The sequence below is a fragment of the Mucilaginibacter lacusdianchii genome (assembly GCF_009770985.1).
GTDB lineage: Bacteria > Bacteroidota > Bacteroidia > Sphingobacteriales > Sphingobacteriaceae > Mucilaginibacter > Mucilaginibacter lacusdianchii.
Genome location: NZ_WSRW01000003.1, coordinates 1 through 57,671 on the forward strand (window position 1 = coordinate 1; position 57,671 = coordinate 57,671).

Sequence of the window (57,671 nt, forward strand, 5' to 3'; positions counted from 1 at the left end):
AAGGAATCAGTTGTTCAAAAAACTCAAGAAAGCAGGGCCAAACGGTGAACCGCCTTCATTGGTCAGCATTTTTCTGAACCAGGATATATTACATCGGTACGCAACAGAGAACGACATTCGTAAACAAAGTGTCTATAAAGGAAAAGCGATGATTGATCTGAGCGGAAACCGGTTTTTAAAAGCATTTTTTGATTCCCTGTTACCTTATATTGACCAGCCCGAAAAGTTCACTGCCAGAGTTGCGGAACTGAAGACTTTGGAAGCCATTGAATTACTGCTGCAAACGGGTGATGCTTTCCAAAGCTTTTTATTTGATTTTCAGGAGCCGTATAAAATAGATCTGGAAACTTACATGAACCACAATTATAAGTATAACATACCGCTATCATCTTTTGCCAAACTTACGGGCCGAAGTCTTTCCACGTTTAAAAGGGATTTTACGAAAATATTTGATACAACGCCCGAAAAATGGTTGCAACAAAAGCGTTTGGAACAAGCCTATTATTTAATCTCGAAACAAAAGCAACGCCCATCGGAGGTGTATCTGGAAGTCGGTTTCGAGAACCTGTCACACTTCTCATTCTCTTTCAAAAAGCTTTTCGGAATGACACCTACTGAATTGGTAGCGCAATAAGGGAGTGCTCAGTTTATATCATTGAATTTACATGTGCAGCGAAGAAACGAAGTTCTGCTTCACATTAACAATTTCAAAAAAGTAACTTGCAATTTTGGTATACTGATATGGTAATTAAATCTATTGCTTGCGATCATATGGCAAGAAACCGCAACTGTTCAGGGCTATGTCTTTGAACATGCGGCTACCTATTATTGGTAAGTGACGACTCGCTGTTTATGATAGGAACTTAAATTGTGATGCACTGCGGTTGACAATAGTTTCAACAATCCTCACATCCAGTAAAAAAACATTTTATCGCAATTGAGTAAGATGTAATACAAGGTGTTAGTTTGTGATTGGCCAACTTTTGACAAAGACTGCATTTTCGATTTTACTCATGCTTGTTTTAAAGGCTTGCTCCGGTACAATCATTCAAAACTAATTGAAACTGGATCTAAACTCCAGAGGCGACATGCTGGTTTTGTTCTTAAACAGCTTATTAAAAGATTGCGGGTACTCAAAACCCAAATAATACGCCACTTCACTAACTTGCATGTTAGTAGTTGTCAGCAATTCTTTGGCTTTTTCAATCAACTTGGCATGAATATGTTGTTGTGCAGTTTGACCTGTGATTGCGCGCAGCATATCGCTTAAATAGTCCGCTGAGATGTTCAGTTCCCTGGCAATATTTTGTACAGCAGGTACGCCCTTTTGTGTCAGTTGCTGATTGTTAAAATGCTGGTCCAGTAAGTTTTCCAGCCGGATCAGTATCTCATCGTTCGCTACTTTACGGGTGATGAACTGCCTGGCGTAAAAGCGGTTGGCATATTGCAACAGCAACTCGATTTGTGCGACCATCACATCCCGGCTAAAACTATCGATGCTGGTTTGGTACTCCCTGTCAATGTTGTTAAACAATCCCTCAATGACCGCCTCTTCGTCAGCTGATAAATGCAAGGCTTCATTTAGTTCATAAGAAAAAAAATGGTAGGTTCTGATCTTAGCAGCAAGCGGTGTGTTCGCAACAAAGTCGGGATGAAACATCAGCGTCATGCCGCCGGGCGGTTTGGAGCCGGGATCTAGCTTCATCAACAATTGATGGGGTGCAATAAAGGCCATCATGCCTTCATCAAAATCATAATGACGCTGACCATACCTCAGTTTACCATCATAATCCTTTTTAAGCGATATACAGTAAAAGTTTAGCGTAAAATGTTGCAATTCCACCAAACTATCATACCGGGTATGTTCATGCCTGAAAACGCTGATCATCGGATGCTTTGGTTTGGGTAAGCCGAGCAGCCTGTGCTGCTCGGATATAGAATTAATAAGATACGGCTGTTTCACTCTCTTAAAATTACATGGTTTTCATATCAATAACAAACCGGTATTTTACATCACCTTTCTGCATACGTTCATAAGCGGTATGAATGTCTTTGATATCGATCAATTCAATATCCGATACAATATTGTGCTCCGCACAAAAATTCAACATTTGCTGCGTTTCGGATAAGCCGCCCGCACCCGAACCAGCAATCACCTTATTGCCTACAGCTAGTGAAAATGAAGCCACTTCCCAGGGCTTTGACGGCAGACCGACATTAATATAAACGCCGTTGGTTTTAAGGGTATTCAAGTATGGATTAATGTCGCTATTGCTGGCTACGGTATCCAATACAAAGTCAAAGCTCTTGAATGCCGCCTTCATCTGTTCCTCATCTTTGGAGATGATAAAATGATGTGCGCCGAGTTGCTTGGCAGCCGCTTCCTTGTTGGGCGATGTGCTGATCACAGTAACTTCGGCGCCGAATGCACGGCCAAATTTAACCCCCATGTGCCCTAAGCCACCCAAGCCCACAACGGCCAGTTTATGCCCTTTGCCTACGTTCCACTTTTTTAAAGGAGAATAGGTAGTAATACCAGCACATAGCAATGGTGCCACTGCAGCCAAGTTTAACTTTTCTGAAATGTGGTGAACGAAATCTTCATTGACCACAATTGAGTCCGAGTAGCCCCCATAAGCCGGTAAACCGTCGTGGCCCAGGTTGTTATAGGTTTGTACCGGTGCTACAGTGCAAAATTGTTCCTGCCCGTTCTGGCAGTCCTCGCATTCGCGACAGGAATCTACCATGACGCCAACACCCCCCAAGTCACCCAGGCTAAACTTTTTCACGTGGTCGCCAACTGCGCTAATCCGCCCCACAATCTCATGGCCGGGCACCATCGGAAAAATACCGGGAAACCACTCGTTGCGAGTTAAATGTATGTCTGTATGGCAAACACCGCAATATAAAATCTCGATCTGTACATCGTGTGCGCCTAGCGCACGTCTTTCAAACTGCCAGGGTGCTAAAGGGCTTTCTGCCGTTTGAGCCGCGTATCCTTTTGCTGGTATCATAAATTGCTTATTTAATAAGTCAAAAGTAAGCGGTTACTATAGCTGGCACCTATCCAAACCCGGGTATTGTGTATCCAATTTTTCGATTGCCTTGGAATTAGGCTAAGACGCTTAGTCATTATAAATTGGGCACTATTTTACTTTAATGATTGCAACATCTCGGCAAGTTCAACGGGTATCGTGATCATCGCATCGTGGCCTGTATTTAACTCCAGGTATTTCCAGTTTTTGTTGGCTTTTGCATGATTGGCGAACGGCTTGATTGCACGCAACTCCGGGCCGGTACAGGCGATGTAGATTAAGGGTTTGTGATTGCCGTATATATGCTTTAACCTAAGTGGTTGAGCAAACGTTTTAAATGGTTGCGCGGTCAACCGGCTATTAGCCCATTTAATATTATGCGCATTTGTCACACCAAAAAAGTCACTGTTAAAAAATGGAATACTCAAGCCCTTGTCATGTTCCTTTGCCGCTTTGATGAAGTAAGCCTTAATATCATCCGGACTGAGGTCTAAAGCACTCTGACCATCTTGCATTGACATGGCATCCAGGAATATCAATTTAAATAATCTCTTATTCATTTAAATAAGGATGGCGGTCATAAAGTGTAAGACACTCAACACACAATACGGTTAAGTAATACCCTGATATGGTTAGTTAAAGGGGAGGGGCAATGTTCAATTTTGGATAAAGAAAATTGAACAATATGAAAATAGTAATCACCGGCTCTTTGGGCCATATCGGTAAGCCGCTTACGGCCAACTTGGTTGAAAAAGGGCACCAGGTTACCGTCATTAGCAGTAAAGCGGAGCGAATACCAGCGATAGAAGCCCTCGGTGGCAAAGCGGCGATAGGTACCTTCTTTGACTTGGAGTTTTTAACAAGTGCGTTTACAGGTGCTGACATTGTTTACCTGATGGAGGCATGGGAAGGCATTGGCAGCATCTTTGACAAGGACGTCGACTTTGTATCAGCCTTTGAGAAAATTGGCAATAATTACAAAACAGCTGTTGAGCGTTCTGGTGTTAAAAAGGTAGTACACCTAAGCAGTATCGGCGCTCATACCGATACAGGAACGGGCAGCCTTTATTTGCATAATAAAGTTGAAGGTATTCTAAGTCAATTGCCGGAAGATGTGTACATCAAATTCATGCGGCCTGTTGGCTTTTACAGCAACCTGTACAGAAGTCTCGATTCTATCAGAAAAAATCACGCTATTGTGTCTACTTACGGAGGTGACCAAAAAGAGCCTTGGGTAGCTGCAGAAGATATTGCGGAAGCTGTTGCCGAAGAAATGGAGAAACCGTTTGCGGGCAGAACAGTCCGCTACTTGGCCAGTGATGAAGTATCACACAATGAAGTTGCCCGGATACTGGGAAAAGCGATCGGCGTACCGGAACTCCAATGGCAGGTCATTTCCAAAGAACAAATGCTGGATGGTATGTTAAATGCCGGCATGAATGAATGGATTGCCCATGGGTTTATTGCCATGCAGGCAGCACAGGGCAGCGGTTCATTATATGAGGATATGTATCGCAACAGGCCGCAATTAGGCAAAACCAAATTCAGCGATTTTGCCCGGGAGTTCGCAAAAATTTATCACCAAAAATAAGTCAATCATGAAAAAAGTATTAATCACCGGTGCCAATAAGGGCATCGGATTCGAAACCGCACGTCAGTTATTACAACAGGGGTATTATGTTTACTTAGGTAGCAGAACATTAGAAAACGGTAATTCTGCTATGGAAAAATTAAAAGCTGAAGGCTTGGATCAGGTCCAGGTAGTGGCACTTGATGTGACAAGCGACGAGTCAGTAGCATCCGCCAGAAAAATAATTGGCAGCAAAACAGAGGTGCTTGACGTATTGATAAACAACGCAGGTATCAACGGAGGGTTTCCGCAGTCATCTCTCGAAGCAGGTGTTGATCAGTACAAAGAGGTGTTTGATACGAATTTGTATGGCGTAATCAGGGTAACACAGGCGTTTATTGATCTGCTAAGAAAGTCAGCCGAACCGCGCATTGTCAATGTATCTTCCAGTGGTAGTTCGCTTACCTTGCACAGTGACCCCACATGGCAGTACTATGAACATAAGGCGGCGCTTTACCCATCTTCAAAAGCAGCGATGAACATGTATACCATTGACCTGGCTTACCGTTTAAAGGATACGCCATTTAAGGTGAACGCTGTTTGCCCTGGTTTTGTAGCGACAGATTTTAATAGTCACCGTGGTACCGGCAGCGTTCAGGAAGGTGGCAGCCGTATAGCCAAGTATGCCATGATTGGCCCTGATGGTCCGACAGGTAAGTTTCTGGCAGATGAACATAATCCGGAAACCGGTGAAACACCCTGGTAAATAATTGCCTATTTTTAACCTATGAAAAAGGAAGAAGTGTCATTGCATCGATTGAATTCATTGACCGACTTTCACCGGATGTTTGGGCTGCCTGCGCCCAAACATCCTTTGGTGAGTTTTATCAATATAGCAGATATGCGTTATGAGCCCAATGCTTTGCCATCCTCATTAGTTATGGACTTTTACAAGGTTGCTTACAAAACCAATATATGCGGTCATGCAAAATACGGGCAGCACTATTATGATTTTGGGGAAGGCGGCTTGGTATACACCTCGCCCGGACAGGTATTTGAAAGTCCGGACGGATCACCAACAGAAGGTTGCATGTTACTGTTCCACCCTGATTTTCTATTGTCTTATCAACTGGCCAAAAGTATCAGATCATATGGCTACTTTTCTTATGCAGCTAATGAGGCTTTGCATTTGTCGGAGCAGGAAAGAAAAACCATCATGACCGTTTTTAATATCATTGACGAAGAATTAAACAGTCGTATTGATGACTTTAGCCAGGATGTGATCATATCACAACTCGAATTGATGCTAAATTACAGCAACCGCTTCTACAAACGTCAGTTCATCACGCGCAAGGCTGTTGTTCGCGAACAATTGCAAAAAATAGAAATGATTATTGATGCTTACTTCAATCAAAATCAGGCGGTAACTAATGGCTTGCCGTCCGTTCAGTACTTAGCTGACCAAATGAACTTGTCACCAAACTATCTAAGTGATATGCTACGGGCGTTGACCGGTCAGAACGCGCAGCAACTGATACAGCAAAGGTTGATTGAGAAAGGAAAAGAATTATTGTCAACGTCAAACCGATCAGTAGCAGAAATCGCCTATTTATTAGGATTCGAACATCCCCAATCGTTTACCCGCCTTTTTAAAAACAAGGTAAAATTATCGCCAGTAGCTTTCAGGCTTTCATTTAATTAGATGATTATTAAATGAAAGCCTGAAGGCGCTAATGTTATTGACAAACCTAATTACTGTAAACTTATGGGGTTCGGTAATTAACATTAATAGCCATCAAACCAGTGAGCCGTATTAACTGCTTCATATCGGTAAGACGTTATCATCAAGAATGCAATTGCTTAGGCTCGACGATTTTATTACTTCACTTGGGCTAACACTGTTTCGGGCAACTGCAAAAAATCCTTAGCATCTCTACTTTCACATATAAAGCGGGCCACTTTAAAGGTGAAGAATTATTATTTAATCGTTTTCATTTTCTCAATAATTTGACTTTCTAATTCGGCATAAAAGCCTTCGTAGGCTTGTACAATTACGCCCTGCTTGTTCAACAGGTAAAAGTTTGGATAACCGTTTATGTGATACACATTAGCGGCAGAGGCATCAGTCAGGTAACTTGGATATTTTATACCGTTCTTAGCATCAAACTTAGTTACAGACTTGATACTATTGAAGTTGGTTTGGTAAATGCTTATAATTTCTAAATCTTTGCTTTTATATTCATCATATAATCGGGTTAGCATTTGTGCCGCATTAATACAATGCGGGCAGCCATCTGTAGTGAAATTCAGCAACACCAGTTTGCCGCGTAGGCTGGCCAAGGTAAAATCTTTACCAGCTAAATCAGTAAGTTTTATATTAGGGGAAATGGTGCCTTCTGTTAGCATAGGCACGGGGGCTTTTTTGACTGGCAATTTGAACCCTTGAGGTACTATAGCTGTAGACAGGTCCGGAAAATCTGCCTTTTTAAATTTATAGTCTTTAAACGTATGTTCTTCAAACATGCCCATGTAAGCGCCATCATCAGCAAAACCTTTAAAATCTGTTCTGATAATGTAAGGTAAACCATTTGTTTTAGCGGTTATTATATCCGCAAAATCATAAACACGTTTATTATTTTGAATGGTGTCTGTCAGTGTTACTAAATAGTGATTGTAAGGGGCTTTGTTTATAATAGTGTCAGGTTGCCGCCTTATTTTCGAGGGCGAGTTAAGATATTTTGTAATTTCTTTTTCCCAATAAAGTATTGTACGGGTGTGCTGACCGCCTACGGCGTTAGTTGTTATTTTATACGTCGTATCCCGTAAATTTAACCATACTGCTTTGGTTCCATCAAACAAATAAGAATCGCTTTTACCTCTTATGCTGTAATGCCCGCCAATTTGTTTTTCAGCAGGTATAAAGGCCACATGAGTTTTAAACGTATCAACCGAAAACTCGTCCTGAAAAGAAAATTTAAATTTTACAATTTCTGTAAAGCTCGCCTTGTCAATAGATTTTAATTTGTTTACAGTTGCTTCCAGAGATTGCGCTTCAACCTTAAAAAAGCAACTGATCAACATAAAAGCGAATAACAGATAGGTTTTCATTTGGTTAGGTTTGTTAGATACAATGATAGCGTATAACGAGCGTAATTCAACCTCTTGTTTAGTTATTTTATGTTAAATATCAGTATTTTATGCTGAATTACTCAACATGCTCCGCCTGGCTTCAACGGAAAAGCTGGACTTGTCAAATTGTTTGATTGTAGAAAATAATAACGTTTTATTTCAGCAGATAAGTGAATATCTTAAGAACGCATCTTCCCTCTTATTTGCCGTTTCCTTAGTAACAAGCAATCTGCCTTTGTACGTTTACCTTCTGAGTTTAAAGAATACCGCCTGATGTATGTGGTAAAACAAAGTTGTATATTTATAGATAAAGAAACCTTCACATGAAATACTTCTTAACCTTGTTATTTATATTACTCAGATTTTGGGCTCTCTCTCAAACTAAGCTACCGGTTATCCAAGCCATTTCTAATCAGGCGAAAATTTACGAATACAATAATGCCGTATCAAACTGGGGGATCAATCCGAAAATAAAGTTAGACGTTCATTCTACCGGTAAGCTAAGTAAGCCGGTTTGGGTGAAGTTCAAAACAGATATCGACTCTCTCAGCTTTAAATTAGAACCCGGAAGCTATAAAGATTTTATTGTTCTGCTGAATGGTAGGGACTCCTGTGTTACCAGAATTCAAAGCGCTGAGATGAAAGATTTTAGTAAGCTGACACTTGCCATTCGGGATACTATTCCCTTTTCCATTAACCGATTCAATACCAACTACCTCCCTGTCGTACTTAACGGAACAGACTCGTTGATGTTAAACTTCGATAGCGGCGCAACGGAGATCTGCATTACTACTGATGCATTAAATCAAAAAGTGAAGTCGCAACCCAAGCTCTATAGCACCGCCCACGATATAAAAATCGGAAACAGGGTTTTCAAAAGCGCAATTTACGATATTGCCATAGCGGGTAATGAGGTAGACGGCTTGCTAGGTTGGAACTTGTTCGATGGGATGATCGTCGAATTGGACTATGATAACCAGCGGATGATTGTTCACTCCAAAATGCCTAAGCAAATTCTGGCCGATAAGCATTATGAAAAATTTAAACTCACTTACATTAAAAACAAGCCATTTATTGAAAGTGAGATTTTGCAAAGCGGAACCCGAAGTAAAAGCTTATTCTTCTTTGATTTAGGCTACCAAAAAGCTTTGATGCTGGATCCTGACGTGCTCACCGCATCCCGATTCCCAACCAAGGATATGGTTGTTATCAAGAAAGTAATCATGCACGGAACTAAAGGCAATGAGGTGCCCGTCATCACCGCTAATTTGGAAAGTTTGAAAATTGGAAAGTTTCAACTTAAAAACGTTCCGTCTCAAATCATGACACAAGGTAAACCTATGCCAGGGGTCAATGTTCACTATTTAGGCAGCGACGTCTTGAAAAAATTTAATACAGTACTGGACTTTCAAAAGAATATTATTTATCTCAAGCCAAACCATTTTTATGACACCGAATATGCCGACCAAAAGAAAAACGGTGTATAAAGCAGAACTAATAGTAACAAAATGTTTGTGGCTGTCATTCTCCTCGTTTTTTATATACTATGCTACTGATTTTAAATCGGTCATTGGATAGGTAATTGTCAGGTCTATAAATATTATCTGCATTATTGTAGTGACGATGATTTGTGTAGATTGAAATAAATAATTTCTGATTTAACATTTCTACCTTCCCGAAACATAACTATTGTAATTGCTCAGTTAAGCCCATATGAACCGTTTATCATTTTATATAGCCGTTCAGCACAATTCTTTTCTAGGTTACCTGTCTAGCCAGCATATTTGACCTATAATCCAAATCACAACATGAAAAAACTCTTTACAACTTTACTCTTCTTATTAAGTATCATAACCGGCTATGGGCAAACTATTGCTGGAAACTGGTATGGAGCTTTAAATGTCTCAGGTTCGCAACTGCACATCGTTTTTCATATTGCAAAAAACGGCGACGTGTGGTCAAGTACTATGGATAGCCCCGATCAGGGCGCATTTGGCTTGGCTACCGACAAAACACAGGTGGATGGCAATCAGCTTAGTATTGAAGTTTCCAAATTTGGTTTAAAATATACAGCTACTTACCAAGCTGATAGTAATAAAATTACGGGGACATTTGCGCAGGGCGGTGGCAGCTTTCCGTTGGTATTGACCACCATCCCGCCAACAGAGAAAAAGGTTGCACCAGTCAAACGCCCACAAGATCCCACTTCATTTTCTTACCGGCAAGAAGAGGTAACATTTAGTAACAAAAAAGCCGGTAATACACTGGCAGGCACACTAACCATGCCCAGCGGTACTAAACCCAGCAAAGTAGTTATTTTAATTAGTGGATCGGGCCCGCAAAATCGCAACGAGGAGGTTGCCCAATTCAATCATCGGCCTTTTTTGGTATGGAGCGACTGGCTTACCAGGAACGGCATTGCGGTATTACGTTATGACGACCGCGGTATTGGTCAATCAACCGGCGATTTTAGTAAGGCAACCAGTGCCGATTTTGCTGATGATGCAGAATCTGCAGTAAGCTATTTACAATCAAGGCCTGATATGAAAGGCATTTCAATTGGCTTGATGGGGCATAGCGAAGGCGGAATGATTGCACCAATGGTTGCGGCCCGCAACAAAGCAATTCAATTTGCAGTACTGCTTGCGGCTCCGGGTATACCTATCACAGAATTGATGATTCAGCAAAGCAAAGATCAAATGCGTTTATCAGGAGCGCCCAAAAACGTAATTGCACAATCGTCAGCTACCAATGCCAAATTGTTTGCAGCCATGAATCGGTATCAGGATATAGCTCTTCCAGCGTTTAAATTAAAGATGGATTCAGTAATGTATGCACAGTTGAGCACTATGCCCAAAGAGGCGCTTGGTGGTCAGAGCATTGAAGATGTGGTACAGCGAACAGCCAGGCAAATGTACGCGCCCTGGTTCAGGTACTTTATTGCTTACCAGCCAGCCATAAATCTTCAAAAACTGACCTGCCCGGTACTAGCCCTAAACGGAACGCTAGATATGCAGGTACAAGGCAGCACTAACCTGGCAGGCATTAAAATAGCATTGCAAAAGGGAGGCAATAAGCGCTATGAAGTTGTACCGTTAACTGGCTTAAATCACTTATTTCAGCAAGCTACTACCGGCGCTGTTACAGAATATGCTCAAATCAGCGAAACAGTAAGCCCTTTGGCAATGAATAAAGTGACTAGGTGGATAAAGCAACTTAAATGACCAATAGTAGTCGTTCTTGGTTTTGGCCGGTGCAAATTGGCTGCTGGTTGCTAATTGGTTTTCTAAACTGGCTGGCCCAGTACTCGAGTGGCAACTTCAGTTCGTTTAACCTTTACATTAATGTTGCTGGCGTGGTTGCTGGTGGTTTACTTGTAACTTCGTTATACAGGGCGTACCTTAAAAAACGCCGATCTAACCTAAAGATTAAGGCTGCCAGACTAATTGCTTTTTTACTTGTTTCTGCCTTTGTTCAGGCGTCGGTGTGGCTATTGATCCTAATCATCATGCTGCTGCCGTTCAAAGAACGCAGTTCCTTGGGGGCGATGCCTATCTTTTACAATATTATTCCTTTGACCGGTATCATGCTGGCTTGGGATCTGGTGTATCTGGGGTATAATCTGTTGCGGCGTTATCATACATCGGAGGTTGAGAAGTGGCAGTTAGAGGCCGAAGTGCGGCAGGCGCAGTTGGGTACCTTACGGTCTCAAATTAACCCGCACTTTCTATTTAATTCCCTAAATAATATTCGGGCATTGATTCTGGAAAATCCGAGTTTGGCCAGGCAAATGCTCACTAAATTTTCCGAAATTTTCAGGTACGCCCTGCAATATGCCGAAGGTCGGGAAATCAGCGTAGCAGACGAACTCAATATAATCGAACAATACCTGGAATTGCTCAAAATTCAATACGAAGAGAAGCTGCATTATGTGATAAACGCTAATGAAGAAGCTTTGAAAGAGAGAATACCACCCATGGTTTTGCAATTGCTGGTAGAAAATGCCGTTAAACATGGCATTGCGTTGCAAGTAGGTGGCGGTTTAATAGCAATTGATATACAACGAGCAGGCAGCGGTTTAACCCTAAAAGTAAAGAACACCGGTACATTGCAACAAAAAAACAATTTGGAAGACAGCCTGGGTATTGGGTTAAATAATGTTAAAGAACGGCTCCGGTTGCTATACGCCGGCAAGGCCAGTCTTAGCATTGAGGAGCAAGCACCGTTTGTTTTAGTAACCATTTGCATTAACAATGATTAAAGCTATAATTGTTGAAGATTCCAGGCTGGCGCGTATAGAGTTGAAAGAACTGCTGCGCGCTCATCCGGAAATCGAGGTGATAGGCGAGACTGATTTGGTAAGCCAGGCACTGGAGCTGATCAGGATCCTGGCACCAGACCTGATTTTTCTGGACATCCATTTGCCCGGTGCCAGCGGCTTTGATATATTGCAGCAACTTCAGCAGTTGCCGGCAGTTATTTTCACTACAGCGTTTGAGCAGTATGCGTTACAGTCTTATGATTACCATGCTACCGATTACCTGCTAAAGCCCATCGTGCCCGAGCGATTGGCCAGGGCAGTGCAAAAAACGCTTTTAAACTTAAATACCCTGCCTATTAAAGCCAGTACACCAAGTGCACACGACCGCATATTTATCAAAGACCAGCAAAAGACCTGGCTGGTGCCGTTAAAAGATATTCGGTATTTTGAATCAAAAGGCAACTATTCGCAGGTGCAGTTTGCAGGTAACAGCCCGCTTATTCTTCGCTCATTACAACAATTGGAAGAAACGCTGAATCCAAACCAATTTATGAGAGTAAACAGGCAACAAATTGTCAACCTAAACCACGTTATAAAAGTTGATCAGGTATATGGAAACCGGTTAATACTGGTGCTTAGTGATGGTACACAGATTGAAGTTTCCAGAAGGCAGGTTGCCCGTTTTAAAGAGGTGTTCAGCCTTTTTTAAAATGCAATATAGAATAATCTAAGGTGCCTTTTTTAAAAGCATCTGATATTCAGTGAAAGATTTCAGCTAAAGGGATGATTAAAGCAATAACAATAATATTAAATAACTGTTGTTCCAATACCATGATAAGCAATATGCCAAATCAAATTAATGATTAACTTTACCGCCAAATGTTAAACCGGTTTATTGCTATAACGCTGATGATTGCGCTGATAGGTTCCAGCTTATCACGCTTTGTAGTTTATGCCGGTTTTGAGGTTAACCAAAAGTACATTGCCGAAAATCTTTGTGTAAATAAAGCCCGCCCGTGGATGCATTGCAACGGGCGCTGTTATTTTATGAAGAAAGTACAGCAGGCTGCCGAAAAGGAAAAGAAGCAGGAGAGAGAAGACCAGAAAAACAGCTTCCAGGTTGCTATTTGTACTACCACTCAACTTCCCAGGTTAAAACCTCAAATCGGTAAAAAACTCTTTACGCCGGAAGCTGGCTTCTCGCTTCCGCAAGGCTTTAACTCCATTTTTCAGCCTCCCAAGGTATAAAGCATATCATCTTTTTTTAATTCATCTGATTGGGTTGGCGTAGCTGTGCTCTGTTCGCAACAGTGTGCGTGTATGCTGCTTATCCATCGGTATTATTTAAGTTTTTCGGCCTGCTAAAATGGGCTGAAGAAGAATGCTTTATCCTATTTCATGAAACGTTATTACCTCAGTTTTATATTTTTTTTATCACTTATCTCAAACGCTTACTGTCAGCAATTAACAGGTATTGTTACCGATGCCATAACCCACGAACCATTACCGGGTGTAACAGTTACCAGTGCCGACAGTGCTCAAAGTACTAAAGTATCTGCCGTAACCGACCGGAGAGGCATGTTTGTTATCAAGAAGTCAACTGCGTTGAAATTTGCCATGATTGGTTATGAAAGCAAAAAAATGCAAGTAACCGGCAACAATGTGTATGTAGCTTTGCAACCTTCGTCATTAAACTTGCAGCAGGTGGTGGTTTCAGCCAGTAGAGAAGGGCAGGCCAGACAGGATGCGCCTATTGCCATTAGTAAAATCAGTTCTGTTCAGATTAATGACACCAAAGCTACCGCCATTTACCAGTTACTCAACAAAGTGCCTGGTGTAAACATGGTAAACCTGAACAGCGAGCAGCACATGATGCAAATTCGTCAGCCCATTACTACCAAAGCGCTGTATCTATATTTGGAAGATGGCTTACCTATCCGGCCAACCGGTATATTTCAGCACAATGCTTTGTATGAAATTAATATAGCAGCTGTAAAGGATATTGAAGTAATTAAAGGTCCTGCTTCTTCGCTATATGGCAGTAATGCTATTGGCGGCGCTGTTAACTTTATTACCCAAGGGCCACCACAAGGTTATTCAGGCTATGTAGCTTTGCAGGGCGACAATTACCATTACCGCCGTGCCGATGCCAGTGGGGGCTTTACAGCAGGCAAGTTTGGCTTGTTTGTCGGTGGTTACATTGCCGACCAGAAAAACGGCTGGCAGGATTATTCTGATTTCAGAAAGCGCTCCATCAACATTAACACTACGTATGATTTTAGTTCCGCAACACGCTTAACTACGCAGGCGTCCTACAATTATTTGTATACCGAAACAGCAGGCAGTTTGGATAGTATCCGCTTTTACAGCAAAAAGTACGGCAGCAACCAGGAGTTTTCTTACCGCGAAGTAAAAGCCACGCGTGCCAGTACCAGGTTGGAACATCACTGGAGCGACCGCAACTATACTTTCATCACAGCGTTTTTCCGCAGCAATGTTACCGGTCAGTTGCCCAATTATTACATATCAGACGTGCGCAATAGCAGCGGCCAGTATTTAAGCTCAAACGGGCAGATTAATGAACAAAGCTTAAAAAGCTACGGCTTGCTTACCCAGCACCGCAGCGATTTTTCATTCCTGAATTCCAAGCTCATTGTAGGTGCGTCGGTAGATAACAGTCCGAGTAAGTACTTTGCCAAATACCTAAGTATAAAAAAAGATGTAGCAAATAATTACTACACCGGCTATACCAACACCGATTCGCTGATAGATAATTACAAAATTAAATTGCTCAATACTGCCGTTTACGCACATTATGAATTTAAGCCGGTTGATGCTTTGCGTATTGTTACCGGCTTACGATATGATAGGGTGTATTATAATTTTAATAATAGCCTGCCAGCCAACCGTACCAAGTACAAGCAACAGCAAAAAAACAGTTTCAACATCATAGCACCCAAGGCTGGTTTTACTTACGATTTGGGTAACAATAATGGCTTTTACGGGAACTTCAGCGTGGGATTCCAACCGCCCGAAACCGGCGATTTGTATAGCTCGCGGCAAACCCGCCCGGTAGACCAAGCTTCATTTTACAACTATGAGGTAGGCGGATGGCTATCAGCCCTTAACAAAAAAATGTACCTGGAGCTGAGTGTGTATGATTTGGAAGGCCGTAATGAGATTATCAGTGTTTTGCAGCCCGACAATACTACACAAAACGAAAACGCAGGCGCTACACGTCACCGCGGTATAGAGTATGGCTTAACTTATCTGCCTGTTAATCAGTTGGCCTTTCGCTTTAGCGGAACCAATGCCTGGCACACGTATGTAAATTTTAGCACTATACAAACGGTAGGCGGTAAAAGCAGTACGGTATATTACGACGGCAACCGCATGATCAATGCCCCGGCATGGATTGCTAATTCTGAAGTTACCTATAAACCGGCTTACCTGCAAGGGTTCCGAAGTTCGTTTGAATGGCAGCATATAGGTCCTTATTATAAAGACAACGCCAATACCCGCCGGTATGAGGGTTATGATGTATTTAATTTGCGCTTGGGATACGATTTGCACCAAACGGCACTTAAAGGCATTGGCGTATGGTTTAATGTCATCAACTTAACCAATCGCCTGTATGCCACTAACGTAACCAGCAGTACTTATTCCGATACTTACTATGCCGCCCCGCCGCGCACTTATACAGTAGGCATCAGCTATTCATTTGCAAAACATTAACCTTATGGAACTAACCACCACACCCATTTCTAAAAAACAACCGGCGAAAAGCACATCTGCCAAAAGTCGATTTTATAAATGGCATCGTGTTATTGGCCTGATTGCCTTGATTCCGGTAATCAGCTGGACCTTAAGCGGCCTTTCTCATCCGTTTATGTCAAACTGGTTCAGGCCATTTATACCCAAAGAAGTATTTAAACCGCTTACCCAGCAACAATTGCATCCAAATTTAAGCATTAAGCAGGTGCTGGATAAAAATGGTATTACCGAAATTCGCAACTTTAACTTAGTAAGCTTGGGCACACAACCGTGGTACCAGGTACTAGGTCGAGATAGTGCTTACCACTACTTTTCGGCCACAGACGGTACCTTTATACCGGATGGCGACCGCCGTTACGCCCTTTACCTGGCCCGTTATTTTACGCAAGATCAAAAGCATGGTATAAAAGACATGACCTTGCAAACAAGCTTTGATTCAGAGTATCAACCCATCAACCGCTTGTTACCGGTTTGGAAAGTATCATTTAACCGGCCCGACGGGATGGATGTTTATGTAGAAACCGGCCAAAGCCGTATGGGTACTTTTAATAATAATACCCGCAAGGCGTTTTTGGTATTCTTTCAACAATGTCATACCTGGCGCTTCTTAGAAAGTATCGGCGGCGAAGGTTTCCGTATTGGTGTGCTGCTGGTGGTAGTAACCGCTATGCTGCTGTCATTAATAAGTGGCTTAATGGTATACGGCTTATTTTGGAACCGTTTTAAAGAGATTACCCAAAAGCGCAAAGAAAACCAGATTCCCGACCGGCGCTTTGTACACCGTTTTCACCGTCAGTTGGGGTTAATTGTTTCGTTGGTGATGCTGGCATTTGTTGTAAGTGGGGGATTTCATTTATTAGTAAAACTGCATAATCTTAATCCTGATAAAAAGCAATATAACCAGCTAGTCAGTACTAACTATCTTAATCAATCCAATTTACAACTTCCGGTTGCCGACAGTACTATAAAGCGAATTGGCCTGGTTGCTTTCAATAACAGGTATTATTATCAGCTGTCAAACACCAAAAAGAAATTTCAGTATTTTGATACGCAAACGGGTACTGAACTGCTAAACGGCGACCAGTTGTATGCCCAGCATTTAGCTAACTTTTATCGTCATTCAACTGCTGCCAAGGCAGATAGCATAACGCTAATCAAAAGCTTTACCAATGAATATGGTTTTATCAACAAGCGGCTACCGGTTGAAAAAGTTACTTATGCAGGTAATGAAAATTGGTACATTGAAACCCCATCGTCTAAGCTAGCCACTAAGGTTGCCGGTATAGACCGGGCCGAGGGCCTTTCATTTATATTTCTGCATAAATATTTTGGTATGACCTGGGCCGGCAAAGATGCACGCGACATTGTAAGCATGGTATCTGCGCTGGGTGTATTAGTGGTCGCATTATTTGGCTTTGTTGCCTTCTTAAAAAACAAGTAATGACAAATTTGAAGAGTACCCTAATAGGTTTCTGCATAATAACTGCTTTTGCAGGCTGCACTATGCCATCATCTAACTCCGGAAGCACGCCAGCTGAAAAAGCTGGTACGCATAAAACTGCTGATTGTAACTATACGTGTACCATGCATCCTGCTGTATGCAGCGATAAGCCAGGCTTATGCCCTAAGTGTGGTATGGAATTAACCGAGAAAGAATAACTATAGATGCCTAACAGTCAATAATTTTTGGAGTAAGGAAGCAGTTGTAAGTTTCTAGCGCATATACAAGTCACTTGAACCTTATTTCTTTCATTTGGCATTAAAGCGGTTAAACAACAAAGGGCCATCCGTTTAGGATAACCCTTTGTTGTTTAAATTGATGAGAGGTATTTCTATTTTGAATAAATTTTACTTGCATCCCGGTATCCGGTTGTGGTATTGCTGTACCAGTCAGTGAACGAGGTGCCACCCGAAAGTGCCCATTCGCCAAAGTGTGGATAGGCTTGGGTTACAGGTTTTAATTCAATTGGGTAATTGTAAGTACCGGCAAAATTAATAGCCCATGGATAATTTTCTTTTGATAAGTAGTACTTACTGCCGCTTGGGTTAGAGTTATCATCTCCGGTGCCAAACAGGCTTGCATCTGCTTTATCTGTTGGCGCAAATCCCGGCAGGTGAATTTCATAACCGCGACGCATGTTGCTGATCAGGAAAGGATTGAATGCAGAAACTTGTAAGCTTGATGCTGCAATAGGTGAAGCAAATGTTACCATAACAGTAGCTGTTTTTGCTGTCACTTTATCTTTGTCAGGATAAACGTTGATGAAGTAAGAGCCATCACCATTTTTCAACAAAGCTTCATGATTATCAAAAGGCACAATTACCGCTTTGGTTTGACCGGCTTCAACACCGTTACCTGCAAAATTAATATAATTACTAATTGTTTGCTGACCGGTTACTGAACTTACCGCTGCTGCTGCTATGGGCAACTGGATTGCAAAGCCGTTACGGAACGATGCTCCCGAAGCTACCGGAGTAAAGTCGCCCTTCATGTCAACCACTTGGTTTTGGGCGTTGCTGGTGAACGTATAGCGGTAATTAACAACTAAGTCGTTCAGATCAAAATCGCCTTTAGTAGGCCAGTTGTCTTCAAATGCAATGCTGGCATAACCATTTTGTGACGGGTAATAGCTAACGTAAGCTCTTGTCGGATCATTTGGAAACGCATCCAGTTTGTCTTGCACGCCATCACCATCACTGTCGCCACCTTTATCTATACTTGGTACACCATCAGTCGAAATGGCCGTTACCGGGTTTGATGTAGCATAAACAACCAAATCGTTAAAGTCATTGTCTGACTCAGTTTGACGGTTCAAATCTTCAAAACCCATCAAGAACAGCTTGTGCACATCGTCATAAAGTGTAACAGTATGTTTTTGTGTAGCGGTAGTTGTTTCTGGGTTAAATTTAGGGTTAGAGTAGAATTTAACAGTAGTAGTAATTACGCCACGGGTTGTGCTCCAGGCATTTTGCAGCAGAACAAAACCAATAGAAGTACCTGCATTAAAACGACCCAATTTAACTTTATCGCCAGAGTTTAATCCGCCGGCCGAACCTACTGCAGATGAGTTAGGGAAAATAACGGTGATTTTGCTGATATCACTTGTACTTGCAGGCGGATTATTGGTAGGATAGGTATAATAACCTAAGCTGTTTAGTAAGCCGGCCCCTTCAGATACAAATGTGATCCATACATCAGATGTTGCTTTAACATTCAAGTCGGGCATTGCGGTGCTGCTTAAATATTCGGGGTGCGTTTTGGTCAATGCATTACCTTCAGGCAGTGAAGCATTAATGTATGATAATAACGAAGCATCAATTGCATCTGGTGTGCTTTCTAAATACACCGGCCTGCCCAGTTTAAACGGATAGGCGTTGGTGTTAACAATAGCTTCGGCCGATGAAGCATAAGGGCTTGGGTAAGCAAGCGCTGGACTTGCACCAACTTCTAAAGTTCTTTTATTAGTGCTCAGCGTATTTGCATTGCTAGCGGCAACGTCAGAAACTTCTTGTGCGATGATATCGCCGGAAAATCCGTCTTTTCCGCCAATGGTAGCCGTAATGTTGTTGGCCGAAGAAACGTTAGCCTGTGCATTGCGCATAAGACCAACATAGGCAGGATCAATAATAAGCTGATTTACAGAAGCTGGTACGGTAAGTGTACCTTTCAATTGGCCATTTTTATCGGTGACACCTTTGAAAAAGGCAGCTGATGCGCCGCCAGGCAAGTAAACACTTACTACTACACCAGGCAATACTTCGTTATTGTTGGCTTTAAGTGTAAGGTTCAGGTTTACATTTTTTGTAGTGCTGAAATTAAAACCGTCAGGAGCAACTTTTCCGATTGGGTTTGTGGTGTTGCCATCCTGTTGCTGTGCATTTTCTTTTTTGCAGGCTGCCAGCGAAACCATACCGGCTAGTAAAGTACATGTAAAAAGGTTCTTCATGATATCGTTATCTGTTGAATGTTCTTGTTAGACAAAATATGTTCCAACACGTATCTGTACGTAAAACGGCAATGGCTGGTTGTGATATTCGGTAAAATGTGGGGAATTAACTCCAGGGAAACAGGGAAATAAATCCCCAGGTAATATTGTTACCTAATGTGATTTTTAAGGTGGGATAAGTACAGTTGGATAATTGTAGGATTGGCAAAAAGGAAGTGGTTATTTATACAAATAAGAGGTTTTTAATAATTTTTGTTGAACTATCTAAAACCAGTTTTCTGGTATATCGGATTTTTACATTATTGAATTTATGCTTTGCTTATGATGGTTATACCGGCATTCCCTACTAAATCTTTTAACCTGAATATTGAATATCATGGGCACGGGAGGTAACAAGGTTAATGCTACAATCGGTCAAAGTAAAAGATTTACAAGTTGCTTGAAATTTACCTGATTTTGTTTGATTGACACTATTTATCCCAACGGTCAATTTCTACATTTACAAATTAATAAATACTGCAAGCGTTGAATGATGAGTAGCCTTAATTACAGGTACATCAAAAAGGCTTAGTTCAACCGGAACGGATTTGTTTTTGCTTAGGAAAACGCAACGGAATATTCACCGATTGATTAGCAGCAATGCTTTCAGCTGCCTTAAACAGCCGTCAGATATTTTGCACGTATTATTGTGAGCTTGGCCGGTGATGCTCCCAGATAGAGTTCCGTCAAATTATTGGCGCAAACGGTGCTTTGGCTTAAGTTTAGTTACAAACTCATATAAAGAAAGTGGATAAGACAGAATCGCTGGAGGTATTTTATAGGGAAAAATTGGGTATTCTTCCTAGTGAGATATTCAAAAAAATAGGGCATTTTAATGTGTTCACGATGGAAGATTATACCGGCCCTAAGCCTGCGTATCCGATGCCTTATAGCCGGAAGGATTATTACAAGATTGCGCTGATACGAGGTGCCCACCGGGTAGAATATGCAGATCATACTTACGAGGTTAAGCATAATATGCTGATGTTCGCCAATCCCCTGATTCCCTATAACTGGACACCCGAAAACCTGCAGCCCACCGGTGCTTTTTGCGTATTTACCGAAGATTATATGAAGGGCTTCGGCAATATTAAAGATTACCCGCTTTATCAACCCGCCGGCACTCCGATACTGGACATTACAGATGAAGAAGCTGGGCCGGTAATGGATTTATTTAACCGGATGCTCAAAGAGATCGCCTCAGAATATACTTACAAATATGACCTGCTGCGTAGCCAGGTATTTGAAATTATTCATGCCGGTCTTAAATTGCGTCCGGCGTGCATAACAGAAGACGTGCCGGGATTCAATGCCGGACAACGCATTGCCTCCCTTTTTCATGAATTGCTTGACCGGCAGTTTCCCATAGAATCAACCGTTCAAAAAATGCAGCTGAAAACGCCTGCCGAATTTGCGGATCAACTCAACGTACACATTAATCACCTGAACCGGGTTTTGAAGGAAACCACCGGTAAAACCACAACGCAACTGATTGCCGCTCGGATAGCCTCCGAAGCCAGAGCTTTACTGAAGCATACCGATTGGAATATTTCGGAGATTGCCTGGTGCCTGGGCTTTGAGGATACCTCTAACTTTGTCAAATTTTTCAAAAAGCAAAGCGAAACAACCCCGCATCGCTTTCGGTCATAGTTTATATGAAAGCCAGCTTGATGTTGGTTTGATTTGAACCATTTTTAGTTTGAATCTGCCTTTCCCGGTGCTTGAGCAGCTTCTAATTTTGCTATCAATAAATAAAGCAAAAATGGAAGCTTATATCTTTGAACAAAACGGTGGGCGGGAAAATTTAAAAAAGGTCACCCTTAATACCCCAGCATTACAGGAAGGCGAAGTATTGATTAAAACCAAAGCGATCGGTATTAACCCAATTGATATACAGGTACGCCATTCTAAAGACATGCTGAGCATGATTACCGGCGGTAAGGTTCCACAGCAGGTAATTTTGGGCTGGGATGTAGCCGGCATTATTGAGGATGTAGGTGAAAATGTGATCGGTTTCAAATCTGGAGATGAAGTATACGGCTTAGTTAACATGCCAGGACTCGGCGCAACTTGTGCAACAAATGTAGTAGCGTCTGCCAGTCAGCTTGCTCATAAACCTGATATCTTAAATTTTACAGCAGCTGGTGCTACGCCGATGGCAGCCTTAACCGCCTGGCAGGCCGTAATTACTTTGGGTGAAATTAAAGCAGGTGAAAAGGTTCTGATCCATGCTGCTTCTGGCGGGGTAGGGCACTTTGCTGTACAATTAGCAAAGAACTTAGGCGCTTACGTGATTGGCACCGCGTCAGCCAAAAATGAATTTTTCGTGCGCAATTTAGGGGTTGATGAATTTATCGATTATACCGCTCAACCTTTTGAGCAGCAAGTTCATGACGTAGATGTTGTCATCGATACCATCAACTCTGTTGAACATTTGCTACGTTCCGTTCAGGTCATTAAAAAGAATGGCCGCCTGGTTTATCTGCAACCTCATTTTGCCGGGGCTATTCAAGCACAACTTGATATGGCAGGTGTAAGCGGATTTGGCGTTTTTGTTCACTCTTCCGCCGAAGTTTTGAATGAGATCAGCGCACTTATTGCCGAAGGCAAAATAACACCGCAGGTGACCCAAGAGTTCAAGTTCGACCAGTTGCGTGAGGCTCAATTCGTTGTAGAATCGGGTAGGGCAACAGGCAAGATAGTCGTTAACGTAAATTAATTTTCATTCAAACGATAAAGATATGAATACAAATCAAACCACTCAGGAATTGGTTAAACCCCTGACACAAAAAGAAATTGACACTTTACATGCCTTCTACGGCGTATTCAGCAATCGTGATTACAGCGTAGTAGACACCATTTTAGCTACTAACTGGCAGGATATACCACTGGCTCCAGGTCAGAAAGATGGACCGGAAGGCTACAAGGAATTGGTGCAAGGTTTTGCCCAGGCATTTCCCGACGTAAGCATTAAAATACACGAAATCTTTGGTACCCACGAGCGGGTTGGGGTACGGGCCGAAATCTCTTTTACCCACAGCAGCAAATTCATGGGTATTGCGCCAACCCAAGAAAAGGTAACCATTGCACTGCATGAGTTTCATCACCTCAAGGATGGCAAAGTGACAAAGACTTGGCATCTGGAAGATTGGCTGAGCATGCTGATACAAACCGGTGCGTGGCCGATGAAATCAAATTAAGTAACAAGGTAACCGATGTATGCTGAACTTAAAAAATAGATTGGCACTGATTACTGGAGTATTCAAAGGCTTAGACCGTGGAATTGCTGAAAAACTCGCTTCAGAAGACCTGCATCTGGTGTTAAAGATAGTGTCGTTCTTGGCTTCTGATAGAGCGGCTTATAGTTAAGCTTTTCTACAGGCGGAATTCCCAACGGAGAAAAGGCACACGTGGATGCGTCTTTTCTCCGTTGGGAGTTACCAATTAGTAAGATGGCTATTTGTGCGAACTAGGCCTTTTGTAAAGCTATGTTCATCAATTAATACCTGTCTGAATGTTGGTCTTGTTACTTGCCTTGTAATCCCGCCAGTATTGCAGGGTAACGTTCTCCCTGTAGGGTAATATTGTCCAAAGCCTTATTGATTTCGGCTAAATCATCATCGCTTAACGTAAGGTCTGCACCGCCTATATTTTCTTCCAGGCGAGACATTTTTGTAGTTCCCGGAATAGGTGCAATCCATGGCTTTTGCGCCAGTAGCCATGCCAGTGCAATCTGCGCCGGTGTTGCGTTCTGTTCTGTCGCAATTTTGGTTACAAGGTCTACAATGGTTTTATTCGCTTCTCGGTTTTCTTTGCTAAAACGGGGCATAACATTTCTCCAGTCAGTTTTATCAAATTCCGTATTCGCATTCATCTTGCCCGTTAAAAATCCTTTACCCAAAGGGCTGAACGGAACAAAGCCAATACCTAATTCTTGCAACAATGGAATGATTTCATTTTCAGGTTCGCGCCAAAACATAGAGTACTCGCTTTGCAGGGCTGCCACAGGTTGTACAGCGTGCGCCCGGCGTATGCTTTGCACACCGGCCTCACTCATGCCAAAGTGTTTTACTTTGCCTTCGGCAATTAAGTCTTTAACGGTTCCGGCAACGTCTTCAACAGGCACGTCGGGGTCTACGCGGTGCTGGTAAAACAAGTCGATGTAGTCGGTTTGCAAATAGCGTAGCGAGTTTTCTGCTACCTGCCTGATGCGTTCCGGCCTACTATTCAAGCCATCTGTATTCCTGCCATTCTGAAAGCCAAACTTGGTAGCAATAATTACTTTATCGCGTACATGGTGCAATGCTTTTCCTAATAATTGTTCATTAGCGCCTTGTCCGTACACTTCTGCGGTATCAAAAAAAGTAGTGCCCAGTTCATAGGCTTTTTGAATAACGGCAATGGCATCTTTTTCGTTTGTTGCCGGACCATAGCCATGACTTAATCCCATGCAGCCAAAACCCAGTTCAGACACTGCTAAGCCTGAGGTTCCTAATTGTCTTGTTTTCATTATGGATGTTCTTTATATATCATACTGGTGCAAAATTGTGGAGAAAGGGCGATCCGTTTTGTATACAGATTACGGGTTTTCCTACCAATATTACTGATTGGGAAGATCGGTGTCTGCGGGGGGCTGCCAAAACCTGTATTTTTGTATGGATGGAACAATAGGGTATGGAAGAGATTGTAAAAATAAACAGTGTAGCACAGTACAACGCGATGAGAGGTGTAACAACTAAACATCCATTAATTACCGTAATTGATCTCTCAAAAGCGAATTTAATGCCTGCAGGATCATTTAACTTTGGTTTGTATGCAGTTGGGCTGAAAGAGCTTAACCTTGGCCAGTTGCGCTATGGTAGAAGCCACTATGATTACCAGGAAGGAAGTTTGATATTTGTAGCGCCCGGACAGGTATTGGGAGTACAACCCGGCGTTGATCCATTTGCCCCAAAAGGCTGGGCGTTGCTTTTTCATCCCGACCTGATTAACGGCACACCGCTGGGCAAACACATGCATGATTATTCTTTTTTTTCATATGACGTTAATGAAGCGCTTCACCTTTCTGATAAAGAGAAGAGTATTGTAATTGACTGTTTCTCAAAAATCGAGTATGAGCTTAATCAAAATATAGATAAGCATAGCAAAACACTGATTGCATCCAATATTGAGTTGCTGCTTAATTACTGCCTCCGTTTTTATGATCGCCAGTTCATCACGCGCGATCACACCAATAAAGGCATCTTAGAACGGTTTGAATACTTATTGAATGACTATTTCGCATCTGATCAACCGCAAAACGAAGGTTTGCCTTCCGTAGCATATTGCGCCGAAAACCTGCATTTATCGCCCAACTATTTTGGTGACCTGGTGAAGAAGGAAACAGGCAGATCTGCGCAAGAGTACATTCAGTCAAAAGTGATCGACGTGGCTAAACAGAGAGTGTTTGACATGAATAGATCGGTGAGTGAAATTGCCTACGAGCTTGGGTTTAAATACCCACAGCATTTCACTCGCTTATTTAAGCAAAAAACAGGCGTTACCCCGAATGATTACCGAATGACGAATTAACTGAATTCATAACGATTCTATCTTTAGTAGTTTGAAACTATCTTACCAACGCCATCACGACTCGTTAAGCTAACACGTACACGGATATTGCTTATCTAAATATGAAGTGATTGCCAATAACTATTATTTCTAATGGGCAGCACATATTCATCAAGCTGTATCTACCTAAAAAGGTATTGCTTTTAAAGGTGATAAAGCCTCTTCCAAACCATTAGGCGATCTTAAATTTTTAATTCTCGCCATTGAAGGTAGATTTCAAACTTTATTGTTAAATACAGCTTAATAAATATACGTGATGATTTGTTAGACTAGTTAGAAACTGTTTGGCAACTTGTCATTACATATTAATTCTAAAAACATCAATAAAATGAAAATCGGAATCATTGGAACAGGCATGATTGGCAGTATTCTGGCAAAGAAGTTATCTGCTGCAGGACATGAGGTAAAGATTACCAACACCCGAAGCATGCCCGAGCTTACCCAAATAGCTGCAGGTTTAAACGCCGAGGCGGCAACCCTGGAAGAGGTGGTACAAGGGGTGGAGGCCATCATCTTCTCTATACCTTTCAATGCCTATCAAAACCTGCCGAAGAATTTATTACAGAACGTATCTCAGGACGTGACCGTAATGGACACTTCCAATTATTATCCTGCACGAGATGGTGAGATTTCGGGCCTACAAGGAAAAACCGAAAGCGAATATATTTCGGAAACTCTAGGAAGACCCATTATCAAAGTGTTTAATAACATTTTTGCCTATACCTTGGAAAATAGGGGAAAAGCTGCCGGCGAGGAGGGAAGAATTGCCATTTCAATAGCAGGGGATAACGAGCAGCAAAAAGAAGTTGCCGCCGAATTGGTGGATGTATTAGGGTTTGATACCGTAGATGGTGGCACACTGGCCGAATCTTGGAGACAGGAACCAGGTACCCCGGGCTATTGTACGGAATTAAACGCCGAGCAACTTAAGCAAGCGCTTGCCGAAGCCCAAAGGGGAAAAGGTCCTGTTGCCAGGGATTTCGTGATGGACAAACTACAAAATTTCCAGATCGACCCAATGCCTCCTCATGATGAGATCATAGCCTTAAACCGTTCGGCTTCAGCTGTAAATTGAGCAGACTGAGTGTTGAACATGAAGTAGCGATGAGTGTAACCGCCATTTAAAAGCCGCCTTACGAAAGTTAGGCGGCTTTTCTTAATTATCCGCAATCGTTCAATAAATTGTTCAGACGCAAAACCGCTCAAACGCCCCTTGTTTACCGTCAGTCAGCTAACTGAAGTTGGGGTACCGAACTTTCTAACTCCAGACTTCGCAAGTGCTATATATGAAGTAGTGTTGCTAAATTTTCAGGTAACTATCAAGCCCACGGATACATCAAATTGTGAGCCTTATACCCAAGGCCAGATTTCTGCCGGGAAGAGGAGCGAGGTATTTCAAAATTGAATTTTGAGGGCGGGCTTCTACATTGAGCAGATTGTTACCGCTTAGGTAATATTCGAGGCCATATCCTTTAATTTTGCTTTTATAAGCTATCCGTGCACCCAGTAAAGAATAGGCTGGCATAGGGGGCTCGGGATTAATGTTTTTGCCTAAATACCGCTGTTGCAGATAGCGATCAAACAAAATGTTTACTTCTGTTCTCTTCCAACGAACCGCTCCTGAAAAACCGTACCGGCTGGTTGGTAAATTCGGCATGTAATCACCTTCGGCCCATTGTCTCAGGTGATCATCAGATGTGTTCTTGTTTTTGACTAAATCAAAGTAAGATCCCAGTTCCCAGCTACCCTGTTTCCCGATGAGGGATTTGTATGCCAATTCAGCTTCCCAACCGGTTATTTCGGTATTTGATTGCCGCCATTCCTTAACCAGAAAACCGCCGGAGCGCGAAATGCCGGTGTGCGCCAAATACAGGTAATTATGAAAAACGGTTTTATACCGGGTTACCACAGCATGGATGCCACAGTAGTTGAAGCCTGCACCTAAATCTAAGGTTTTGGACGTTTCCTTATTGAGCCGGTCATCGCCGTTTTCTTCCAGCATAATGGCATAATGATTATTACCGGCATATAGCTCATTCACATCCGGCGCCCTTTCGGCATGTACATACGAACCTTTTATAAATCCAATTTTAAGTACATCTACTTGTAGGGCGCTGTTGAAGTGGTTCAAATGAAAATCTCTGGCCGACAGCTTACCACCGGCAAGCCCACGGCTCGGTTTATAACTACCTCCGGGCGTAGCACGGCGCTCGGCCACATCATGGCGGTAACCCAAATCGGCTTGTACAATGCTTAGCTGTAAATGCTGTAAAGTAAACGCGCCGTAATCTCGACTGTGGTTATCCGGGAAATACCTTTGTTTGCCAGTGCCGCTCATATTAACCGATGAGAAGTCAACACCACTTAATCCTTTTAAAAAACTTAAAGGCTGCTGCTCAACCTCCGCTCTCACCACGTGGCGCTTAGTACCGAAGTTGTTAGCCAAATATTCACCGGATAATTCGGTATCATCGGCCAGTTGCATCATGTAGTTGAGCTTTAAAAATGAAATTCCTTGCATGGGTGAATGTAAGCCTGTTTCAAACAGCAGGCTGCTCGACTGCGATCGGGTGTTGATAGGCCGGTAAACCCGTTCGCCCGGAACATTATGGGTGTGTCCGTCACTATGCGTATGACCAGGCAGCTGGCTTAATGCAAAACCGGGAATGCCATAATACCCGTAAGCACCACGATAGCCTATGCCGGCATAAAAATTTTCGCCCAGGTAAGTGGTGCCAAAGTTCAGGAAACGGCTTTCTGCATGACTGTTAGGCATAATCCCTTTGGTAACTGGTGAGTAATCGTATATGCCTTTAATAATTGTGGTGGAAAGCGGTGTGTTCGGGTCTTGACCGGAAATGTACTTATCGTTCCGTGGATTAGAAACGACCTGCCCATCAATCACCGAGGTATTCTGGAAAGTATACAAATCCGCCTCGCTAAGCCCCCAAGCGGGGTTATTCATGTTGTCGAGCACAAACTGGTTTAGGTATGGGTACAAGCTCAGGTTTCTTATCACTTCTTTATCTACATTTACCTGTGCCATGGTTTGGGTCAGGTCATCTATTTTCGGATCGTAGGCAATAGGAGCCTTTGTGTTGCCGGGAATTTTAATGTCTTTATTCCAACGGTTCATGCCACCCAAATGCCATACCCACTTTTTGCCCATATTGCCATTCAGATCAAACGCTTGTTTATAGCCGTTATTCGTTGTTGCCTCAGTACCGGCAAAACCTGATAATTTCTGCGCGAACCGGGCGCTAGGGATGGTATTGTCTCTTAAGTTAACCGCTCCGCCAATCGCTTTACCGCCATATAAAATGCTGGCGCCGCTTTTATAAACATCAATTCCCGAAAGGTTATCCATATCAGTCATGACATTAAGGTTGGGGCTGATGCCCGAAAGGTCGTTCAGGGATAATCCGTTTGAAAGTATTTTTACCCGGTTGCCTGTCATGCTCCTGATCATGGGTGCTCCCGAATTTGGACCAAAGTATCCGTTTTGAACGCCAGGTATATGACTCAAGGTTTCTCCAAGCGTATTAGATTGAAAAAGCTCCAGGTCTTTGCGTGAGATTTTACGAGCGTTGCTTATACCTGGACTGGTTTTTTCGGAAACTGTTACTTCCGAAAGAATTACAGCTTTCAACGTGTCTTTGACCTTGCCCGCTTGGGCAAAGGAGTTGAGAGCTATGGTGGATAAACCAGCCATTCCAATAACAGAAACAAAATAATTATGGAGCATTGTGAGTGTTTTTTATCAAGGCAAGATGCCTTTAGCAACGGCGCAAATATAAAAACATGAATTTTAAATGCAACTATGTTGTTATTAATTAAAGCATATTGAGATTAATAGGCATTGAATTGGCTTCTAAGTTGTTTATTTTATATGTATCTTATGTGAGGGGAAAATAATAAAGCAACATAATTGCATTTAATAAAATATTCGTCTACTTTCGCGGAAAAATTGATTTATGGGAATTATAAAGTACTACACAAAATTATCGGTTGTAGCGGCCGGCTTGTTATTAACCATTTCATCCTGCAAAAAGGACGAGCAGAAAGAGGTTCGGGAAGTGAACATTGATATTCCGTCGGCACTTACCTTAACCTATGGGGAAGAAAAGGATTTGGCAATCCCGGCCGACCTGCTCAGCCAATCGAATGTGGATTTGCGACTAGACTTCAGTGAGAATGAAAATGTTCAGGTTAATGCAGACAGTAAGCTTTACGATAAGCTGGCCAAAGCCTTTACTGTAGACCGCAAACAAGGTAAGATACATGTGAACAGCGGACTGATTTATCCTAATAGCGCCGTGTCTTCAACAACCGGCAAAAAGCTGCCCGACAGCTACAAAGTAACAGTTATCGCAAGTTCATCAGACCAGACACTAACCGGCAAAAAGACTGTGGCTGTTACAGTGACCCTAGGCAAATTTAATATCAAAGGGTTAGACAATAAGAACGATATTCCGTTTGCTTACGTACTGTACAGTGATGCAGGCGCCACATTTGAACTGGAAGCGCCTTCATCATCGCTGGATGGCGCTACCTGGAACTTGGATGCTAAAACGGCGGCCTCTGTGGTATCGTTGAACGGTAACAAGGTGCAATTTAAAGCCACCGCCGGTGATCCTAACAAGAAAGCGGAGCAAGCTTACGATCTGGCATCTACTCTTAAAAAAGATGGGTTTGAGGTGGCGTCAAGACAATTTCGTGTGGTATTTATACCGCAGATCAAATTTTTTTACGGAACTTATTATCCGGAGTATGATCTGACCCTATTGCTCAACCAGGTGTATATTGCTTTGTCTAACGCCTACGTATCTTCAGCCCCTACGCTTTATCCAGACAAGTACAAATCATCGTTCGTAGTTACAGCTATTGAAAAAGACGGCAAGGCTTTCGATAATAAAGATGGTATCTTGGCGGTGGATGAAAAAACCGGCGTAATTACGGTAGAAAAGAACACTACGCTAACGGAAGGAAGTTATAAACTAACGGTAAAAGCTGTTACCACAACCGGACTGGAGTTTACATCAACCATGACGTTGAATATGGCCAAACTTGAAGAATAGCGGTTTCTTAAAGTACCCGGTATTGTAAATAAGCCAACAACTTAATGCGTCTTTTTGTGTTTTTAAACAACAGATAAGATGCAAGAAATCAGCATTTAGTTAGTTGCCAGCATTCACAACAAACCCGACGCCTGCCTTTCATCAAAAAGACAGTTAATTTTATAGTATGTCGTGCATTTACCGACCTTTTCAATAATATAATTTAATGCTATTAATTCCAAGCCGACGCGAGCCTTGTCTTTATGGTTAATGGGTTTTTTGCTCTCGGCGGGTGATGAAATATAGCATATGAAAGCCCATAATCATAATGGCGAAACTCGCCGCATATCTTAATATTGGCTCTTCACTCATCGAGAAATTGAAAGTAAATAGGCCCGCTAGCTGGAAGCCGAAGGCTGCAAATGTAACCACAAAAACCAACCACTTTGTTGATACGGAAACCATAGGCCAATGATTGGCCAGTTCGGTGCGGTAACTGAACAACCAACGGATCAGGATACCTAGCAAGGCACCGGAGCCATAAAAAGCCAGGATTTTGACATGGTCGAGGTTGGTCATGTTTCTGCCCTCACCATTATCCAGCAAATCTTTTACCACGAAGTAATTAAGCGGTAACAGGAGAAGTATGGCGCTTAGCGGATAAATAAGCCACCGGTTTTGAATAAGTAGTTGACGGGTACGGGGCGTAAGGTGGTAATGCTTTTGGGTTTCGGCAAGATGCAAGAAGGAGCGGGTAGCAATGAAGTAAAAAATGAGGGTGAAAAGGGCGTTGGCTACACCCAGCACACAAACATCAGGCGAAATGTGATGAACCAAAAGGTCGAACGCATAAGACAATGTGAAGATAATCACACAGGAGCCAAAGATAGAAAGCGCATTCCAGACACCTTTGCCATCCTTACTTTTCATAGGGCCAGCGTACGCCCGAAGGCCTTGGCCCAATCCGAACGTTAACAAAATAGCACAAACCAGATAAAAAATCATTCAAAAAAATTTAATGCAATTTAATGGCATTTATCCGGATTGCTGATAACGAATTTAAAATAGGGCGGATAGGTATTTTAGTTTGCAGAGAAATAACCAAGTGGTCACAATGTGGCCTCGTTATTTATATTTTTATAATGTACCTGATTTCAAAAGAAAAAAAATTAATAAGGGGAATTTCTGAAATTAAAATGCTTAGCTGCATTTCTTACAAAGGCCCGTAATAGACAGGTTTACCGTATGTGCTTTAAAGCCTGGTGGCATGGCTAACGCTGGTAAGTGAAAATCATTCATGCAATAAACACTATGGCAATTGCTGCAATTGAAATGAAAGTGCTCGTCATGGTGGGCGTGCTCCGAGCACGAAGAATGGCAGATAGCATAGTTGGCAGTACCGTTCAGGTCTATAACTTTATGCAAAATACCTTTATCCTCAAATGTTTTCAATATGCGATAAAGGGTTACCCGGTCTACGTCTTCACCCAGCATCTTTTCCAGTACGGGCTGCGATATAGCAGCATCTCGTTCAGAAATGATTTGCAATACACTCAATCGGGAAGCTGTAGCCTTGAGTTGATTGTTGTGCAGCAGTTTGACAAATTCCTCGTTCATTATTTTCAAATTTAAGAAGATTTGTGCAACAATCTGTCATATTTACGTAGCTAAAGGCAACCTGTTGTATCCTGATGCTAATGATACTGCTTATGTCCAATCTTCCAGTTTTGATAATGTGCCAGTGCAACCAAGGTGCCACCCAAACCAAGCCATAGCCACTCTTTGGTGTTGGTCAGCCAAAAATGACCACTAAAGATGCTCAGAAACCCGAAAGCCATAATCACGAACGGCAGAAAACTACGGTGTTTATACCACGATAAGCTTAAAGAACTTACGCCAATCAGCACCGAAAGAATGATAATACTTATTTCAAGACGGGGGCTGGCTAAAAATTCCAATCCCAGCACTGGCAAGATGGCAAGACATACCGGCAACAGGGCGCAATGTATGGCGCACAGAAATGAAATTCCCATTCCTGCTTTGTCTAACCTGACCGATAGTTTTTTTGAGAGCATAGGCAAATATAGTTAAGTGAACATAAAAGACACAAAGTTGCTTTTATGTTTTACTAATCTGACATAATAATGATTTTTTAACCTGGCGGTGTATAAATGTAAATACAAAAAGCATAAAGCCATTATAAATGTGAATGCAGTTAAGTAGCAATTGGTAGGATAATATATCTAAAATGAGCTTATTTTAATGAAAAATAAAGTTACACTGTTGCATTTACATTAAAATGCTTTACTTTGCAGCTGCGGATGAATACAAAAAGGACATATGGCTACCTCACCTGGCTCTTGCTTATAGCAATACTGAGCGCCATCGTTCCTGTTCATCAGATTTTTCATAAGCATGATTCGTTACCCAAGATTGAGAAGGGATACAGCAGCCAAGTAGTCATCAAAAAGACGGCTAAACCGTGCTGTAAACCTTTCGAGTCTGTCGGTGCTGCGGTGCTGATGGTAAACCGTGTGTTTATCAGTTCCCTGGTTTATGATACTCTTTATCTACTGTCTCTAACCGACGATATAATATTAAAGGGCTTTTACCACTTCGTTAACAAGGCTCCTCCTGTCGCCTTTGCCTGATTTTTACTGCTTTACAGCTTAGTTATTCTTCTTTTCTTACTTACAGGATATTTATGACCAAATATTTGAGGCTGTCATGGCTTCTGCTTATCTGTTTATTCCCTGTTGCAGTGAAGGCGCAAGCCTGCAACAGCATGCTTTTTGGTACGTTACGCGATAATCGTAACAACAGCATATTACCCGGAGCTACCATCAAAATAAAAGAATTGAGCCAAATCATGGTGACAGACGGTGATGGTCATTATCATTTTAATAACATTTGCAAAGGCAATTACACACTTGAGGTTACTTATGTTGGCTATCAGCCTAGGGTGGTTAAGGTAAATGTATCTGCACAAAAAGAGCTTGATATTGCGCTAATTTCGACATCTACACAACTCTCGGGCGTGCAGGTGGCGGGCGTTAAAGCCGAGCGCAAACCCCTTCAGGTAACCGGCCGGCTGGAAGGCCGTGCATTGGAAATGACCCGTGGCCAGTCGTTAGGCGAGGCGCTAAAAGTTATTCCCGGCGTCAACGCTATACAAACGGGTCCTAGTATATCTAAGCCGGTCATTCAAGGTATGTCGGGCAACAGAGTACTTATTTCTAATGCAGGCGTACGGCAGGAAGGCCAGCAATGGGGCAGTGAACACGCACCCGAGGTAGATCCATTTATTGCCAGTGAGGTGACTGTGGTCAAAGGTGCATCCAGCGTGATGTATGGTGCTGATGCTATAGGTGGGGTAGTGTTGCTTGAACCGGCCCCCTTGAAATATCAATCTGGCTTAGGCGGGCAGGTGAATCTGGTAGGCATGAGCAACAGCGGGCTGGGTGCTTTTTCGGGATTGATTGAAGATAGTCCCGACAAAAACAACCACTTCAGTTGGCGTTTGCAGGGCACTACACGAATTGCAGGCAATGCTAAAACGCCCAATTACTATCTAAAGAATACCGGCTTGCGCGAGTACAACGGCGCTTTGATGCTGGGTTACCGCAACCAGGGCTGGAATGCCGAATTGTATGCCAGCAGCTTTAATACCAAACTTGGCATTTTCAGTGGCTCTAACGTGGGTAGCACCGAAGATCGAAACAATGCTATTACCCGCCCGGAGCCGCTGGAAATTTACCAATCGGACCTGAACTATAAAATTGACCGGCCTTACCAAATTGTAAACCATCACTTGGGCAAGTTGAAGCTGAGCAAGTTGTTTGATAAAGCAGGAACCTTAAACCTGCAATACAGTTATCAGCAAGATTACCGCGAGGAGTATGACGTGGTACGGGGCTCCAGCCAGAACCGTTACCAATACCAATTTGATTTAACCACCCAGGTGGGTGATATCTATTTTGAGCATCATCCCATTGCTGGTATCAGTGGCCGGGTAGGGGTAAACGGCATTTATCAGCGCAATTATTACGAGGGGGCTTACCTTATTCCTTTTTTTAAGAGTTACAACGGTGCCGGTTATATCATTGAACGCTGGAAGAAAAATAAGCTGGAACTGGAGGGTGGTATACGATACGATCAGAAATGGATGCAAGCTACCAAACGTATTGTTCCGCGTGATAACAACAGTCCGCTGGAACGACCAGAATTTAACTTTAGCCAGGTTACCGGCACGTTTGGTATGTCTTATCATCTCCCTTCCGGCTACCGCCTTACCGGTACGGCTGCCAAGGGCTGGCGGCCACCATCCATCAACGAACTTTTTATAGAAGGTGTACACCAGGGCAACGCCGCCTTTGAGCGGGGCGACCGTAACTTGAAAGACGAGTCATCGCTTAACCTGTCGGCCGGTATCAGCCGCAGCACCGGTAAGCTTACCGGTGATATTAGTGTTTATCATAACCATATCGATAATTTTATATATCTGCAGCCGCAACTGGATGCGCAGGGTAAACCCATTTTCGAGATTACGCAACGTGGCGGTTTCCTATCTTATCAGTATGTTCAGGTAAACGCCCGCTTTACCGGCGCTGATGCGCTGGTAGCTTATCAGCTTACGCCACATTTTAAGCTTACAGGTAAATATGCTACTGTAAGAGCTTACAACACAGATACCGATGAGCACCTGATTTATATCCCGGCCGATAGGTATACAGGCATGTTGACTTATGGTCTGCCCGATAGTAAAACTTTCAAGTCTACCTTAATAGATTTTTCGATGACGCATGTGGCCCGTCAGTCGCGTGTGCGCGACGACCAGGATTTTGCACCGGCACCTGCTGGTTACACGCTGGTGAATGCGGCTATTAGTACCACTTTACCGGTACATGGTTACGCCTGGAATTTAAGCCTTAGCGTGGATAATCTGCTGAACAAAGAGTACCGCGACTACCTGAATCGCTTCCGTTATTACAGTGCTGACTTGGGCCGTAACATCAGTTTACGGTTACAAATACCATTCGGAAAAAACAATAAATCATAATAATTCAAATTAAAAACACAGAAACCATGTTTAAAAACAAATTCAAATTAGGAGCTATTGCTGCAACGGCTTTGGTGATGACTTTTTCAGCTTGTAAAAAGGATAAGGAAGAGGCCCCTGAGGCAGACGAAAACGAACTGATCACTAAAGTATCATTCAAATTTACAAACGCGGCCAACGCGGCTGATGTAGCCACCGTTACTTGGAGCGACCCGGATGGAGAAGGCGGTGTGGCGCCAACTATTGGCACTCTAAACCTGAAACCTAACACCACCTATAACTTCGAAGTGTCGGAAGTACTGAACGAGACCGCTAAAGACCCGGATGAACGCAATATTCTGAACGAGATCAATGAAGAATCGTATGAGCATTTGTGGGTTTACAAACCGGTAGCTGCCTCTATCATGACCGTTACCCGTACCGACAAAGACAAAAACAACTTTGAAATTGGTTTAAAAGGTACAGCCAAAACGGGCGCTGCAGCAACCGGTACACTGCAAACCATCTTACGTCACCAGCCAGGTGAGAAAAACGGTACCGAAGCACCAGGCAGCAGCGATTTTGATGCGACCTTCCCGGTGAGAATTCAGTAGATAAGGCTGAAAGTAACCGATGTTCATTTCAGTAACAAAGCAGGCCGGGTCATTATCCGGCCTGTTTTGTTTAAAACCTTTGTATGTTACAGTAAAGTGATAGCATTGGCTAGACTAATCGGCTAATATACGGCGGCGGGATCGCGGTGATTCAACTCGTAATTCTTTTGGCTTATACTCCATTAGGCTAATAGAAATCCAAAATTTCTACAGAATGTATAACGATATCGCGACATTGCGGAATAATACCGGAATGTAACTACTATCTGCCTTGAAAAAAATTATTGTATTGATGCTTGTCGTGCTCGGCTTAAATGCCCAGGCGCAACAGGCCACGACCGACACAACGAAAAAGAATATAGCGGACACGCTAAAGAAAGATTTGCTAACCGCGCCTGATACAGTGCAGCATCTGCATAGCAAATTTGGATCGCTCATTCCGCCGGCTGCGCTCATGGGTTATGGTGTGGTTTCCTTTTATGCCAAGCCGTTGCGACATCTGGATCGCTACGTGTTCCGGGAAGCCGACGAGCACAATTTTGTAACGAGATCAACTCTGGAAAACTACTTTCAATATGCACCGGTTATCATCACCTATGGCGTAAATTTAGTTGGCGTACATGGTAAAAATACTTTTGTAGATCGTACACTGATTTATGTAATGTCTCAGGGCATGATGCAACTTGCCTTGAATACCTTAAAACGATCTACTCACCGCCTGCGGCCCAATGAGCAAAACCGGTTATCATTTCCATCCGGTCATACCAGCAATGCTTTCCTGAATGCCGAATTTATGGCGCAAGAGCTTAGCGGTAATTCTGTATATTATGGGGTTGCAGGATATGCCTTTGCTACCACAACCGGCGTTTTTCGGATTTATCACAAAGACCATTGGCTAAGCGACGTGGTGGCAGGAGCCGGACTAGGGATTTTGGCAACCAAGGGAGCTTACCTGCTCTATCCTTATATCCGTAATGCCCTGTTTCATGGATCTGAAGATAAAACATCCGGCAAACCTGCGGAGTTGCAAAAGAAGCGGAACAGAAATGCGTTGTTACTGCCGTCTTACCAAGACGGAGCTGCCGGACTTACGTTTACCGCAACTTTTTAAATGGTTACGGTTGCTTAAATAATACCACAAAATGATGGATTTCGTTGGTGTAGTGATAATTCAGATTAAAGCCGTAGTTATCACAAATTTGCTTGCAAATGGCCAGGCCTAAACCCGTGCCTTCTGATGATGCTGATTTTTGAAAACGTTTTGTTAAAATATTAAAGTCAAGCTCCTTTGCTAAAGAACTGTTGCTGATTTTAAGCGTGTGGTTGGTTAATGTTACCTGTAATATACCTCCGGGGGTATTGTGTCTGATAGCATTGCCTATTAAGTTGCTTACCAATACTTCCATTAGTAGTAAGCTGGCACGGACACTGTAATTGTGCAGTTCGGTTTCAAGTATCAGCGTTTTTCCGTTTAGCCATTCTTCAAAACTATTTAGCTGAGTGGTTATTAATGTTTTGATGTTTACAGGCTGCTCATCCGTAATTAGCCTGTTTTCGATTTTGGCCAACAATAACATCGATTTATTAAGCCGGGTTAATTTGGTTACCGATGCATAAATGTCGTACAAAATTTTGCTTTGCAGCTCAGTAAATTCGCCAGTTTGCAACAGCGTATCTAATTTTGAGTTAATGACTGATATGGGAGTCATTAACTCATGCGAAGCATTTTCTGTAAAGGCTTTCAACGTTTGGTACTCACTTTTTACCCGGTTGGCCATATTTCTTACAGCCGTGTCAAGCTCTATAAATTCGTCAATTGAACTTGTTATCGGGCTGATATCTTCATGCCCCGACGGTTGAAACTTTGACAACTGCTTTAAGATTTTGTAAAAAGGCTGCCAAATGTGACTCAAAATGGCGCGACTTAATAAAAAGAACGTGATTACCACAACGCATACCAAGGCAAGGGTGATCAAAAAAATTAAAGCCAGTAAATCCTCCGTTTCAACTTTCGATTGTACCACCAGCATCTGGTAATCCTGATCTTTTGCGTGAATGTTGGTGTACAATGCTCTTGCCGGCTCCAACTCTTGATCTTTCAGGTCGCGGTACACCGTATCTATAAAGTGGCGTTTACCCGGAACAGCAACAGCAGTGAAGGCAATGCTTTGGTGGTTGGTTTTAAAAACCTGTGGCAAATGTTGATTCAAACGAATATAGTCGGTTACCTCCCGCTCTTCTACCATTAAAGCCTTGTCTACCTGGTGGTTCAAAACTGAACTGATGGTAAAGTAGTAAACAATGCCAGTAATTAACATGGTTACAACAGCCACCGAAATGGTTAGCCGGTTGTATTTGTTTAGCAGTTTCATTTTTCAGAAAACTTGTAGCCCATACCATAAGCCGCATGGATGTAATCACTGCTTCCGGCCTCTATCATTTTTTTACGCAGGTTTTTAATGTGCGAGTAAATAAAATCAAAGTTGTCTGTTATATCCATGCTGTCTCCCCAAAGATGTTCTGCAATCGCATTTTTAGAAACCACTTTGCCTTTATTGGCGATGAAATAGAGTAACAAGGCATATTCTTTAGGCGTAAGTTTAATTGCTGAATCCTGAACCTTTACTTCTTTAGCAACCAGATCTACCCAAATTTCATTAAACTGCAAAATGTTGTTGCCATTAAAGGTTTTGCGGCGTACAATAGCAGCCACCCTGGCCCTAAGTTCAGATAAATGAAAAGGTTTCGTCAGGTAATCGTCGGCACCCAAGTCTAACCCTGTTAACCGGTCATCCAAAGCATTTTTGGCCGATATAATTAAAATACCGTCGCTATGTTGCCCGGCTTTAATTTGCTTAAGTATTTCCAAGCCGTTTCCATCTGGCAACGTAATGTCCAAAATAATACAATCATATCGATACAGATTGACCTTGGTCATAGCAGCAGCAAAGTCTGCTGCTGTTTCGCAAATGTTGCCATCCTCGGTAAAGTAGGCCTCAATGCTTTCCATAAGTCCCGGCTCGTCTTCAATAACCAGTAATTTCACTGCAGTTTTTCTCCAAAGTTAGCAGCTAAGTTTGGAGAAAGTCTGAAAATTACCATTTATAATTCATGTTATGTAACTGGTTTACGCATTACGTCGCGGCAGGTCATTATTTGTCATCCTGTAACAAGTACATAATAAAAAAACGCCTCCAGACTTTATTCAAAATCTTGAAAGACTTTTGCCCGACATGAAGTGGATCACTATTTTATTGCTTGCTTTAACAAGTGCTACCGTTTTAGCACAAAATAAAGGAAAAATTATCGGACATATCGTTGATGCCACTACCAAAACTCCGGTAGATTATGCCTCTATTAGCTTATTTCAGCAAGGCAGCAGTAAGCCTTTCGAAGGTGCTACCAGCGATGCTAAAGGCAATTTTACGCTTCACAATTTGCCAGATAGTGAATACCGGATTGTAATCAACTTTATAGGATATATGGCTTACAATGCTGAGCATTTAACCATTAAGCAGAATACGCTTAATTTAAATGCAATTAGTTTAAAAACCAGCAGTAAGCAGCTCGGAGAAGTAACGGTGACTGCCAAAGTACCAACGGTTGAAAACAAGATTGATAAGATGGTTTATAATGCTGCCAATGATGTGACCTCGCAGGGGGGCGTAGCTTTGGACGTGCTTAAAAAAGTGCCGCAGGTAAGCGTAGATGTAGACGGCAATGTGGAGTTGCAAGGTAATACCAGTGTCCGGTTTTTGATTAATGGCAAGCCCTCAAGCGTGTTTGGCAGTAGTATAAGTGATGCACTCGCATCAATTCCGGCCAGCCAGATTAAAAGTATAGAAGTGATTACCAGTCCTGGTGCAAAATATGATGCCGAGGGTTTAGGAGGAATTATCAATATTATTTTAAAAGATAACAAGCTAAGAGGCATTAACGGCGGTGTCAACCTATCTACGGGAACCCGGTTAGAAAACGGATCAGCAAACCTGAATTTGCGTAACGGTAATTTTGGCGTGTCTGCTTTCTTTAGTGGCAATGCTCAGGTGAATACCCGTACATTAAATTTGAACGACCGTACTTCTACAGGTGCTTCGGGTAGCCAAACGCGCCTTATTCAAGATGGTTACAGCAACTTTCGCCGAGATGGTTATGAATCAGGACTGAGCTTTGACTGGTCGCCTTCTAAAAAGAATAATCTGACAGGCTCGTTAGGTTATGATCACTTTAGTAACCGAAATGAAGGCATCACCAGCCAGGAGCAGCTTACACAAGGACTTGATGATGTTTTTAGTCAGCGCAACTCGTCCAGCCGGTTTAAAGCGCATAGCGTTGACTGGAGCCTGGCTTACAAAAGGAGCTTTGCTAAAGAAGGACAGGAACTGGATGTGTTATATACCTCAAGTTTAGGAAACAATTATTCCGATTATACACAAAGCCAAACTTACACCACCCAACAATCACCCTTTTCTGCATCATCCAGTACCAATCCGGGAACGGATAGGGAAACTAATATAGCAATAGACTATGCACAACCGCTTGGCAAAAGTATTGTAATGGAAACTGGTGTAAAGGCGGTACTGCAAAATATTAATAGCAAAACCGATGTAAATACCTTTAACGCAGTATTGGGCATTTACGCTTATGACCCCAACCAGTCATACCATCTGTATTATAAGCGAAACGTATATGCTGGTTACTTGTCGGCAGGGTTTACTGCTTTTAATTTTTTTGATATTAAAGCTGGTGCCCGTTACGAACATACGGATACACGGATTGACTTTCCGGGCACAGCCATACCAGCCTACAATATATGGGTACCAACGGCAGTTGTTTCTCGCAAAGTAAACTCATCCTCATCAATCAAACTTAGTTATACCAAACGGGTAGAACGGCCGGACTATCGCGCTATCAACCCTTTTGTGAACCTGAGCGACCCCTACAATATCACAACGGGCAATCCTGAATTAAAACCCGAAATTGGTAATGTATTTGAATTAGGCTATAACAAATCATTTGAAGCCGGTGGCAATTTGTACATAGCAGTGTTTTCTAGGCACAACAGTAATGATGTGAAATCCTATACCAACTTTTATACCGACTATAGGGTAGGAGATTCGGTGTACCATCATGTATCTGTAAGTAACCGCCAAAACATCGGCACCGAGCAGAATACCGGCATTAGCATATCGGGCTCCATTCCATTGGGTAAAAAGTTGAATCTTCGTACCAATACTTCAGTGATTGATAAATATATTGTAAATAAAGTTTATGGCGGCCCATCGGTGAATGCTGTTGTTGTACGTGGCAATCTTAATCTTAGCTATCAACTATCAGACAGCTTTGTTGCCGAAGCTTTTGGAAATTATAATTCGCCCATGCGAAATATTCAAGGGCGTTCGCCTAAATTTATCACTTACAACATGGCGCTGCGCAAGCAGTTAATGCATAAAAAAGCCAGTGTTGGTTTTACAACAACTAATCCTTTTGCCAAATATGTAAACCAGGTAACCACTATTACACAGGCAGCCACTACTAACGGGCAGCCTTATAACAGCTATAGCCTGCGCCGAGTTCCTTATCAATCATTCGGAATTAGCTTTTCTTGGCGTTTTGGTAAGTTAGATTTTAAAAAAGACAAAGAACAAGACAACTTAGTTAAGCCAGTTGAAAATTAAATTTTCATTGTAGTATTCAAAAAAGCATTGTTAATCGTGTTTCTATCAGTAGAAGTGAATTGAACTTAGACGTGGCTGTATAAATTTGGTTCTCACAGTAAGTGCTTTAATACACTGTATTTTAAGTAATTGTTGTACCATTATCGGACACCTGTTGTTACGCGAATGAACGTATGAATAATATTTTGATTTATAAACCTCTGATATTTAGATAAATAAATGAATGGCATAGATTTGTTCAGCATTAGCGTATCTTAAATAAAATTATTAACAGTAATTGGTTGGGATATGATCAGGAATTACTTACGCAGTGCCTTGCGCAACATTGGCCGGTATAAATTTATTGCCTTCATCAACATTGCAGGTTTAACTTTGGGGCTTACCTGCTGCCTGCTTATTTTGGCTTATAATTTAAATGAGTTAAGCTACGATAGATTCAATTCCAAAGCCGACCGTGTGTACCGGATAACACGCAGCTTTAATAATCCCGATGGTACCGAAACGCTACATCTGGGCGCTATATCGCCACCATTCGGGCCTTTTCTAAAAAATGAATTTCCGGAAATTGAGCAACTAACACGCTTGTACGTTAATGGCGATGTAACGCTACGGTATAAAGACAAGCTGTTTAATGAGCAGGGTTGTACTTTTGCCGATGATAATTTCTTTGAAGTGTTTACCGCTGATGTGGTTAAGGGCAACCCCAAAACGGCTTTAACCGAGCCGTACAGCGTAATGCTGACTGATGATATGGCCCGCAAATATTTTGGCAGCGAAGACCCGATTAATAAAGAAATCCGGCTGGAAAACAAGATAAATTTTAAGGTGACCGGCATATTCAAACCCTTTCCGGCTAACTCACATATCCATCCGCAGATATTGCTATCATTCAGTACATTGAATGATAGTGCCGTTTATGGCAAAAAGCAGTTGGAAACAAACTGGGGCAATAACTCTTTTTATACTTACTTGCTGTTGCCGCCTAATTACAATGCAGCCCAGATGGAATCGCGCTTTCCTGCTTTTTTAGACAAGTATATGCGCCCTGCCGATGAACCAAGTAGTTTCAAAGCTTCTGCCGGTACCAAACTCACCTTGCAACGCTTAGCCGATATCCATCTGCACTCGCAACTAGACAGCGAGATTGAGGAGAACGGCGATATTAAACGGGTTTACATCTTTTCGGCCATTGCCGTATTTATCCTACTGATTGCCTGTATCAATTACATGAATTTATCTACAGCTCGTGCCACCTTGCGGGCTAAAGAAATCGGTATCCGCAAAGTAATTGGAGCCGATCGCAAGCAGCTTATTACGCAGTTCTTAGGCGAATCAGCATTGATTACCTATCTATCGTTCGGACTGGCTTTTACCTTATTATTACTGTTGTTACCTGCTATTAATAAAGCTTCAAACTTGGGGCTGTCATCGGCTACTTTATTGCAGCCGGTAGTATTGTTGCCAATTTTAGTGGTACCATTTATTATTGGCATACTAAGCGGTATTTATCCGGCTGTTTTTATGTCGTCATTTAAACCGGTAAAGGTGCTTAAAGGTATTTTTAAGGCGGGCGGAGGGCTCTCTTTCCGCAAAGTGTTGGTGGTTACACAATTTGCCATCTCTATCATCCTCATTGTGGCTACTACAGTAGTATTTCAACAACTACGTTACCTGCAAAATAAGTCGCTTGGTTTAAATAAAGACCACATTATCATGCTTAGAGATATGCCCAGCGATAAATTTGGCGCCTTTACTGCTGATCTGCTAAAAAGCTCGGCCATTAAAAACATAGGCCGCTCATCCAGGGTTCCGTCGGGCAGATTATTGGATGATCAAGGTGTGCAGGCCGTGCAAAATAACGGAACGCAGCCAGTGAACGCTACCATTAAATACATTAATACTGATTACGGTTTTATACCTACCTTCAATATTAAAATGGCAGCCGGCCGCAACTTTAGCCGTAGCATAACTACCGATAGCAATAATTATGTACTGAATGTTTCGGCAACCAAAGCATTAGGCTGGCAAAACCCCGGAGATGCCATAGGTCAAAATTTAAATTATGGCGGTGTTAGTGGTAAAATCATCGGCGTGGTAAATGATTTCCACTTTGAATCGTTACATCAGCAAATAGCGCCTTTGCTAATGCGTATGCCCAACTTTGCACACAACAACTACCACTGGGTTGCAGTTAAAGTAAGCGGGCAAAACGTTAAACAAGTGATGAACACCATACAGCAAACTTGGGAAAAGTATCAGCCCGAAAAGCCGTTTACCTATAATTTTCTAGACGAACGGTTTAACATGCTGTACCATACTGAGCAACAGGAGGGGCAATTGTTCACCATCTTTTCTTGCATCGCCATATTTATTGCCTGTCTGGGTTTGTTTGGCTTGTCGGCCTTTACCATTTCACAGCGTGTTAAAGAAATTGGTGTGCGCAAAGTGTTGGGTGCCAGTGTCAGACAAATTGTTACCAGTCTGTCTGTCGATTTTTTGAAACTGGTGTTGGTAGCGTCTGTGATAGCCTTGCCCATAGCCTGGTATGCGATGAATAAGTGGCTTTTGGATTTTGCATTTCGCATTAACATCAGCTGGTGGGTACTGGCAATGGCGGGTGTACTGGCCATCGTGATTGCATTTGCTACCATCAGCTTTCAATCTATTAAAGCGGCAATGGCCAACCCAGTTAACAGTTTAAGAAACGAATAAAACTATGTAATAATGTTTTGTTAGTGAGTCCAGCATTTTTAGTAGCTAAGTAATTAATGATTACCTACAGCGAAAATTAGTTTAACATGACGTTGGCTAACTGCTGCATGGAAATACACGAAGTAAGTAATTAGAATGGGGCAGTTTAAGGCGATATTATTTAATCCGTCTGCTAGGTTTTTATAATTTTATAATGTAGTTTAAAGCATAAGATTATTATACCTAAATCAATTCATGACGATGAAGATTTTGCTTTGCTGTATTGTTGCTCTTTTTAATATTTCATTATTAAAACCAACGTTTGCTCAAAAAGCAACAAAAGACGTTGTACCGGCGGAGAACATAATTAAGAGTGTTCAAACACTGTTAAAATATCAGAGCAATTATCTCCAGTTAAAAGATGACTTTACTGCCTATGATGTAAACATGCATCCGCTAACCAGGGAAGTGTTTATAAGAAAGCTAACAACAGGCGACTTTCTGCCATTACGTATATATTCTGAAAAGACAAAAGCTGAATACCGGCTTTATAAATTACCCGAACCTACGGATCCGGATATCAAAAGAATGCTTAAGCAAATAGGCGATACTTATTACGGCTACACACTAGTGGAAGGCAAAAAGTTTCCTTCCTTTCATTTTCAGGACTTAAACGGAAACGTTTATACTACAGATAACACTAAGGGTAAAATTATTGTATTAAAAGCATGGTTCACTTCATGTGCCCCCTGTATTGCAGAGATGCCGCTATTGAACAAAATAAAAGAAGAATACAGCAACCGGAAAGATATTCTTTTTTTAAGTATTGCTTTTGATTCCAAAAGGGCTTTACAAAAATTTGCAAAACATACCGCATTTAACTATGCAATTATTCCGGTAACGGCAGAATTTATTGAAGAGAAACTACATGCTACCGGATATCCAGCTCATTGGGTAATTAACAAGCAGGGAATTGTGGTGAACATGAGCTATAACTGTCAGGAAATGATTGCCGCTTTAAGTAAAGAAGCAGCGAAGAAATGATAGTCTTGAGAAAAATAAAGGTGTTGCGATAAGACTTTTTGTAATTACTGTTGAAAACAATAGCCGTATAAACTTTTAAACAGGAATGAGTGTTTCATTTAAGAATTACCAACCTTGTATGACTGCTGAAGAATACCAATCACGATTTACTGAAGAAGATGCTGTGGGCTGGCTTGCGATAGATGAGCAAATTGAAAGAGTTTACGCCAACCAAGAACCTAGGCATTATGCCCCACCACTGCATTATATTGCAGGCGGAACCGAGCCGCTGGATGGTATCAGTGTATACGAAAGCAAAAAGCAGATTGATCATTTTCATTTTGTGAGTTACGGATTTTCTGACCTGTATTACAATCCGGAGCAGGCAGATGCAGAATTCAGTAAATTCGGTTTTGAACTTACTTTCAGGCTAAAAAAGTATAGCGACGATGATAATGTGACTTGGGCTTGCCAATTGATGCAGAACCTGGCTAAATATGTATTTAACTCCGGTAAATGGTTTGAACCCTACCATTTCGTTCCGGCAAATGGGCCTATCAGGTTGGATTATGATACCGATATCATTGCAGTAGCCTTCGTTATTGATCCGGAACTGGGCGAGATTGACACGCCAAACGGGCATATTCAATTCTTGCAAATGGTTGGGCTTACATCAGTCGAGTATGAAGAGCTGAGACAGAATCCGATAACTACAGAGACAGAAAAAATCATACAACGTTTGGAACTCGATACCCCGTTATTAATCACTGATCTGGATAGAAAAACGATTTGATAATACCGGCAATTCATATACTGCAGCAAATAAACTCTACCCGTCAATAAACTTTTCGTTGTTATAATGTCGATACTCCTTATACGCAGTTTACTTTTTTCATGCATACCTATTGGAATTTTTGTGTTAGTCAAAGGTATCAAGCTGATCCGCCGATCGTTCTATGGCCCGGTATTTCTTGAAATATCTTACCAGCAAGGTAGTGGCAAATTTTCAGTCACCGAGGCCGGAAATTTTTCGATATGGCATAAAGCACCACTAATGCGGCGTGTACCGATTGACAAATACAAGCCGCAAATATTTAATGAATTAACTAAAGAGGAAGTGCGTTTATCTTATTCTTTCACCGGAATGCACGCGAACGGTTTTAACGAAGGGAGGATGGAGCTGTTTACCTTTTATGCACAACCCGGTAATTATACATTGCAAATAACAGAAGGATCGAGCTTATCAGGTATGCAAAGTGTAGTAGCAAAGATTATTCCCTCAAGTAACAATTGGGATTTATCCAGACACTTCATACAAGTTCGAAAAACGCAGCCACAAATATTTGTTTTCTTAGCAATACCAATTATTATTTTGGGTGCCGGCGGTATAATTGGCGGGTTTGTATTAGGCTTAGTAGCCGATCAGGTGTTTAAATGAAAATATCTATAATTGTTTAATTAGTTCACTTCTTTGCCTGTACGCTAATTGAAGTGATAAATCTATTTCGTCATCACTTTCCATCTGCGCCAGCCATCAATAGTTGCTCTAAAATCTCGGTATAGCCCCGCTCGCTGGCAAAACTCATGGCGCTGCGGCTTTCGTTATCTACAGCGTTTACATCTGCTTGGTTCTCAATTAACATAGCTGTAAAATCATTGAAACCGCATTGTGCGGCTACCAGCAGCGGTGTTTCGCTAAAACTATTGCGCGAGTTGACGTCGGCCCCGGCATTCAATAACAATTTCCCTAAATGATGATTGCCCAAACCGGCCGCGTAATGCAATGCCGAATTTCCGTTTAAAAGGTGCAGGTTTACATCTGCCCCACTTTTTAGCAGCGTTTCTACCAAATGAATGTTAGAGTTGTTTACAGCCAGCACTAAAGCGGTTACGCCATCATTATTTACTTCATTTATATTAGAAGCATCAGATTGCAGTAGCGCTCGCACAGTTTCACTTTGGTTGTTATAAACCGCCTGGTGCAAGGGAGTATTGCCGTGGTCATCTTTTTGTGCCACACTGCCGTTTGAAATAGCCGAAATTAAATCGCGCATACCATTGGCCGTGGCATGGTCCAGCACATTATAACCCGCGTTATCCTTAACTGAGCTATCGGCTCCCAGGCCAATCAAATACAGGGCAGTTTCAGTCTTGTGAGCCAGCACAGCATAAAATAGGGGTGTTTGCCCGTTGTTATTGCCTGCGTTTACATCGGCACCTGTGTCGGTAAGCAGCTTAATAATTTCTTTGCTACCGTTACGGGCGGCAATGTGCAGTGGCGTTTCGGTGCTGTTGTTGGCCAGGTTCACATCCGCACCGGTATCTATCAGCATTTTCACAATGTCTTTGGCGCCTTTGCCGCATACATAGTACAATGGCGTATTGCCTAAACCATCGCGCTTATCTACGTTAATACCACCTTTTTTTAAAAAAGCTTGTACTATTCCTTTTTGCGCATTTTTACATGCGTTTAAAAACATATTATCCATAGCGTATTGCTTACCCCGTTTAGTTAATTAGTTGTTTAACCACAGCTTCATTGTTATGTTGGATAGCTACATCCATGGCGGTTTGGCCAGCGTTGTTTACCCGTTCAATGGTAGATTTATCTTTTTCCAGAATTAAGGAAACTATCCTTTTACCCGACATCTGATCGGTGTTTCCGGCGGCATAAATCAAGGCGGTATTCCCTAATTGGTCTACATATGCAACGTCGGCATTATTGTCCAACAACAATTCGGCAATATTATATTTCATTTCATTGCCTTTTTGCGCAAATGACATCAAAGGCGTTTTGCCCGATTGGTTGGGCTGGTTCACATCAGCGCCTGCATCTATCAGTTCTTCTACTAAAGTATTATTTAAATCGGCCAGGTAACCGGCTTGGCATAGCAGGTTCAAAGCAGTGTTGCGCTCATTGTCAACGGCAGCATTTATATCCAAGCCGTTTGCCAGCAGAAACTGTAGCATCTTTACAATATCTTTGTTATACTGGCTCATGCCTCGGCCCAAATTGCTTACCGCTTTTGTAAGCAAATAGTACACGGCTGTTTCACCATTACCTGCTCTAAAATTAACATCAGCACCGCCTTCGGCCAGTAGTTTAACTAAAGGTTCAGAAGGGTACTCACAAGCCAGCATAAGTGGGGTGCGCCGGTACTGGTCAGCTATTTCGTTTAAATCAACTCCGGCTTTAATCAAGGCCTCCACAGCGGTAGGATCACGGTTTAAAACAGCCTCGTGTATGGTCATCCCACCGGTGGCTATGTCACTTTCATTGCCCGAAATTAAAGCGGCTACCTCTTTTACACCGCTACGTTGCGCATAAGTAAGCGGCGTAGTGCCAAATACATCTTTATCTTCTAGGTCAATACCTCCATTTTCAAGCAGTATTCTTACCGTTTTCATTACTACAGGTATAGCGCCGGGAATATCTTTCCGGTTACCTAATTTATCGCAAATGGTGTGCAACAGGTTCATGCCTCCTGATTCGGTAACATCCATTCTTACACCGGCTTCGCCCATAGCTTGCAGAAACGGATACATGTACAGCAACCCCGCCTCAAAGTAAGCCAGTTTACCCGAATCATTTTTCTTTTTGGGATTAACACCGGCATCCATCAACGCCTGAGCGGTATGGTAAATTGCCGCAGCTTTTTCTTCCAGTTTTGGGTCGGTAAAATCAAAGCGGGTGTTGGTAAGCGCGTGCAAAGCTGTGTTGCCGTACTTATCGGCAGCAGGTTTCAGGCCGGCCTCTTTCAAAAAACGGATAGCCTCGGCATCAGTGAAACGGGCCGACAGGTGATAAAGGTTCTCTTCATAGTCGTTGGTAATACTGATATCCGGTAATTGCTTATATAAAGTAAGCATGTTTACCTTATTGCCTTCGGCTGCAAACATATTGCGCTGGTAAGCATCTTTTATTTCATTAAATTCTTTGGTCATGAGCGGTAGCGGCTAGATTTAATGCTTCTGTAATGTTTTTATAATTTTTGTGTGCAATGGGCGTTGCTATGGCAACCACCTTTGCGTAATTACCCAATTGTAACCAGCAATCTGTTTTAAGCCGTACAATAGCGTCATGCACTAATGCAGGAAAGCTTTTTACATAAGATTCGCTTATTCCTTGCAAATAATCGTTGGTTTGAATCTGTTTGTCTTTGATTTGCTTATAATCGCTGGTTGTATTTAGCTTATTTCCGCCCGTTACGTGATGGGCAAGCTGAATCTTATCTAACCGGCTTAAAGCTTCCTGGTAATTGCCGCTCCAATGCAGGCAAAGCGCCATATTATACAACGCACTTGTTGAAGCGGGCTGTTGCTGAATCAGCAGTTCATAAGCTTCTGCATAGCGCTGTTGTAAGAGCAACTGGATTATTAATGATTCTGTATCTGGAGAGGTATTATGATGAGCCGATGTTCCTAAAAGCATAGCTGCCAATTACATGTGTTAGATGACTTAAGACTAGCAAAATTCGTTGACTTAAAACGATAGAAAACAGCCTAAACGCCGCTTCATTTATCAGCCATGCAAAGCGGTTCCTAAACGCCGCTTTGCTTATAAACATGCTGTAATATGAAATAGCTTTTTAATAAAAAGCCTTTTTACTTTTAACAGTTACCACCCATATGTTCTGTTATATAGGTAAGAACTGATAAATGCCTTTAATCGAATTAGCTGTTTTGCTTGTTTTTAAGTTCTGCCAGCTTTGCCAATAGCGGGCCTTTGTGTTCCAATGCAAGAGAAACAAATTTATCTTCTTTAACGGCTAAGCGCAGCATCATAGGAAGCCACGGATAAACCTTTCGGGCCAGCATTTCAACAGTTTCGTCGTTGTGAGCAGCGGCTAACGCTTGGTTAGCATACGGTTCAATTTTGGGCCAGTGTTCCGTCATCACAGGCTCCAGTGTGCTCATTATTTTGCTGGTAAGGTCGCTATTATCAGCGCCGTTGTCTTTAAGAGATGATAACATTGTGTTTTTAGTATCTGGTTCAGTCTTTCAACAAATACTATCTTCTTTGGTTTCTGCTACGAAGAAAAAACGAATGCTGGTTGAAATTGGAACACTTAATTGGAGAGGTTTTATAAGGCGAATATTGATAGGTCTACAGTAGCATTTTCTTCTTAAAAGCATTCTACGCTCGTTTTTTATTTTAATTGAGCCTATCGTAAATTCATTTTAAATAATGAAAAGTAAATCAGCAAATCACCAAAATTTTATAAGATTTGTGTTGGCTTTGTTTCATTAAAACAATAAGTGCAGGTGGCTGGTTGTGGTAACCAATTGATACAACCAATGACTAATCGCAAAATCGTAAAGTATTATTTTATAAGTCTGTTATCTTACTTATTATTAATTATACCTTTTCAATCGTTCACACAATCTGTGAGTGTAAAGTCGGGAAATCCATCAATCACCCAAGAAACAGACATTGCAGGCATACGTCAAACTTATCAGCAAATCAATTCTCTTAATCTGACTAAGCAACGTTTTACTTATGAAAGCCCGGGATGCGTAGAAGATGGTATAGTAAATTATTTTTTTGATCATAGTAAAATTGTAAAGATTACCGAGTCTGGTGCGATAGGTGATGGGAGTTGGGCGGTTGAATATTATTACAGCGCAGGTAAGGTGGTGTTCTGTTTAGAAACTATTGTAGGCGGACCAGCTATTGGCAAAGTAACTAAAAGCGTATACCGGTATTATATTAAAAATGGTCGCCCGGTGCGTGTTATGGAAGGTAGTAAAATCATAACAGCTAATAGTAAGGCTGCAGAAATTATTCAAACTGCTAACAAAATATATGATGCTTATGCCAGTAAAGATTTTATATCGGCTTTGTGTAAGTAATTAAAGGTAATACTCATGAACTGCAACGGCGAAACAAAAGCTTGTATAGATATTTTCTTTTAAAATAGGGTAAATATTACTTTGCACACCTATCTAAAATATAATTCGTATACGTACTATATTAAACATTAACCTTTTTCATGATTCTATTTAATTATCAGCCTTTAGCTAAGGCATGTCAAACCTTTGTGGCGATGTTGTTTATTGCCTTTGTGTTCGGATGTAAGCAGCCTGCCAAAACACCTGCAAGTAAAAAAGATACTGTTGTAAAAGTACATAACAAACCTGCTCCAGCTACTTCACAAGCCCCTGCAGATACTGCAGTTACAGACGACGAATGCCCTAAAGGAGCAGCAGAGCCCGTACTTAAAAAAAGTGTTTTTCCTGATGCACGTTTCGTTTTACAGCCTGATCATCGAACTGGAATCGAAACACTTACTTTGAAGGATGGTGACAAGCTTACCATTAAGCAGTCTGGTTGCGAGTATTATATTCTTACCTTTCAGTTTGAAACTTCGCACTTTGCAGCCGATACAACTGATATTACCTATTGGAGTGAAGTTACCCTTTCATTGATGCGTAACATTAATAAAGGATTGGATACATTTTTAGATACCAATGAGGCTTTAAACAAGTTGTCTGCCCGTATAGAAAAGGCAAAAGCAAACACGGCCGATAAGCTTGTGCTGGGTGATGAAATTGATTTTGGCGGCCCAGATCCCAGACAATACCTGATTATAGAACGCATAAGCCAGCTGGCCGATCAGCGCTATATATTAGAAGTAAGCCTTTATTACGGTCCGATTTAACTTGTGACTTAAACTTATTATAATCTTCTTTTAAAGTCCCATAATTTGAGAAAATTCTTGAATGAACCGTTCCACACTCTTGCTGCGGTAACGTGAGCCAATGGTAAGGATATCTTGTTTTCCGTTTTTACCCGGCACTTCGAAATACAGATTAACAGAGGTTCTGACATAAATAAAGTTCATGGAATGGCGTACCGTTTGTAATCCTGCAAAATGATCCAGGCTATATGCTTTGTTTAAAAACTTGAATAGGCCTTTCCGTTCCACCGTTCTGGCCTGAGGGTTGAAGATAAGCTGTGTAAAAGCGGCATTGACAAAAACAAGACCGAAAAAGAAAACCAATGCGATCATCAAAAGTGTGGTTATCAAGCTTTCAACGGGTACGGTGAATAGCCATATACCCAACCCAAAGAAAAATAAAGCAAAGACCAGCGCGCCCGCTTTGTTGTTTTTAATGGTGTAGATATTGCCTTCCTGCTTAAAGTATTTGAAGGAAGTAATAGACTGTTCAATATAATCGGTGGGTGAGTCATGCAGGTCAAGATAACCATGAATCATTGGAACTGCTTCATTTACAAAAGCAATAGCATTAGGATCATCGTTTTTGGTGTAACCTGATGATACGATGATACCCTTTCCGTATCTGGCATTTTTTTGAAACAAACGATAGTTGTAGCTGCCTGCCATGTTACTTACTGCATTAATTCCCTGTAGTTTGCCAAACGGAATAGTTGTGGTAGGTATAAAACCCATCAGCATTTTGCGCATGGTTCCCTTACGGTTATCAAACTCTATGTAAGTGCTGGCAAAGCCCCAAAACAGCACAACCATCAACAACAAAAACAGCACAAAAGGTAACGATTGAACTATAGTTGTATTTTGATAGGAAATATAAAGCCATAACAGACCGGTAAACAATACAGCTATAACGGCGGTAAAAACATAAAAAACGCCATACGGATAAATAGTAACCCGGTCAGATTCAATTTTCCAGCGGGTTTTGGAAAGGCTTTTTAATGACATGGTATGTAAGTTGAACTGCCTTTACCAACACCATATTGCGCTTGTGGTTTGACATAATTTTGAAATATCTGCCACAAAACATTTGCTTAAGTATTTGTTTACTAAGGCGTATTAGCCACAATTGCTTGTTCAATTAATGACAAAAATCTTCAACCTAGTATTGCTTTTACTGATGGTAATTAATATACCAAGCAGGGCTCAGGCACCTAAAGAAGCAGTTGCCGTTCCGGCACAATTAAGAGGTTTTATTCCCAAAGGTTATGAGGCGCTTGATGTGACCCAGGGCGATTTGAACCGCGATGCGTACCCCGATGCCGTTATGGTGCTGTATAAAAAAGGTGAGGAAAAAACGTCTGACGTAATTGATCACCCTGAAAAAAGACCTTTGCTGTTATTAACCGGGCAAGCAGATAAAACTTACAAGCTAGCAGCCCGCAGCGACAATGCTGTTTACTGTGTAGATTGCGGCGGGCAGATGGGAGATCCGTTTACCGGCATCACTATTAAAAACGGATACTTTTCGGTAGAACATTATGGCGGCAGCGGCTGGCGCTGGACCCGTATCATCACTTTTAAATACTCTCCGGCCGAAAAAAACTGGTTTTTATATAAAGATGGTGGTGAGCGGTTCCATGCAGCCGATCCGGAAAAGGTAAAGACTGAAGTTGAAACGATTAAGAATTTTGGTAAGGTGCCATTTCAAAAGTTTAACATCTATAAAGAAAAATAAGCTTAATATGAAAAACTCCAACTTGTTTTTGTTCCGTGTTTTTTGGTGCGTAATGAGTTTCATTTTCGTTACCGCTATACATGTACATGGTCAGCCAGCAGGCACTACCAACTTTTACGGCAATATTAAAACTTACAATTTGGCTGCATTATGGCATGCTGACCATCTTCGGCTATTGAGCCTTAAGGAAAATGAGCCTTTTCCGGAACCGTATGGTATATTAGGTAAAAACTGTCAACGCTTTTACATTCATTATACCTCTGTTGTTAAAGATCCGGCTAATCCATACCGTTATCAGGTACAAGGTAAAACCCGCGTGGGCAATCAGGTACGCCCTTTTACCGGTACTATTACGGTAACACAAGCCGGCATTTACAAACCAGGCAGCCAGTACGCACCCGATACTTACAAAGGCTATAAACGGGGTAAGCTTATATGTCGTGTAACACTTAATGAGTCCGGTTCAACTCCGCAAAGCGGTGTGATAGATGGCGAGCTGACTGCTGACTTTTGCATCAATGCTCAAAATCAACTGTTTTATGATACCCTTGATTTTGGTATAGACGGCTATCAAAATAACCAGTTTATGGGTACCTGGACGGCGCATGGCAGTAAAGCATCACAAAAGCTGCAGTACGGCGACTTCAATCTGAATGATTCAGCGTTTGGTGATGTTGACGGCATTAATGTACCGCCTCAATACGAAAAGTATGGTTGGCAAAGCTTTGTAAATTCAAAAGCCTGGGATGGCAAACCTATTTCTAAAACAGCCGTAGCTGAAGAAAAGCGGCAATGGTGGAAGTAAGTATAAATAAATGATTCAAAAATATATGCGCAACTTATTCTTATTAATAGCTTTTTGTACTGGTATTTGCACAGCAATGGGCCAAATTAAAACACAGCCGGTTAACAAGGCGGCCTTGCCTAAAACTATTCGTTATCAGGGCAAGCCGGTTCAAGCGGTACAATATCAAGATAATACAGGTACTTACTTAGCACTTATTACACAAACAGGTTCCCAACCACAAAAAGGGGATGCGGAGTTTAAGCAAGCCCACCTGTATGGTTATGTATACCAATTAAATTCTGGTGGTACACCAACTTTACTATGGCAGTTGCACGATATGGTAACGGATTGCAATTTGGACATGGTAGCCGAATTTGTACACGGATCTTTTTCAGTTACTGATTTAGACAAAAATGGCAAAGCTGAAGTTTGGGTAAGTTATCGGCTAGCTTGCAAAGGCGACGTAAGCCCAAGCGACTTAAAAATAATAATGCATGAGGGCACTACCAAATATGCAATGAGAGGTGTAGGCAAAATAAAACTAGGCCATGGCATACCCGATGATGGCGGCGTAATTAACAGTAACGAATTCAAAAAAGGACCAGCCGTTTTTGCGCAGTATGCCGGCAAATTATGGGATAAATATGTGGTAGAACGCATGCAGTAAATTATTGCAGCGTTTTCCAGGCAACTTCTATAAGTTTATAACCGCCGGTTGTGCGCAAAAAAGAAAAATGCTCTTGGTAAAGAAATTTGCCTTGGCTGTTGTTGGTAGTGGTTACCACGTCAAATAGGGGATACTTTTGTATGTTGGCGTCGCCACAATCGGTGTAAAAGGTTTTAAACTGGGGTTGAGTAAAGATCATATCGTTAAGCGGCTCACTTAAAATTTGTATTTCAATTTTGCCGGTTTTAATGCGCTGCAGTTTTTTTAGCAGCGCACCATGGTAAGTCTCACCGAAGGTTTGTTTCGATAAAAATTTACGCAGACGATTTTTGAAAAGCCCCTCTACACAAACCAGATCGAACGTGCTAGGCGTTACGTTGTGTTGATTTAGATAGTGTTTATAAAACCACTGTTTAAATTGTTTTTCATAATCAATAAAGGAGTAATAACGCCCATTTTTGCCTTTAAATGAAACACGCAGAGTGGTATCGGCAGCATGATCGCTAATTTGCATGGAATACCAGTTAATATTTTGTAACGCCATAATATCCAAACTGTCGGCTATCAGCCTTCCTTTACTATTAATAAGTGCAGTAGTTCCATTCCAGTACCAGTGTTCGCAAGGGTTTTTAGAATTTACTTCACTACCATCTGCACAAAGGCGTTTACCATTATACAGCACTACTGCAAGCCCGTTATAAAAGGGGCGCGCATCATTATAAATAGTTGGTATAAGTATTTTACCATCGGCTCCAAAAAAACCTACCTTATCTGTTTTAGCATCACGAAACCTGATCTTACCTTCTTGTTCACAGTCATAGCTCATATCTGATACATATAAACTATCACTGCCAACCTTTTTGCCATTTTTGAGAAGATAATATGACTTGCCGTTATTGTATTCGGTAACTGCTATGATGTTTTTGAATATTTTAGCCCGGGTCAATCCATTAAAACGTGGGTTAATCTTGATGCGGCCTTTAGGATTTTTATACCCATACAAATCATCTTTGGCATCGTAAAAACGGTACCAGCGTTCAGCGGTTTGTGCGGCCAATGGCTTGGCATAAAAAAACGCCGATAGTAATATTATGCAAGCCTTTATAATACGCATTGGTGAAATTTTATTTAGCAAAATAATTGTGATTTATCAGTTTCATGCCAAAGGTGAATGCTTTATTAATTTAGAATTTTGTTGAAGTAAAGCTCGTTCCGGTTAAAACCTAAAAAGCACTCTAAATGTTTAAGTTAGCTGAATGGCTAAAGATATAAAAGCGATACAGTGCCCGCATTGCGGCAGTATATACAAAACCGAAACTAAGCCCGATTTTTACCGCTGCCAAAATTGCGGCACCGAATACTTTCTGGACAGTGATGATGTGCATATCTACCATCACCAGCAGTATGTACCGCCTTTGCAAAGCTCGGCCCCGCCAGGTAATACTAAGCTGCCTGTTTATATACTCATAGGCGCTGTTTTATTTATAGTGGGCATTTACTTTGTGGCTATGCATTTTCAGCCAAAAAAAACGAATTATTTTAATACAACCAGCACTTATAAAATTCCCCGCATGAACTATGGCAGTGTTGTTTATACCAATACCGCAACGGGCGATCCGGTTTATTTGCGCATAGGTGCTGAACAGATAGACAAGGGCAATAATAAGACCGAACAAGAAATGCACACGCAATTCAATAATGCTGCAACCGGCAAACTTATTGCAGATCGGGTGATGGATGATGAATATCGCGCTCCCTTGCAATGTGGACTTAAATTTAAAACATTCCAGCCAGACATCAGCTATGCCATTGGCTGCGACGCTACCTTGTTTCAGCTCGATACCAAAAACGACCGTTTGGTAGATATTACCAAAAGTATTTTTAAGGATTTTCCACAACTCAGTTCGGGTGTGGCCAGATTGGAATTTGATTATTATAAGCCGATGATCAACGTTATGGATAATGAGGGCAATAGCTATCATTATTTTCCTACCATCCGTCAATTAGTTAAAAGTGATGAACAAGCAGATAATCTGTGGAAAAAACAATTTGACCGGCATTATTTTGAGTTTGGTTACTTGGGCGATTATTTTGATGATAACAAAGTTAACCAGCTGATTGCAAATAGATATTCCAAACAAACAGGTAAGCTATTGCAACGAGACCTGACGCCCGGTAGAAAATATTTTGATCCTAAAATACTCTACCAGGACGAGCAAAATTTGTTGCTATCGGTTAATACAACTGCGGCGGCTAATCCACCCATTAGTGTACAAAGTATAGATGTACAAACCGGAAAAACAAAATGGGCCTTGCCACCCGACAGGTATTATTTG

Annotated in this window: 51 protein-coding genes (1 of these 51 running past the window's edge); 33 read left to right on the forward strand and 18 right to left on the reverse strand. The window is 41.9% G+C overall.

Annotated features, from left to right (window positions below):
- On the forward strand, positions 1-634 hold a 634-nt coding region (locus GPM24_RS13670; RefSeq protein ID WP_158827373.1), incomplete at its 5' end, for a helix-turn-helix domain-containing protein.
- 420 nt (positions 635-1,054) lie between these two features.
- Here GPM24_RS13670 and GPM24_RS13675 read toward each other — a convergent pair.
- From GPM24_RS13675 to GPM24_RS13685, 3 genes are all read right to left on the reverse strand, one after another.
- Positions 1,055-1,963 (reverse strand): helix-turn-helix domain-containing protein, encoded by a 909-nt coding sequence (locus tag GPM24_RS13675; RefSeq protein WP_158827374.1) that lies wholly within the window; start codon positions 1,961-1,963, stop codon positions 1,055-1,057.
- A gap of 10 nt (positions 1,964-1,973) precedes the next feature.
- The gene (locus GPM24_RS13680) at positions 1,974-3,014 is read right to left on the reverse strand and encodes an NAD(P)-dependent alcohol dehydrogenase (RefSeq protein ID WP_158827375.1); all 1,041 of its coding nucleotides are present in this window, start codon (positions 3,012-3,014) and stop codon (positions 1,974-1,976) included.
- Between the two features lie 137 nt (positions 3,015-3,151).
- On the reverse strand, positions 3,152-3,595 hold the full coding sequence (locus GPM24_RS13685; protein WP_158827376.1) for a hypothetical protein: 444 nt from the start codon (positions 3,593-3,595) through the stop codon (positions 3,152-3,154).
- Between the two features lie 125 nt (positions 3,596-3,720).
- Here GPM24_RS13685 and GPM24_RS13690 point away from each other — a divergent pair, with 125 nt between their 5' ends.
- From GPM24_RS13690 to GPM24_RS13700, 3 genes are read left to right on the forward strand one after another with little or no spacing between them, the layout of a single operon-like run.
- The gene (locus GPM24_RS13690) at positions 3,721-4,626 is read left to right on the forward strand and encodes an NmrA family NAD(P)-binding protein (RefSeq protein WP_158827377.1); all 906 of its coding nucleotides are present in this window, start codon (positions 3,721-3,723) and stop codon (positions 4,624-4,626) included.
- Between the two features lie 7 nt (positions 4,627-4,633).
- Positions 4,634-5,371, forward strand: a complete 738-nt coding sequence (locus GPM24_RS13695) for an SDR family oxidoreductase (RefSeq protein ID WP_158827378.1) — start codon at positions 4,634-4,636, stop codon at positions 5,369-5,371.
- Positions 5,372-5,392: 21 nt separating this feature from the next.
- Positions 5,393-6,307 (forward strand): helix-turn-helix domain-containing protein, encoded by a 915-nt coding sequence (locus tag GPM24_RS13700; RefSeq protein WP_158827379.1) that lies wholly within the window; start codon positions 5,393-5,395, stop codon positions 6,305-6,307.
- A gap of 275 nt (positions 6,308-6,582) precedes the next feature.
- On the opposite strand, the gene GPM24_RS13705 is transcribed toward GPM24_RS13700, so the two are convergent.
- Complete coding sequence (locus GPM24_RS13705; RefSeq protein ID WP_158827380.1) at positions 6,583-7,713, reverse strand: peroxiredoxin family protein; 1,131 nt, start codon at positions 7,711-7,713, stop codon at positions 6,583-6,585.
- Positions 7,714-8,057: 344 nt separating this feature from the next.
- Between GPM24_RS13705 and GPM24_RS13710 the strand changes: the two genes are divergently transcribed.
- From GPM24_RS13710 to GPM24_RS13745, 8 genes are all read left to right on the forward strand, one after another.
- Positions 8,058-9,221 (forward strand): retropepsin-like aspartic protease, encoded by a 1,164-nt coding sequence (locus tag GPM24_RS13710; protein ID WP_158827381.1) that lies wholly within the window; start codon positions 8,058-8,060, stop codon positions 9,219-9,221.
- A gap of 321 nt (positions 9,222-9,542) precedes the next feature.
- Complete coding sequence (locus tag GPM24_RS13715) at positions 9,543-10,958, forward strand: alpha/beta hydrolase family protein (protein WP_158827382.1); 1,416 nt, start codon at positions 9,543-9,545, stop codon at positions 10,956-10,958.
- Entirely contained in the window at positions 10,955-11,995 is a 1,041-nt protein-coding gene (locus GPM24_RS13720) for a sensor histidine kinase (protein WP_158827383.1), read from the forward strand. The genes GPM24_RS13715 and GPM24_RS13720 overlap by 4 nt, the downstream gene beginning before the upstream one ends.
- The gene (locus tag GPM24_RS13725) at positions 11,988-12,704 is read left to right on the forward strand and encodes a LytR/AlgR family response regulator transcription factor (protein ID WP_158827384.1); all 717 of its coding nucleotides are present in this window, start codon (positions 11,988-11,990) and stop codon (positions 12,702-12,704) included. Before GPM24_RS13720 ends, GPM24_RS13725 begins: the two co-directional genes overlap by 8 nt.
- Before the next feature lie 170 nt (positions 12,705-12,874).
- Entirely contained in the window at positions 12,875-13,243 is a 369-nt protein-coding gene (locus GPM24_RS13730; RefSeq protein WP_158827385.1) for a hypothetical protein, read from the forward strand.
- 150 nt (positions 13,244-13,393) lie between these two features.
- A complete protein-coding gene (locus GPM24_RS13735) occupies positions 13,394-15,730 on the forward strand; it encodes a TonB-dependent receptor (protein WP_158827386.1) in 2,337 nt (778 codons plus the stop codon).
- A 4-nt stretch (positions 15,731-15,734) separates the two neighbouring features.
- Positions 15,735-17,210: a PepSY domain-containing protein gene (locus GPM24_RS13740; protein WP_158827387.1), complete on the forward strand. Its 1,476-nt coding sequence runs from the start codon at positions 15,735-15,737 to the stop codon at positions 17,208-17,210.
- 62 nt (positions 17,211-17,272) lie between these two features.
- Entirely contained in the window at positions 17,273-17,428 is a 156-nt protein-coding gene (locus GPM24_RS13745; RefSeq protein WP_233268833.1) for a heavy metal-binding domain-containing protein, read from the forward strand.
- A 173-nt stretch (positions 17,429-17,601) separates the two neighbouring features.
- Here GPM24_RS13745 and GPM24_RS13750 read toward each other — a convergent pair whose 3' ends face one another.
- Positions 17,602-19,716: an LruC domain-containing protein gene (locus GPM24_RS13750; RefSeq protein ID WP_158827389.1), complete on the reverse strand. Its 2,115-nt coding sequence runs from the start codon at positions 19,714-19,716 to the stop codon at positions 17,602-17,604.
- A gap of 786 nt (positions 19,717-20,502) precedes the next feature.
- Here GPM24_RS13750 and GPM24_RS13755 point away from each other — a divergent pair.
- From GPM24_RS13755 to GPM24_RS13770, 4 genes are all read left to right on the forward strand, one after another.
- Entirely contained in the window at positions 20,503-21,405 is a 903-nt protein-coding gene (locus GPM24_RS13755; RefSeq protein WP_158827390.1) for a helix-turn-helix domain-containing protein, read from the forward strand.
- A gap of 112 nt (positions 21,406-21,517) precedes the next feature.
- A complete protein-coding gene (locus GPM24_RS13760) occupies positions 21,518-22,474 on the forward strand; it encodes an NADP-dependent oxidoreductase (protein WP_158827391.1) in 957 nt (318 codons plus the stop codon).
- A 22-nt stretch (positions 22,475-22,496) separates the two neighbouring features.
- Entirely contained in the window at positions 22,497-22,955 is a 459-nt protein-coding gene (locus GPM24_RS13765) for an ester cyclase (RefSeq protein WP_158827392.1), read from the forward strand.
- A gap of 19 nt (positions 22,956-22,974) precedes the next feature.
- Positions 22,975-23,124: a hypothetical protein gene (locus GPM24_RS13770; protein WP_158827393.1), complete on the forward strand. Its 150-nt coding sequence runs from the start codon at positions 22,975-22,977 to the stop codon at positions 23,122-23,124.
- A 157-nt stretch (positions 23,125-23,281) separates the two neighbouring features.
- Here GPM24_RS13770 and GPM24_RS13775 read toward each other — a convergent pair whose 3' ends face one another.
- The gene (locus tag GPM24_RS13775; RefSeq protein WP_158827394.1) at positions 23,282-24,265 is read right to left on the reverse strand and encodes an aldo/keto reductase; all 984 of its coding nucleotides are present in this window, start codon (positions 24,263-24,265) and stop codon (positions 23,282-23,284) included.
- Positions 24,266-24,429: 164 nt separating this feature from the next.
- Between GPM24_RS13775 and GPM24_RS13780 the strand changes: the two genes are divergently transcribed.
- Positions 24,430-25,326, forward strand: coding sequence for a helix-turn-helix domain-containing protein (locus GPM24_RS13780; RefSeq protein ID WP_158827395.1), 897 nt, complete (start codon positions 24,430-24,432; stop codon positions 25,324-25,326).
- Between the two features lie 331 nt (positions 25,327-25,657).
- On the forward strand, positions 25,658-26,440 hold the full coding sequence (locus tag GPM24_RS13785; RefSeq protein ID WP_255459127.1) for an NADPH-dependent F420 reductase: 783 nt from the start codon (positions 25,658-25,660) through the stop codon (positions 26,438-26,440).
- Between the two features lie 261 nt (positions 26,441-26,701).
- On the opposite strand, the gene GPM24_RS13790 is transcribed toward GPM24_RS13785, so the two are convergent.
- Entirely contained in the window at positions 26,702-29,110 is a 2,409-nt protein-coding gene (locus GPM24_RS13790; RefSeq protein ID WP_158827397.1) for a TonB-dependent receptor plug domain-containing protein, read from the reverse strand.
- A 229-nt stretch (positions 29,111-29,339) separates the two neighbouring features.
- Here GPM24_RS13790 and GPM24_RS13795 point away from each other — a divergent pair, with 229 nt between their 5' ends.
- Complete coding sequence (locus GPM24_RS13795) at positions 29,340-30,443, forward strand: surface glycan-binding family protein (RefSeq protein WP_158827398.1); 1,104 nt, start codon at positions 29,340-29,342, stop codon at positions 30,441-30,443.
- Between the two features lie 246 nt (positions 30,444-30,689).
- Here GPM24_RS13795 and GPM24_RS13800 read toward each other — a convergent pair whose 3' ends face one another.
- From GPM24_RS13800 to GPM24_RS13810, 3 genes are all read right to left on the reverse strand, one after another.
- Positions 30,690-31,352 (reverse strand): hypothetical protein, encoded by a 663-nt coding sequence (locus GPM24_RS13800; RefSeq protein WP_158827399.1) that lies wholly within the window; start codon positions 31,350-31,352, stop codon positions 30,690-30,692.
- Between the two features lie 270 nt (positions 31,353-31,622).
- Entirely contained in the window at positions 31,623-32,039 is a 417-nt protein-coding gene (locus GPM24_RS13805; protein WP_158827400.1) for a Fur family transcriptional regulator, read from the reverse strand.
- A 77-nt stretch (positions 32,040-32,116) separates the two neighbouring features.
- Positions 32,117-32,497: a MerC domain-containing protein gene (locus tag GPM24_RS13810; RefSeq protein WP_158827401.1), complete on the reverse strand. Its 381-nt coding sequence runs from the start codon at positions 32,495-32,497 to the stop codon at positions 32,117-32,119.
- Positions 32,498-33,126: 629 nt separating this feature from the next.
- Between GPM24_RS13810 and GPM24_RS13815 the strand changes: the two genes are divergently transcribed.
- The 3 genes from GPM24_RS13815 to GPM24_RS13825 all read left to right on the forward strand — a co-directional run bounded on the left by GPM24_RS13815 (position 33,127) and on the right by GPM24_RS13825 (position 37,185).
- Positions 33,127-35,481 (forward strand): TonB-dependent receptor, encoded by a 2,355-nt coding sequence (locus tag GPM24_RS13815; protein WP_158827402.1) that lies wholly within the window; start codon positions 33,127-33,129, stop codon positions 35,479-35,481.
- Positions 35,482-35,507: 26 nt separating this feature from the next.
- Positions 35,508-36,074 (forward strand): hypothetical protein, encoded by a 567-nt coding sequence (locus GPM24_RS13820; RefSeq protein ID WP_158827403.1) that lies wholly within the window; start codon positions 35,508-35,510, stop codon positions 36,072-36,074.
- 271 nt (positions 36,075-36,345) lie between these two features.
- Entirely contained in the window at positions 36,346-37,185 is an 840-nt protein-coding gene (locus GPM24_RS13825; protein ID WP_158827404.1) for a phosphatase PAP2 family protein, read from the forward strand.
- Between the two features lie 4 nt (positions 37,186-37,189).
- On the opposite strand, the gene GPM24_RS13830 is transcribed toward GPM24_RS13825, so the two are convergent.
- Together GPM24_RS13830 and GPM24_RS13835 are read right to left on the reverse strand one after the other, a co-directional pair.
- Entirely contained in the window at positions 37,190-38,446 is a 1,257-nt protein-coding gene (locus tag GPM24_RS13830) for a sensor histidine kinase (RefSeq protein WP_158827405.1), read from the reverse strand.
- Positions 38,443-39,120, reverse strand: a complete 678-nt coding sequence (locus GPM24_RS13835; protein WP_158827406.1) for a response regulator transcription factor — start codon at positions 39,118-39,120, stop codon at positions 38,443-38,445. The genes GPM24_RS13830 and GPM24_RS13835 overlap by 4 nt, the downstream gene beginning before the upstream one ends.
- 187 nt (positions 39,121-39,307) lie before the next feature.
- Here GPM24_RS13835 and GPM24_RS13840 point away from each other — a divergent pair, with 187 nt between their 5' ends.
- The 5 genes from GPM24_RS13840 to GPM24_RS13860 all read left to right on the forward strand — a co-directional run bounded on the left by GPM24_RS13840 (position 39,308) and on the right by GPM24_RS13860 (position 46,904).
- Complete coding sequence (locus GPM24_RS13840) at positions 39,308-41,752, forward strand: TonB-dependent receptor (RefSeq protein ID WP_158827407.1); 2,445 nt, start codon at positions 39,308-39,310, stop codon at positions 41,750-41,752.
- Between the two features lie 288 nt (positions 41,753-42,040).
- Positions 42,041-44,464, forward strand: a complete 2,424-nt coding sequence (locus GPM24_RS13845; RefSeq protein WP_158827408.1) for an ABC transporter permease — start codon at positions 42,041-42,043, stop codon at positions 44,462-44,464.
- A 240-nt stretch (positions 44,465-44,704) separates the two neighbouring features.
- Positions 44,705-45,487: a TlpA family protein disulfide reductase gene (locus GPM24_RS13850; protein WP_158827409.1), complete on the forward strand. Its 783-nt coding sequence runs from the start codon at positions 44,705-44,707 to the stop codon at positions 45,485-45,487.
- Positions 45,488-45,605: 118 nt separating this feature from the next.
- On the forward strand, positions 45,606-46,259 hold the full coding sequence (locus tag GPM24_RS13855; RefSeq protein WP_158827410.1) for a suppressor of fused domain protein: 654 nt from the start codon (positions 45,606-45,608) through the stop codon (positions 46,257-46,259).
- 123 nt (positions 46,260-46,382) lie between these two features.
- Positions 46,383-46,904 carry a hypothetical protein gene (locus GPM24_RS13860; protein WP_158827411.1) on the forward strand — a complete coding sequence of 174 codons (522 nt, stop codon included), beginning with the start codon at positions 46,383-46,385 and terminating at the stop codon, positions 46,902-46,904.
- A gap of 73 nt (positions 46,905-46,977) precedes the next feature.
- Here GPM24_RS13860 and GPM24_RS13865 read toward each other — a convergent pair whose 3' ends face one another.
- The 4 genes from GPM24_RS13865 to GPM24_RS13880 form a co-directional block, all read right to left on the reverse strand.
- Positions 46,978-47,955, reverse strand: coding sequence for an ankyrin repeat domain-containing protein (locus GPM24_RS13865; RefSeq protein WP_158827412.1), 978 nt, complete (start codon positions 47,953-47,955; stop codon positions 46,978-46,980).
- A gap of 19 nt (positions 47,956-47,974) precedes the next feature.
- The gene (locus GPM24_RS13870; RefSeq protein ID WP_158827413.1) at positions 47,975-49,411 is read right to left on the reverse strand and encodes an ankyrin repeat domain-containing protein; all 1,437 of its coding nucleotides are present in this window, start codon (positions 49,409-49,411) and stop codon (positions 47,975-47,977) included.
- Positions 49,395-49,898 carry a tetratricopeptide repeat protein gene (locus tag GPM24_RS13875; RefSeq protein WP_158827414.1) on the reverse strand — a complete coding sequence of 168 codons (504 nt, stop codon included), beginning with the start codon at positions 49,896-49,898 and terminating at the stop codon, positions 49,395-49,397. Before GPM24_RS13875 ends, GPM24_RS13870 begins: the two co-directional genes overlap by 17 nt.
- 242 nt (positions 49,899-50,140) lie before the next feature.
- A complete protein-coding gene (locus GPM24_RS13880) occupies positions 50,141-50,440 on the reverse strand; it encodes a hypothetical protein (RefSeq protein WP_158827415.1) in 300 nt (99 codons plus the stop codon).
- A 414-nt stretch (positions 50,441-50,854) separates the two neighbouring features.
- On the opposite strand from GPM24_RS13880, the gene GPM24_RS13885 reads away from it, so the two are divergent.
- On the forward strand, positions 50,855-51,319 hold the full coding sequence (locus tag GPM24_RS13885; RefSeq protein ID WP_158827416.1) for a hypothetical protein: 465 nt from the start codon (positions 50,855-50,857) through the stop codon (positions 51,317-51,319).
- A 140-nt stretch (positions 51,320-51,459) separates the two neighbouring features.
- Entirely contained in the window at positions 51,460-52,128 is a 669-nt protein-coding gene (locus GPM24_RS13890) for a hypothetical protein (protein WP_158827417.1), read from the forward strand.
- Positions 52,129-52,158: 30 nt separating this feature from the next.
- On the opposite strand, the gene GPM24_RS13895 is transcribed toward GPM24_RS13890, so the two are convergent.
- Entirely contained in the window at positions 52,159-53,151 is a 993-nt protein-coding gene (locus GPM24_RS13895; protein ID WP_158827418.1) for a hypothetical protein, read from the reverse strand.
- A gap of 136 nt (positions 53,152-53,287) precedes the next feature.
- Here GPM24_RS13895 and GPM24_RS13900 point away from each other — a divergent pair, with 136 nt between their 5' ends.
- The 3 genes from GPM24_RS13900 (at position 53,288) to GPM24_RS13910 (ending at position 55,335) form a co-directional block, all read left to right on the forward strand.
- The gene (locus GPM24_RS13900; protein WP_158827419.1) at positions 53,288-53,881 is read left to right on the forward strand and encodes a hypothetical protein; all 594 of its coding nucleotides are present in this window, start codon (positions 53,288-53,290) and stop codon (positions 53,879-53,881) included.
- 52 nt (positions 53,882-53,933) lie between these two features.
- Positions 53,934-54,686 carry a hypothetical protein gene (locus GPM24_RS13905; protein WP_158827420.1) on the forward strand — a complete coding sequence of 251 codons (753 nt, stop codon included), beginning with the start codon at positions 53,934-53,936 and terminating at the stop codon, positions 54,684-54,686.
- A gap of 76 nt (positions 54,687-54,762) precedes the next feature.
- Positions 54,763-55,335, forward strand: coding sequence for a M949_RS01915 family surface polysaccharide biosynthesis protein (locus tag GPM24_RS13910; RefSeq protein WP_158827421.1), 573 nt, complete (start codon positions 54,763-54,765; stop codon positions 55,333-55,335).
- Between the two features lies 1 nt (position 55,336).
- Here the strand turns inward: GPM24_RS13910 and GPM24_RS13915 are convergent, their stop codons facing one another.
- Positions 55,337-56,449, reverse strand: a complete 1,113-nt coding sequence (locus GPM24_RS13915; RefSeq protein ID WP_158827422.1) for a WG repeat-containing protein — start codon at positions 56,447-56,449, stop codon at positions 55,337-55,339.
- 142 nt (positions 56,450-56,591) lie between these two features.
- Between GPM24_RS13915 and GPM24_RS13920 the strand changes: the two genes are divergently transcribed.
- Positions 56,592-57,671 carry the 5' portion of a hypothetical protein gene (locus GPM24_RS13920; protein WP_158827423.1) on the forward strand. Its footprint extends 138 nt past the window's final position, so only the first 1,080 of its 1,218 coding nucleotides appear in the window; the start codon lies at positions 56,592-56,594; its stop codon lies off the right edge, out of view.

Coding starts and splice junctions, on each gene's coding strand:
- GPM24_RS13680 (WP_158827375.1), bottom strand. CDS start 3,014: ATGATACCAGCAAAAGGATACGCGGCTCAAACGGCAGAAAGCCCTTTA.
- GPM24_RS13685 (WP_158827376.1), bottom strand. CDS start 3,595: ATGAATAAGAGATTATTTAAATTGATATTCCTGGATGCCATGTCAATG.
- GPM24_RS13690 (WP_158827377.1), top strand. CDS start 3,721: ATGAAAATAGTAATCACCGGCTCTTTGGGCCATATCGGTAAGCCGCTT.
- GPM24_RS13695 (WP_158827378.1), top strand. CDS start 4,634: ATGAAAAAAGTATTAATCACCGGTGCCAATAAGGGCATCGGATTCGAA.
- GPM24_RS13700 (WP_158827379.1), top strand. CDS start 5,393: ATGAAAAAGGAAGAAGTGTCATTGCATCGATTGAATTCATTGACCGAC.
- GPM24_RS13705 (WP_158827380.1), bottom strand. CDS start 7,713: ATGAAAACCTATCTGTTATTCGCTTTTATGTTGATCAGTTGCTTTTTT.
- GPM24_RS13710 (WP_158827381.1), top strand. CDS start 8,058: ATGAAATACTTCTTAACCTTGTTATTTATATTACTCAGATTTTGGGCT.
- GPM24_RS13715 (WP_158827382.1), top strand. CDS start 9,543: ATGAAAAAACTCTTTACAACTTTACTCTTCTTATTAAGTATCATAACC.
- GPM24_RS13720 (WP_158827383.1), top strand. CDS start 10,955: ATGACCAATAGTAGTCGTTCTTGGTTTTGGCCGGTGCAAATTGGCTGC.
- GPM24_RS13725 (WP_158827384.1), top strand. CDS start 11,988: ATGATTAAAGCTATAATTGTTGAAGATTCCAGGCTGGCGCGTATAGAG.
- GPM24_RS13730 (WP_158827385.1), top strand. CDS start 12,875: ATGTTAAACCGGTTTATTGCTATAACGCTGATGATTGCGCTGATAGGT.
- GPM24_RS13735 (WP_158827386.1), top strand. CDS start 13,394: ATGAAACGTTATTACCTCAGTTTTATATTTTTTTTATCACTTATCTCA.
- GPM24_RS13740 (WP_158827387.1), top strand. CDS start 15,735: ATGGAACTAACCACCACACCCATTTCTAAAAAACAACCGGCGAAAAGC.
- GPM24_RS13745 (WP_233268833.1), top strand. CDS start 17,273: ATGCCATCATCTAACTCCGGAAGCACGCCAGCTGAAAAAGCTGGTACG.
- GPM24_RS13750 (WP_158827389.1), bottom strand. CDS start 19,716: ATGAAGAACCTTTTTACATGTACTTTACTAGCCGGTATGGTTTCGCTG.
- GPM24_RS13760 (WP_158827391.1), top strand. CDS start 21,518: ATGGAAGCTTATATCTTTGAACAAAACGGTGGGCGGGAAAATTTAAAA.
- GPM24_RS13765 (WP_158827392.1), top strand. CDS start 22,497: ATGAATACAAATCAAACCACTCAGGAATTGGTTAAACCCCTGACACAA.
- GPM24_RS13770 (WP_158827393.1), top strand. CDS start 22,975: ATGCTGAACTTAAAAAATAGATTGGCACTGATTACTGGAGTATTCAAA.
- GPM24_RS13775 (WP_158827394.1), bottom strand. CDS start 24,265: ATGAAAACAAGACAATTAGGAACCTCAGGCTTAGCAGTGTCTGAACTG.
- GPM24_RS13780 (WP_158827395.1), top strand. CDS start 24,430: ATGGAAGAGATTGTAAAAATAAACAGTGTAGCACAGTACAACGCGATG.
- GPM24_RS13790 (WP_158827397.1), bottom strand. CDS start 29,110: ATGCTCCATAATTATTTTGTTTCTGTTATTGGAATGGCTGGTTTATCC.
- GPM24_RS13795 (WP_158827398.1), top strand. CDS start 29,340: ATGGGAATTATAAAGTACTACACAAAATTATCGGTTGTAGCGGCCGGC.
- GPM24_RS13800 (WP_158827399.1), bottom strand. CDS start 31,352: ATGAAAAGTAAGGATGGCAAAGGTGTCTGGAATGCGCTTTCTATCTTT.
- GPM24_RS13805 (WP_158827400.1), bottom strand. CDS start 32,039: ATGAACGAGGAATTTGTCAAACTGCTGCACAACAATCAACTCAAGGCT.
- GPM24_RS13810 (WP_158827401.1), bottom strand. CDS start 32,497: ATGCTCTCAAAAAAACTATCGGTCAGGTTAGACAAAGCAGGAATGGGA.
- GPM24_RS13815 (WP_158827402.1), top strand. CDS start 33,127: ATGACCAAATATTTGAGGCTGTCATGGCTTCTGCTTATCTGTTTATTC.
- GPM24_RS13820 (WP_158827403.1), top strand. CDS start 35,508: ATGTTTAAAAACAAATTCAAATTAGGAGCTATTGCTGCAACGGCTTTG.
- GPM24_RS13830 (WP_158827405.1), bottom strand. CDS start 38,446: ATGAAACTGCTAAACAAATACAACCGGCTAACCATTTCGGTGGCTGTT.
- GPM24_RS13840 (WP_158827407.1), top strand. CDS start 39,308: ATGAAGTGGATCACTATTTTATTGCTTGCTTTAACAAGTGCTACCGTT.
- GPM24_RS13845 (WP_158827408.1), top strand. CDS start 42,041: ATGATCAGGAATTACTTACGCAGTGCCTTGCGCAACATTGGCCGGTAT.
- GPM24_RS13850 (WP_158827409.1), top strand. CDS start 44,705: ATGAAGATTTTGCTTTGCTGTATTGTTGCTCTTTTTAATATTTCATTA.
- GPM24_RS13855 (WP_158827410.1), top strand. CDS start 45,606: ATGACTGCTGAAGAATACCAATCACGATTTACTGAAGAAGATGCTGTG.
- GPM24_RS13865 (WP_158827412.1), bottom strand. CDS start 47,955: ATGGATAATATGTTTTTAAACGCATGTAAAAATGCGCAAAAAGGAATA.
- GPM24_RS13870 (WP_158827413.1), bottom strand. CDS start 49,411: ATGACCAAAGAATTTAATGAAATAAAAGATGCTTACCAGCGCAATATG.
- GPM24_RS13875 (WP_158827414.1), bottom strand. CDS start 49,898: ATGCTTTTAGGAACATCGGCTCATCATAATACCTCTCCAGATACAGAA.
- GPM24_RS13880 (WP_158827415.1), bottom strand. CDS start 50,440: ATGTTATCATCTCTTAAAGACAACGGCGCTGATAATAGCGACCTTACC.
- GPM24_RS13890 (WP_158827417.1), top strand. CDS start 51,460: ATGATTCTATTTAATTATCAGCCTTTAGCTAAGGCATGTCAAACCTTT.
- GPM24_RS13895 (WP_158827418.1), bottom strand. CDS start 53,151: ATGTCATTAAAAAGCCTTTCCAAAACCCGCTGGAAAATTGAATCTGAC.
- GPM24_RS13900 (WP_158827419.1), top strand. CDS start 53,288: ATGACAAAAATCTTCAACCTAGTATTGCTTTTACTGATGGTAATTAAT.
- GPM24_RS13905 (WP_158827420.1), top strand. CDS start 53,934: ATGAGTTTCATTTTCGTTACCGCTATACATGTACATGGTCAGCCAGCA.
- GPM24_RS13910 (WP_158827421.1), top strand. CDS start 54,763: ATGGGCCAAATTAAAACACAGCCGGTTAACAAGGCGGCCTTGCCTAAA.
- GPM24_RS13915 (WP_158827422.1), bottom strand. CDS start 56,449: ATGCGTATTATAAAGGCTTGCATAATATTACTATCGGCGTTTTTTTAT.